At 65.5% G+C, this 55,536-nt stretch carries 56 protein-coding genes, 1 tRNA gene and 1 pseudogene (1 of these 58 running past the window's edge); 30 read left to right on the top strand and 28 right to left on the bottom strand.

The window, feature by feature from the left end; translation table 11 throughout:
- Both RMR04_RS10305 and RMR04_RS10310 read right to left on the bottom strand, forming a co-directional pair.
- Positions 1-546: the 5' portion of a L,D-transpeptidase gene (locus RMR04_RS10305; protein ID WP_311914568.1), read on the bottom strand. Its footprint begins 417 nt before the window's first position; only the first 546 of its 963 coding nucleotides appear in the window; its start codon is at positions 544-546; its stop codon lies beyond the left edge, outside the window.
- A 122-nt stretch (positions 547-668) separates the two neighbouring features.
- A complete protein-coding gene (locus RMR04_RS10310) occupies positions 669-1,553 on the bottom strand; it encodes a hypothetical protein (RefSeq protein WP_311914569.1) in 885 nt (294 codons plus the stop codon).
- Between the two features lie 652 nt (positions 1,554-2,205).
- Here RMR04_RS10310 and RMR04_RS10315 point away from each other — a divergent pair.
- The 4 genes from RMR04_RS10315 to RMR04_RS10330 all read left to right on the top strand — a co-directional run bounded on the left by RMR04_RS10315 (position 2,206) and on the right by RMR04_RS10330 (position 7,190).
- Positions 2,206-2,526 carry a hypothetical protein gene (locus RMR04_RS10315; protein ID WP_311916077.1) on the top strand — a complete coding sequence of 107 codons (321 nt, stop codon included), beginning with the start codon at positions 2,206-2,208 and terminating at the stop codon, positions 2,524-2,526.
- Positions 2,526-3,440, top strand: coding sequence for a non-homologous end joining protein Ku (locus tag RMR04_RS10320; RefSeq protein ID WP_311914571.1), 915 nt, complete (start codon positions 2,526-2,528; stop codon positions 3,438-3,440). The genes RMR04_RS10315 and RMR04_RS10320 overlap by 1 nt, the downstream gene beginning before the upstream one ends.
- 18 nt (positions 3,441-3,458) lie before the next feature.
- The gene (ligD, locus tag RMR04_RS10325; RefSeq protein ID WP_311914573.1) at positions 3,459-6,023 is read left to right on the top strand and encodes a DNA ligase D; all 2,565 of its coding nucleotides are present in this window, start codon (positions 3,459-3,461) and stop codon (positions 6,021-6,023) included.
- 156 nt (positions 6,024-6,179) lie between these two features.
- Positions 6,180-7,190 (top strand): DNA topoisomerase IB, encoded by a 1,011-nt coding sequence (locus tag RMR04_RS10330; protein ID WP_311914575.1) that lies wholly within the window; start codon positions 6,180-6,182, stop codon positions 7,188-7,190.
- Between the two features lie 48 nt (positions 7,191-7,238).
- Here RMR04_RS10330 and RMR04_RS10335 read toward each other — a convergent pair whose 3' ends face one another.
- The 9 genes from RMR04_RS10335 to map all read right to left on the bottom strand — a co-directional run bounded on the left by RMR04_RS10335 (position 7,239) and on the right by map (position 14,294).
- Positions 7,239-8,237: a DMT family transporter gene (locus tag RMR04_RS10335; RefSeq protein WP_311914576.1), complete on the bottom strand. Its 999-nt coding sequence runs from the start codon at positions 8,235-8,237 to the stop codon at positions 7,239-7,241.
- A gap of 65 nt (positions 8,238-8,302) precedes the next feature.
- Entirely contained in the window at positions 8,303-8,656 is a 354-nt protein-coding gene (locus RMR04_RS10340; RefSeq protein WP_311914577.1) for a RidA family protein, read from the bottom strand.
- Positions 8,657-8,723: 67 nt separating this feature from the next.
- The gene (locus tag RMR04_RS10345) at positions 8,724-9,521 is read right to left on the bottom strand and encodes a maleate cis-trans isomerase family protein (RefSeq protein WP_311914578.1); all 798 of its coding nucleotides are present in this window, start codon (positions 9,519-9,521) and stop codon (positions 8,724-8,726) included.
- Positions 9,522-9,542: 21 nt separating this feature from the next.
- Positions 9,543-10,793 carry a D-amino acid dehydrogenase gene (locus RMR04_RS10350; RefSeq protein ID WP_311914580.1) on the bottom strand — a complete coding sequence of 417 codons (1,251 nt, stop codon included), beginning with the start codon at positions 10,791-10,793 and terminating at the stop codon, positions 9,543-9,545.
- A 53-nt stretch (positions 10,794-10,846) separates the two neighbouring features.
- Complete coding sequence (locus RMR04_RS10355) at positions 10,847-11,086, bottom strand: ATP-binding cassette domain-containing protein (RefSeq protein ID WP_311914582.1); 240 nt, start codon at positions 11,084-11,086, stop codon at positions 10,847-10,849.
- A gap of 428 nt (positions 11,087-11,514) precedes the next feature.
- Positions 11,515-12,255 carry a GntR family transcriptional regulator gene (locus RMR04_RS10360; RefSeq protein WP_311914583.1) on the bottom strand — a complete coding sequence of 247 codons (741 nt, stop codon included), beginning with the start codon at positions 12,253-12,255 and terminating at the stop codon, positions 11,515-11,517.
- Positions 12,256-12,385: 130 nt separating this feature from the next.
- The gene (locus RMR04_RS10365) at positions 12,386-12,631 is read right to left on the bottom strand and encodes a hypothetical protein (RefSeq protein WP_311914585.1); all 246 of its coding nucleotides are present in this window, start codon (positions 12,629-12,631) and stop codon (positions 12,386-12,388) included.
- Positions 12,632-12,738: 107 nt separating this feature from the next.
- Positions 12,739-13,473, bottom strand: a complete 735-nt coding sequence (radC, locus tag RMR04_RS10370) for a RadC family protein (RefSeq protein ID WP_311914586.1) — start codon at positions 13,471-13,473, stop codon at positions 12,739-12,741.
- A complete protein-coding gene (gene map, locus RMR04_RS10375) occupies positions 13,470-14,294 on the bottom strand; it encodes a type I methionyl aminopeptidase (protein WP_311914587.1) in 825 nt (274 codons plus the stop codon). Before map ends, radC begins: the two co-directional genes overlap by 4 nt.
- Before the next feature lie 156 nt (positions 14,295-14,450).
- Between map and RMR04_RS10380 the strand changes: the two genes are divergently transcribed.
- Positions 14,451-14,927, top strand: a complete 477-nt coding sequence (locus RMR04_RS10380; RefSeq protein WP_311914588.1) for a CinA family protein — start codon at positions 14,451-14,453, stop codon at positions 14,925-14,927.
- Positions 14,928-14,933: 6 nt separating this feature from the next.
- Here the strand turns inward: RMR04_RS10380 and RMR04_RS10385 are convergent, their stop codons facing one another.
- Complete coding sequence (locus RMR04_RS10385; protein WP_311914589.1) at positions 14,934-15,878, bottom strand: TRAP transporter substrate-binding protein; 945 nt, start codon at positions 15,876-15,878, stop codon at positions 14,934-14,936.
- 244 nt (positions 15,879-16,122) lie between these two features.
- On the opposite strand from RMR04_RS10385, the gene RMR04_RS10390 reads away from it, so the two are divergent.
- The 4 genes from RMR04_RS10390 to gpt all read left to right on the top strand — a co-directional run bounded on the left by RMR04_RS10390 (position 16,123) and on the right by gpt (position 20,975).
- Positions 16,123-16,974 (top strand): FkbM family methyltransferase, encoded by an 852-nt coding sequence (locus RMR04_RS10390; RefSeq protein WP_311914590.1) that lies wholly within the window; start codon positions 16,123-16,125, stop codon positions 16,972-16,974.
- A gap of 122 nt (positions 16,975-17,096) precedes the next feature.
- A complete protein-coding gene (locus RMR04_RS10395; protein ID WP_311914591.1) occupies positions 17,097-17,852 on the top strand; it encodes a competence/damage-inducible protein A in 756 nt (251 codons plus the stop codon).
- A gap of 423 nt (positions 17,853-18,275) precedes the next feature.
- Positions 18,276-20,129 (top strand): methyl-accepting chemotaxis protein, encoded by a 1,854-nt coding sequence (locus RMR04_RS10400; RefSeq protein ID WP_311914592.1) that lies wholly within the window; start codon positions 18,276-18,278, stop codon positions 20,127-20,129.
- A gap of 336 nt (positions 20,130-20,465) precedes the next feature.
- Positions 20,466-20,975: a xanthine phosphoribosyltransferase gene (gene gpt / locus RMR04_RS10405; RefSeq protein WP_311914593.1), complete on the top strand. Its 510-nt coding sequence runs from the start codon at positions 20,466-20,468 to the stop codon at positions 20,973-20,975.
- Positions 20,976-21,014: 39 nt separating this feature from the next.
- Here the strand turns inward: gpt and RMR04_RS10410 are convergent, their stop codons facing one another.
- On the bottom strand, positions 21,015-21,992 hold the full coding sequence (locus RMR04_RS10410; protein ID WP_311914594.1) for a DMT family transporter: 978 nt from the start codon (positions 21,990-21,992) through the stop codon (positions 21,015-21,017).
- A gap of 397 nt (positions 21,993-22,389) precedes the next feature.
- Between RMR04_RS10410 and RMR04_RS10415 the strand changes: the two genes are divergently transcribed.
- On the top strand, positions 22,390-23,094 hold the full coding sequence (locus RMR04_RS10415) for a glutathione S-transferase N-terminal domain-containing protein (RefSeq protein WP_311914595.1): 705 nt from the start codon (positions 22,390-22,392) through the stop codon (positions 23,092-23,094).
- 161 nt (positions 23,095-23,255) lie between these two features.
- On the opposite strand, the gene RMR04_RS10420 is transcribed toward RMR04_RS10415, so the two are convergent.
- Positions 23,256-23,666 carry a DUF805 domain-containing protein gene (locus tag RMR04_RS10420; RefSeq protein WP_311914596.1) on the bottom strand — a complete coding sequence of 137 codons (411 nt, stop codon included), beginning with the start codon at positions 23,664-23,666 and terminating at the stop codon, positions 23,256-23,258.
- A 219-nt stretch (positions 23,667-23,885) separates the two neighbouring features.
- Between RMR04_RS10420 and RMR04_RS10425 the strand changes: the two genes are divergently transcribed.
- Together RMR04_RS10425 and RMR04_RS10430 are read left to right on the top strand one after the other, a co-directional pair.
- Entirely contained in the window at positions 23,886-24,080 is a 195-nt protein-coding gene (locus RMR04_RS10425) for a hypothetical protein (protein WP_311914597.1), read from the top strand.
- Complete coding sequence (locus RMR04_RS10430) at positions 24,077-25,204, top strand: D-alanine--D-alanine ligase family protein (protein ID WP_311914598.1); 1,128 nt, start codon at positions 24,077-24,079, stop codon at positions 25,202-25,204. The genes RMR04_RS10425 and RMR04_RS10430 overlap by 4 nt, the downstream gene beginning before the upstream one ends.
- Before the next feature lie 307 nt (positions 25,205-25,511).
- Here RMR04_RS10430 and RMR04_RS10435 read toward each other — a convergent pair whose 3' ends face one another.
- A complete protein-coding gene (locus RMR04_RS10435) occupies positions 25,512-26,393 on the bottom strand; it encodes an EamA family transporter (protein WP_311914599.1) in 882 nt (293 codons plus the stop codon).
- Between the two features lie 102 nt (positions 26,394-26,495).
- Between RMR04_RS10435 and RMR04_RS10440 the strand changes: the two genes are divergently transcribed.
- The 9 genes from RMR04_RS10440 (at position 26,496) to RMR04_RS10480 (ending at position 38,190) form a co-directional block, all read left to right on the top strand.
- Entirely contained in the window at positions 26,496-26,972 is a 477-nt protein-coding gene (locus RMR04_RS10440) for an Lrp/AsnC family transcriptional regulator (protein WP_311914600.1), read from the top strand.
- 459 nt (positions 26,973-27,431) lie between these two features.
- Complete coding sequence (locus tag RMR04_RS10445) at positions 27,432-27,923, top strand: MarR family winged helix-turn-helix transcriptional regulator (protein WP_311915791.1); 492 nt, start codon at positions 27,432-27,434, stop codon at positions 27,921-27,923.
- 7 nt (positions 27,924-27,930) lie between these two features.
- Positions 27,931-29,151: an HlyD family secretion protein gene (locus tag RMR04_RS10450; protein WP_311914601.1), complete on the top strand. Its 1,221-nt coding sequence runs from the start codon at positions 27,931-27,933 to the stop codon at positions 29,149-29,151.
- On the top strand, positions 29,144-30,694 hold the full coding sequence (locus RMR04_RS10455; RefSeq protein WP_311914602.1) for a DHA2 family efflux MFS transporter permease subunit: 1,551 nt from the start codon (positions 29,144-29,146) through the stop codon (positions 30,692-30,694). The genes RMR04_RS10450 and RMR04_RS10455 overlap by 8 nt, the downstream gene beginning before the upstream one ends.
- A gap of 87 nt (positions 30,695-30,781) precedes the next feature.
- Positions 30,782-32,659 (top strand): putative bifunctional diguanylate cyclase/phosphodiesterase, encoded by a 1,878-nt coding sequence (locus RMR04_RS10460; protein ID WP_311914603.1) that lies wholly within the window; start codon positions 30,782-30,784, stop codon positions 32,657-32,659.
- 120 nt (positions 32,660-32,779) lie between these two features.
- Entirely contained in the window at positions 32,780-35,617 is a 2,838-nt protein-coding gene (locus tag RMR04_RS10465) for a phosphoenolpyruvate carboxylase (RefSeq protein WP_311914604.1), read from the top strand.
- Positions 35,618-35,748: 131 nt separating this feature from the next.
- Positions 35,749-37,329 carry an AMP-binding protein gene (locus tag RMR04_RS10470; protein WP_311914605.1) on the top strand — a complete coding sequence of 527 codons (1,581 nt, stop codon included), beginning with the start codon at positions 35,749-35,751 and terminating at the stop codon, positions 37,327-37,329.
- Positions 37,330-37,357: 28 nt separating this feature from the next.
- A complete protein-coding gene (locus tag RMR04_RS10475; protein WP_311914606.1) occupies positions 37,358-38,035 on the top strand; it encodes a DUF1190 domain-containing protein in 678 nt (225 codons plus the stop codon).
- 67 nt (positions 38,036-38,102) lie between these two features.
- Positions 38,103-38,190: transfer RNA gene (locus RMR04_RS10480), tRNA-Leu, on the top strand.
- A gap of 16 nt (positions 38,191-38,206) precedes the next feature.
- Here RMR04_RS10480 and RMR04_RS10485 read toward each other — a convergent pair.
- The 3 genes and pseudogenes from RMR04_RS10485 to RMR04_RS10490 form a co-directional block, all read right to left on the bottom strand.
- Positions 38,207-38,626, bottom strand: a complete 420-nt coding sequence (locus RMR04_RS10485) for an anti-sigma factor family protein (protein ID WP_311914607.1) — start codon at positions 38,624-38,626, stop codon at positions 38,207-38,209.
- Between the two features lie 309 nt (positions 38,627-38,935).
- Positions 38,936-38,998 (bottom strand): annotated as a pseudogene (locus RMR04_RS32100) (hypothetical protein); the annotation flags it as partial.
- The gene (locus RMR04_RS10490) at positions 38,988-39,515 is read right to left on the bottom strand and encodes a sigma-70 family RNA polymerase sigma factor (protein ID WP_311914608.1); all 528 of its coding nucleotides are present in this window, start codon (positions 39,513-39,515) and stop codon (positions 38,988-38,990) included. The pseudogene RMR04_RS32100 and the gene RMR04_RS10490, both read right to left, overlap by 11 nt.
- Before the next feature lie 219 nt (positions 39,516-39,734).
- Here RMR04_RS10490 and RMR04_RS10495 point away from each other — a divergent pair, with 219 nt between their 5' ends.
- The 3 genes from RMR04_RS10495 (at position 39,735) to RMR04_RS10505 (ending at position 41,721) form a co-directional block, all read left to right on the top strand.
- On the top strand, positions 39,735-40,706 hold the full coding sequence (locus RMR04_RS10495; protein WP_311914609.1) for an MBL fold metallo-hydrolase: 972 nt from the start codon (positions 39,735-39,737) through the stop codon (positions 40,704-40,706).
- 79 nt (positions 40,707-40,785) lie between these two features.
- Positions 40,786-41,235, top strand: a complete 450-nt coding sequence (locus RMR04_RS10500) for a tetratricopeptide repeat protein (RefSeq protein WP_311914610.1) — start codon at positions 40,786-40,788, stop codon at positions 41,233-41,235.
- Between the two features lie 84 nt (positions 41,236-41,319).
- Positions 41,320-41,721, top strand: a complete 402-nt coding sequence (locus RMR04_RS10505) for a DoxX family membrane protein (RefSeq protein ID WP_311914611.1) — start codon at positions 41,320-41,322, stop codon at positions 41,719-41,721.
- A gap of 443 nt (positions 41,722-42,164) precedes the next feature.
- On the opposite strand, the gene RMR04_RS10510 is transcribed toward RMR04_RS10505, so the two are convergent.
- On the bottom strand, positions 42,165-42,962 hold the full coding sequence (locus RMR04_RS10510; RefSeq protein WP_311914612.1) for a carboxylesterase family protein: 798 nt from the start codon (positions 42,960-42,962) through the stop codon (positions 42,165-42,167).
- A 170-nt stretch (positions 42,963-43,132) separates the two neighbouring features.
- Here RMR04_RS10510 and RMR04_RS10515 point away from each other — a divergent pair, with 170 nt between their 5' ends.
- Positions 43,133-44,011, top strand: coding sequence for a LysR family transcriptional regulator (locus RMR04_RS10515; protein WP_311914613.1), 879 nt, complete (start codon positions 43,133-43,135; stop codon positions 44,009-44,011).
- 336 nt (positions 44,012-44,347) lie between these two features.
- On the opposite strand, the gene RMR04_RS10520 is transcribed toward RMR04_RS10515, so the two are convergent.
- The gene (locus RMR04_RS10520) at positions 44,348-44,995 is read right to left on the bottom strand and encodes a DUF938 domain-containing protein (RefSeq protein WP_311914614.1); all 648 of its coding nucleotides are present in this window, start codon (positions 44,993-44,995) and stop codon (positions 44,348-44,350) included.
- Between the two features lie 190 nt (positions 44,996-45,185).
- On the opposite strand from RMR04_RS10520, the gene RMR04_RS10525 reads away from it, so the two are divergent.
- From RMR04_RS10525 to chrA, 3 genes are all read left to right on the top strand, one after another.
- Positions 45,186-46,448: a hemolysin family protein gene (locus tag RMR04_RS10525; RefSeq protein ID WP_311915793.1), complete on the top strand. Its 1,263-nt coding sequence runs from the start codon at positions 45,186-45,188 to the stop codon at positions 46,446-46,448.
- Between the two features lie 130 nt (positions 46,449-46,578).
- Positions 46,579-47,397: a chromate resistance protein ChrB domain-containing protein gene (locus tag RMR04_RS10530; protein WP_311914615.1), complete on the top strand. Its 819-nt coding sequence runs from the start codon at positions 46,579-46,581 to the stop codon at positions 47,395-47,397.
- A gap of 9 nt (positions 47,398-47,406) precedes the next feature.
- Complete coding sequence (gene chrA, locus RMR04_RS10535) at positions 47,407-48,801, top strand: chromate efflux transporter (RefSeq protein ID WP_311914616.1); 1,395 nt, start codon at positions 47,407-47,409, stop codon at positions 48,799-48,801.
- Between the two features lie 15 nt (positions 48,802-48,816).
- Here chrA and RMR04_RS10540 read toward each other — a convergent pair whose 3' ends face one another.
- The 5 genes from RMR04_RS10540 to RMR04_RS10560 form a co-directional block, all read right to left on the bottom strand.
- Positions 48,817-49,134, bottom strand: coding sequence for a hypothetical protein (locus RMR04_RS10540; RefSeq protein ID WP_311914617.1), 318 nt, complete (start codon positions 49,132-49,134; stop codon positions 48,817-48,819).
- A gap of 102 nt (positions 49,135-49,236) precedes the next feature.
- Entirely contained in the window at positions 49,237-50,421 is a 1,185-nt protein-coding gene (locus RMR04_RS10545) for an FAD-dependent monooxygenase (protein WP_311914618.1), read from the bottom strand.
- Positions 50,422-50,463: 42 nt separating this feature from the next.
- Positions 50,464-50,664, bottom strand: coding sequence for a hypothetical protein (locus RMR04_RS10550; RefSeq protein WP_311914619.1), 201 nt, complete (start codon positions 50,662-50,664; stop codon positions 50,464-50,466).
- Entirely contained in the window at positions 50,661-50,912 is a 252-nt protein-coding gene (locus RMR04_RS10555) for a zinc-finger domain-containing protein (RefSeq protein WP_311914620.1), read from the bottom strand. The genes RMR04_RS10550 and RMR04_RS10555 overlap by 4 nt, the downstream gene beginning before the upstream one ends.
- Before the next feature lie 135 nt (positions 50,913-51,047).
- Positions 51,048-52,046, bottom strand: a complete 999-nt coding sequence (locus RMR04_RS10560; RefSeq protein WP_311914621.1) for an acetyltransferase domain-containing protein — start codon at positions 52,044-52,046, stop codon at positions 51,048-51,050.
- A 97-nt stretch (positions 52,047-52,143) separates the two neighbouring features.
- Between RMR04_RS10560 and RMR04_RS10565 the strand changes: the two genes are divergently transcribed.
- Both RMR04_RS10565 and cysE read left to right on the top strand, forming a co-directional pair.
- Entirely contained in the window at positions 52,144-52,911 is a 768-nt protein-coding gene (locus RMR04_RS10565) for an alpha/beta fold hydrolase (protein ID WP_311914622.1), read from the top strand.
- Between the two features lie 180 nt (positions 52,912-53,091).
- A complete protein-coding gene (gene cysE, locus RMR04_RS10570; RefSeq protein WP_311914623.1) occupies positions 53,092-53,940 on the top strand; it encodes a serine O-acetyltransferase in 849 nt (282 codons plus the stop codon).
- Between the two features lie 31 nt (positions 53,941-53,971).
- Here cysE and RMR04_RS10575 read toward each other — a convergent pair whose 3' ends face one another.
- Genes RMR04_RS10575 through RMR04_RS10585 form a run of 3 tightly spaced genes read right to left on the bottom strand, consistent with a single transcriptional unit; the run spans position 53,972 to position 55,484 of the window.
- A complete protein-coding gene (locus tag RMR04_RS10575; RefSeq protein ID WP_311914624.1) occupies positions 53,972-54,268 on the bottom strand; it encodes a HigA family addiction module antitoxin in 297 nt (98 codons plus the stop codon).
- 13 nt (positions 54,269-54,281) lie between these two features.
- Positions 54,282-54,572: a type II toxin-antitoxin system RelE/ParE family toxin gene (locus RMR04_RS10580; protein ID WP_410492226.1), complete on the bottom strand. Its 291-nt coding sequence runs from the start codon at positions 54,570-54,572 to the stop codon at positions 54,282-54,284.
- A gap of 3 nt (positions 54,573-54,575) precedes the next feature.
- Positions 54,576-55,484 carry a LysR family transcriptional regulator gene (locus tag RMR04_RS10585; protein ID WP_311914625.1) on the bottom strand — a complete coding sequence of 303 codons (909 nt, stop codon included), beginning with the start codon at positions 55,482-55,484 and terminating at the stop codon, positions 54,576-54,578.
- Positions 55,485-55,536 lie beyond the last annotated feature (52 nt).

Below are 55,536 nucleotides of genomic sequence, written 5' to 3' on the forward strand. Positions count from 1 at the left end.
CTTCTCGAGCGAGCGTCCGGCCGAGACCACGAAGAGGCTCTCGCCTGGCGCCGAGAAAGCCGCGCCGGGATTGAGGGCCCTCAAAAGCTTCTCGCTCATGTGAAAGCGCTCTCCCAGCATCTCCTCGGGGCTCGTGTAGGAGAGGCGCTTCATCCTGGCCTGCTTGGCATAGTCGCGCGGTATGGCGTCGGCGAAGTCGTACGCTGCGTCCTTTTCCGAGAGCTTGTACTCGGTCACGACATCGTTGGCGCTGTCGCCACCAAGGCCGAGCCAGGCGAGCTCATCTATCTCATCGCCGCCGCCAAGGTTCGCCTGACGTCGGAACTGCGCAACGGCCTTGCGAAAGTTCTCACCGTCGCCACCGTCGATGACACCTGGCGATATGCTGCGACGACTGAGCAGCACCTGGGCCTTGACGATAAAGGGATCCGGTCCCGCCTCCGACTGGCGCTGCCGGTCGGAGAACGTCACCTGGTTAATCTGATCAGCAGTGAGTGCGAGAACTGAGTTTGTTCTGAGCCCCAGAACCACCGCCAGCATCGCCATGCATAGATTGGCAGTTCTCATAGAAGCCCCCCTTGAGCCAACGATCTCTATCCAGCTGAAACGCGCCTGGACGGGGGAAGCACCGAGCAAGGCTCGCGAAAGCCTCGCCCGGCGGGACCCGTTCAACGCCGGCCGAACAAGGTGCTAAGATCCATTTCCTCGTCCCGATGCTTTCCGCCGAGCTGGGCAGCGAGCCAGGCGGCCGCAGCGCCGAGCAGGAGCACGGCTGCCGTCAGGAAGGCCGTGATGACCGCAGTCTTGCGTGCGCGCTCGGCGGCCTGCTTGGCGGTTTCCTTGGCCTGTTCGAGCTTGGCGAAGGCATCATCGACGCGCTTCTGGGCCTCGGGCTGCGGGATGCCCATTCGAGCCGCAACGCGAGCGGCGATGTAGTCGCGATCCGCCTGTTCGAGCTTTCCGGAACTCAGCCCGGTTATGAGGATCCGCGAGGCTTCCTCGCGCTCGCTTGCGGTCGGGGGCGTCGTTCCCGTGGATCTCATGACAGAGTCCAGTGCCGAGCCCAGCGGATCGGCCTGCTGGCTGATCAGATTGGCTGCGCCACCGGATACTGCAGCTGCCCCAGTGACGGCGGTCTTGGCTGCGCCGAACAGCGACGAGCTTGCGACGATCGTCACGAGCAGCGCTCCGGCGGCCCAGACAACGAGGCCGTGGGCGCCGTCGCGGACATGGCGCTCATGGTTGCTGGCATCGCCCGCCGGACGGCGCATGCGGCCCGCGAGGTACCCGCCGGCATAACAGGCCGAGACGGTGATCCAGATGGCCCAGAGGCCGCCGGCGATGGTGAGCGCAATCAAGCTGGAGGAGCGCGCCGTATCGGCCGAGACCATCGATAATCCCAGCGCTGAGCCGAAAGCGGCCATGACCGTGGTGATGGCCGCTGAAAGAACCGCGCCACCGAAAATGGCGCTCCATTCGAGATAGGAGCCGTCCGATCCGCTCTTGGCGATAGCTGGGGAGACGACGACGACGTCAGTTGTGCCCATCGACATGATGCCGCTCCCTATCGCAAGCCGAGGAACGAAAGGATGGCCAACACGACCACGATAAGCCCGACGAGATAAATGATGCCGTCCATGATGCCCTCCCGTTGCATCGCCACACATGTGACTGCTGTAGAACGAGCATAGTGGTCACATAGTTCCCGTCGGAGCCCGGATGAATGGAACACTCAGGACGATGATGGGTTGATCAGTCATATAGCGGGAGGTTCGATCATGGGACGCGGTATATTACTTTGGATGTTGGGAATTCCCCTGCCGATCATTATTCTCCTGGCCTTGTTTCGCTAGGCGCGCGACAGAGCGATCTTGCCGGGATGTCCAAGCACGCTCCCTGAAGGATCTGGGATTTTGTCGCGCCCTGGTGGCTGGAAACAAAGCCGGCGCGATCGATTGTATGGGCGGCCTGACTCGGTCGCCCCTCCGCTCGACACAACAGCTTCCGGCGCCCAAAAGCTTCCGGCGCCCAAGAGCTTCCGGCGCCCAAGAGCTTCCCGCGCCCAAGACATTCGCATCGAAGACATTCGCCTCACAGAGCGGCAGTGGTTCGCCTTTACCACTCGCTTGGGAACAGCCCTGCGCGTGGCACGTTGAAAGGGGTGAGGCTTGGCTGCCGGGTTGGGGCTTCTTCGGGGGTAGCTTTATGCATCTGACGGCGAAAGACAGGTTGATTGCGGCCCTGGCTGCGCAGCTTCGCGCCGAACGTGAGACGCGCGACGCGCTCGCCTTCGTCATCGCCAACGGCCAGCTGGATACCGATGTTCTCACGGCCATCCTGACCGACCCGGTTCCGGTGTTCACGCAGGACGATCTCAATCGCGCCGATGCTCTGTCCCGGCAGGCTCCGTCTGGGAAGGATCTGTCTGGGAAGGATCTGTCTGGGAAGGATCTATCCCGGCAAAATCGGTCCCGGAAGGATGCGCCCCGGCGTGGCGGCAAGGCATCGCGGCGGGAGGCGGCATAATGGCTCCGCGTCCCGCCTGGAAGGGCTATCTCAAGCTCTCGCTTGTGTCCTGCGCCGTCGAACTGACTGGTGCGACGGATCACAGCGAGAAGGTCTCCTTCCGCATCCTGAACCGCAAGACCGGCAACACCGTCCGCCGGCAATATATCGACAGCGTCACCGGCAAGCCGGTGCCCGATGACGATGAGGTCAAGGGCTATGAGATCGGCGACGACGAGTATCTGCTGGTCGAGGAGGATGAGATCGACGCGGTCCAGATCGAATCCTCGCACACCCTGGCGATCGAGCATTTCGTCGACCGCGACGATATTTCGCAGATCTATTTCGACATGCCCTATTACGTCACCCCGTCGGATGACGCCTCGGAAGAGGCCTTTGCGGTGATCCGCGAGGCGATGGCGCGGCAAGACAAGGCCGGGATCGCGCGCATCGTGCTGTATCGCCGCGAGCGCCCGGTGATGATCGAGCCCTTCGACAAGGGCCTGCTGCTGACGACGCTGCGCTACGACAAGACGGTGCGCAAGCCAGACGAGGTCTTTGCCGGCCTCGCCAAGTCCAGATTGGATCCGGAGCTGATCGAACTGGCGACCCACATCATCGACAAGAAACAGGCGGCATTCGACCCCTCCCATTTCGAGGACGGCTATGAGGCGGCGCTGCTGGAGCTGATCCAGGCCAAGCAGAAGGGCAAGACGCCGTCGGTGGTGCAGGCGGCCGAGCGCCCGGCCAATGTCGTCAATCTGTTCGACGCGCTCAAGCAGAGCCTTGCAGGGGACAGCGGAGCCAAGAGTCCTGCGTCGAAGAGTCCTGCATCGAAGACACCGGCATCAAAGACTCCGGCAGCGGAGAAAGCGGCCGCTCGAAAATCCGCCGCCAAACCCCGCAAGGCCGCCAAAACCCGCAAGAGCGTCTGATCGGCGGAGGCCCGGACCATGGCCAGTCTCGAGCTTTATCGTGCCAAGCGGAATTTTGCGCGCACCGGGGAGCCGAAAGGCGCCGCGGCGCGCGACAAGGCGATAAGCCGGGGCGGTGCCTTCGTCATTCACAAACATGCGGCGCGCCGCCTGCATTACGACCTCAGGCTCGAACATGAGGGCGTGCTCTGGTCCTGGGCCGTGACGCGCGGTCCCAGTCTCGATCCCGACGACAAGCGCCTCGCCGTACATGTCGAGGACCACCCGATCGAATATGGCGCCTTCGAGGGAACCATACCCGAGGGTCAATACGGCGCCGGCTCGGTCATCATCTGGGACGAAGGCCAGTGGCTTCCCGAGGGCGACCCCACCTTCGGCATGAGCAAGGGCCATCTCGCCTTCACGCTGGAAGGGCATAAGCTCGCCGGCAAATGGCATCTGGTTCGGCTGAAACCCCGGCGTGGCGAAAAGCGAGACAACTGGCTCTTGATCAAGGTCCGGGACGAATTCGCCAGGGATGACGAGGACATCCTGGAAATCGCGCCGCTTTCAGTGAAATCCGGGCGAAGCATCGAGGAGATCGGCGCGGACGGCACGAAGCTCTGGCCGAAGACGAAGCGGCCCGGAGCGGGCGCTCGCAAGGTGGCGGGCACGAAACGGGGCGCGGTCACAAGAACGGCCAAAGCTGGCGTGGTGCTTCCGCCTTTCGTCGAGCCCTGCCTCGCAACCTTGCAGGACAAGCCGCCGGCAGGAGACAACTGGCTGCACGAGGTCAAGTTCGACGGTTACCGGCTGCAGGCGCGGATCGAGGCCGGACAAGTGAGCGAAGCCGGCAAGGTAAGATTATCGACGCGCTCGGGGCTCGACTGGACGGAACGCTTCGGCGCAACGCTTGTGGAAGCGCTCGCGAAGCTGCCTTGCGAAACGGCGCTGATCGATGGTGAGGTCGTTGCCCTGGGCGAGACCGGCATTTCGTCTTTCTCGGCCCTGCAGGAGGCGCTCTCCGAAGGGCGCACCGGCAATCTCGTCTTCTTCGCCTTCGATCTGCTGCATCTCGACGGTGAGGATCTGCGGGCCGAGCCGCTGCTGGCGCGCAAGGAGCAGCTCGAAGCCGTGCTCCAGAGCACCGCGCCAGACGGCCCGCTGCGCTACAGCGAGCATTTCGTCGAGCCCGGCCAGACCATGTTGCGCCATGCCTGCCGCATGGGGCTGGAGGGCGTCGTCTCCAAGCGGGTCGACGCGCCCTATCGCAGCGGTCGCGGGCGCGACTGGATCAAATCGAAATGCACCCAGCGCCAGGAATTCGTCGTCGCCGGCTATGTGCCCTCCAAGGGCTCTGGGCGTGAGCTCGGCTCGCTCGTGCTCGGCTACCAGGCCGATGGCGCGCTGCAGCCAGCGGGACGGGTCGGGACCGGCTTCACCCGCAAATCCGCCGCCGCAGTCAAGCGAAAGCTCGATGGGATAAGGACCGAAAACCCGCCCTTCGCGGGCGCCACTGGGCGTGACCGTGAGGTGGTCTGGGTCGAGCCCGAGCTCGTCGCCGAAATCGAGTTTCGCGCCTGGACCGCGTCAAAAACGCTGCGGCATGCTTCTTTCCTCGGCCTGCGCGAGGACAAGCCCGTCGCTGAGGTCGTGGCGGAAACGCCGGTTTCGTCCAGGACGACCTCGCAGGCTTCGGCACCGAAGGCCAAGGCCAACTCGGCCAAGGCCATCTCGGCAAAGCCCGGAGGGGTGCCGCCGACGCGCGCCGAGACCACGGTCAAGCTCAGCAACCCCGACAAGCCGCTCTGGCCCGAAATCGGGCTCACCAAGCAGGGCCTGCTCGACTATTACGCGAGCGTCTGGCCATTGATGCGGCCCTTCGTCGTCGATCGGCCTCTCAGCCTGCTGCGCGCTCCCAACGGCATCACCGGCCATGCCTTCTTCCAGAAGCACGCCGGCCCCGGCCTGAACAAGGCGGTCGCGACACGCCGCGACACGGATGGCGAGGAGCTGCTGTATATCCGCGATTTTGACGGGCTGGCCGCCCTGGTCCAGCTCGGCACGGTCGAAATCCATGTCTGGGGTGCGACGATCGACGCGATCGAAACCCCCGACCAGGTCATCTTCGATCTTGATCCGGACGAAGGCGTGCCGCTCGAGCGCGTGCGCGAGGCCGCGCTCACCATTCGCGAGCGGCTCGGCGAGCTCGGTTTCACCAGCTTCCTGAAGACCTCCGGAGGCAAGGGCTTCCATGTCGTCATGCCGCTCAAGCCCAGAGCCGATTGGGAACGTGTGAAGGCCTTCGCCCGCGATTTCGCCAGGGCGATCGAACAGGCTGAGCCGGAGCTCTATACGGCGACTCTGTCGAAGAAGGCGCGCAAGGGCCGCATCTTCATCGACTACCTTCGCAATGGCCGGGGCGCGACGGCGATCGCGCCCTATTCGACGCGAGCGCGGCCGGGGGCCGCGATAGCGATGCCGGTTCGTTGGGAGGGGCTGGAGCACGGCCTGAAACCTGATGACTTCCACGTCATGGGTGATCTGACCAAAATCACCTCTGACGACGCCTGGGCCGATTTTGGCGGGGAGAAAGCGCTGTAGCGGGCAAGCCTCGACCTTCTCCGTTTCACAGGACGGGAAATATCGAGGGTCATGGATCGCTTGCTCCCGGCATGCGCTTCGCTCTCGCCCTGCCGGGAGGAGGGAAGGTTGTCGAGCCGGGATCGGTGGAGCTGGTGACGCGTCGGAGCACGGAGCATGTCGGACGGGAACGGTCTGGCGAGGATTCGCCTGAAGCGGGTGCGCGGCGAGGACTTGACGATTCAGCGTCATCCCCGAGGGCGAGGGTTTTCCTATCTAGACGAGAACGGCAATACGATCCGCGACACGCGGACGCTCGCGCGCATCCGCTCGCTTGCCGTTCCCCCGGCCTATCGCGACGTCCGCATCGCGGCTGATCCATGCGCCCATTTGCAAGCGCTCGGCCGGGACGAGGCCGGGCGCATCCAGCACCGCTATCATCCACAATGGGACAGGGTGCGCGAGCGTCGCAAGCTCAAGCGGCTGCACGCCCTCATCGGGGCGCTGCCGGGGTTGAGGGCCGCTGTTGCGCGTGACATGGGCTCGGTGACGCTCAACCGGGACAAGGCGCTGGCTTGCGCCGTTGCGATCATGGATCGCGGCCATATTCGCGTCGGGCACGAAGTCTATGCCGAGGCGAATGGGAGCTATGGAGCGTCGACATTGCTCAAGCGCCACGTCGAGCTGTGCGGCGGGCGGGTCGAGCTCTCGTTCCGGGGCAAAGGTGGCAAGGCGATCGCATGCGCCTTCGCGGATGCGCGCCTGGCCCGCGCGCTCCAACGCCTGCTGAGATTACCCGGGCGCCGTTTGCTGCAATACTGCGGTGAAGGCGGCGCGAGCGTTCCCATAAGGGCCGACGAGATCAACACCTATCTTCGCCAGATCACGGGGATGCCGATCAGCAGCAAGGATTTGCGCATGTTGGCCGGTAATGCGGCGGCGGCCGAACTGTTGCTCGCGGCCGATATCGAAGTCTCCAAGGCCGGTAGGAAGCGTCAGCTCGCCCATATCATGCGCGATATCGCGGAACGCTTGACGAACACCCCGGCCGTGGTCCGCAAGAGCTATGTTCACGAGTTGGTGGTCCGCTCCTTTGCCAATGGCCGGCTCAAGGCATCCTACGAGAAAAGCCGGGCGAGTTCCGGCTGTTCCCGCATAGAACGGGCGCTCGCGCGCCTCACGGCGTAGCGGGACGACGCTCCCCCTGACCCAGTGCCCACTTCGCTCGAAAACGCGCTAGCGCGGCTTATCCCGACGGCTGCAGACGGGCTCGGCTTTCCCCGCGCTACTGCGCTCGCTCGCTTGCCTCAGGATGATCGCGATGCCGACGAGGACGATCGCCATGCCGACCAGCGAAAGGGTGGCCGGGATTTCGCCCAGGACAAGCCAGCCAAGGAGAATGCCGACCACCGGATTCACGTAAGCGAATGTGGATGCGATGGACGGCGTGAAGCTGCGCACGACATGGATGAAGGACATCAGGCCGATGACCGAGGCGAAGACAATCAGGAAGGCGAAGGCGCCGAGTTGGGCGTTGCTGGGCGCGAGGGGAAGCGCGGCGCCCTCGACTAAGGCGGGAAGCGTCGGCACCAGCGCGGCTGCGAGGATCTGATAGGTCGCCGTCCAGGCTGGCCCGCTGCGGCCCATCAGCGGGCGTTGCAGCAGAGTGCCCAGCGCCCAGCTCATCCCGGCTCCGGCGAGGCAGGCCAGGGTCGCATGCGCATGCTCGGGATCCAGCGTGGCTCTATCGCCGGCGAGCAGTGCCGGCGCCATGACCAGGACGAGACCGCACAGGCCGATCGCAAGCCCGGCCAGCATCCTCGGCTGCGGTTTCTCGCCCCGAAACAGAAGGTCCAGCAGGCTGCTCCAGAGCGGGATGGCGCCCAGAGCCATCACGACGAAGTTTGAGGCCGCATGCAGCGACGCGACGGCGGCGAGCCCGTTGCCACCGACCCACATCAACACGCCCGAGAGCGCGCATAGCCAAAAATCGCGCCGGGACAGGCGAGGCGGCCGGCCGGAGGTGATGGCGCTGACGGCGGCCAGCAGCAGCGCTGCGCCCCAGAGGCGCGCGGTCTGCAGCTGCAGCACCGTGATCGTCGCAGGCCCGCTCAGGCAGATCTTGACGGCAAGATAGGCTGCTCCCCAGACGAGATAGATGATCAGGAGATGCCCGTAGGACAGGAGCGACGGCGAAGGGGATGAGGCGGCGACCGCCGCCTCGCGAGTCTTCATGATCGGGGATGCCTGTGCTGCTGGCGGCATGCCGGCGTTCTCTGCCGGCCGGCACGCCGGTTGACTCAGAGGGCCGCGATGATCGCGATCTCGACGGTGAATTGGGGGGCGGCCAGTCTTGCCTCCACGCAGGCGCGCGCAGGCGTCGCACCCGGGACGACCCAGCCGTCCCAGACCGCGTTCATCTCGGCGAAGGACGAGATATCGCTCAACCAGATCGTTGCGGAGATCAGCTTGTCCCGCGCGCTCCCGGCCTCGGTCAGCAGCGCGTCGATCCGCCCGAGGATGTCGCGGGTCTGGTCGGTGACGGAGGCGCCGGGCGCACCGAGGGCAACCTGGCCCGCCAGATGGACGCTGCCGGCATGGATGACGGCCTGGCTCATGCGTGGGCCGGGCTGGATTCGCGCGGGGGCGGTCATGTGAAGAACTTTCGATGGATATGCTGGTTGGAAATTGGCGAACCGGACGGTGCCGGAACAAGTCTGGTCAGGCGATGCCGCGCTCGAAGAGACGTCCGGCTTCCGGCATCGCGTCCTCGACCCCGGCGAGCCGCAAGCTGTGCCAGGCCATGGCGTGGTTGCTCGAGGTGACCGGGATGCCGATGCGCTGCTCCAGGCGCGCCACCGCTTCGGCGACGCGAAGGCTGGTGCAGGACACGAAGATCGCCTCCACGCCGGGCTGCGCGGCGAGCGTCTCGGCGGCTGCCTCGATCGAAGCGACCGAGATCAGCGCGGCCTCGCGGTCATCGGGCCGGTCGAAGGTCGCAAAGACGGGCACGGCGATACCGCGCGACTGGAAATAGCGGGCGAGATTGGCGTTGATGACGGGAGCGTAGGGCGTGAGCAGGCCGATGCGCCCGACATTCAGCGCAGCGAAAGCGGCGAGCGCGCCGGTCACCGGCGTCGTGCAGGCGATGCCGGGGCGCGCCTTGCGGATCTCGCCGAAGACATACTCCTCGCCCAGCGTCATCGTGGCCGAGGTGCAGCCGAAGGCGACGACGTCGAGCGGCAAGCCGGGCAGGATCAATTCGGTGCAAGGTGCGATGCGCGGGCCGATCGCGCGCAGTGTCTCCGGCGTGATCTCGGCGTCGTTGAACAGCCTCGCCTCGTAAAAGGCGATGCCGGGCGCGCGGATCAGCGAACGGTATTCGTGTTCCAGCGTCTGGTCGGTGGCGAGCACGACGAGGCCGATCGCGGCGCGTGAGCCAAGCGGCGCGTCGAGGACGGAGGGCAGGACGCCGAGATCGAACGGCGTGGCGGTGGGCGAGGGGGCGAGTGCGGACATGGACGAGCGGTCCTTTCGCGTTCAGGCGGCCAGGAGGCCGTCCATCGGGATGGCGGGAGTGCGGCCGGCGATCAGGTCGGCCGTGATGCGGGCCGAGCCATGCGACATGGTCCAGCCGATATGGCCGTGGCCGGTGTTGAGGAAGAGGTTGGCGTAGCGCTGGCGACCGAAGATAGGCAGGTTCGTCGGCGTCATCGGCCTCAGGCCGGCCCACATCTCGGCGCGGTCGTAATCGGCGCCCTCGGGGTAGAGCTCCTGCGTGACGCGCTTCATGAAGGCGAAATCGGCGGGTTTGTGGCTCTTGTCGTAGCCGGCGAATTCGGCCGTGGCGGTGACGCGGATGCGCTCGCCGAAGCGCGAGATCGCGACAAGGTTATGCTCGTCGACGCTGGCCAGGCTCGGAGGCTGCGGGCGGTTGCCAACCGGAATCGTCAGGGAATAGCCCTTGATCGGATAGATCGGCAGGGACAGCCCGATGCGGCGCGCGAGGCCGGCACTTTGCGCGCCCAGCGCCAGCACATAGGCGTCGCCCTTGAGTGGGCCCTTGTCGGTGGTAACCCGCGCGATGCCGTCGCCGGCCGTCTCGATCCCGGTGATCGTCGTGGCGGTCAAGATCTCGCCGCCGCGCGCCGCCACGATCGCGGCGAGCGCCCGGGTGAACAGGGCGGAATCGCCGGTCTCGTCAGTCGGGCAATGGATCGCGCCGGCGATCTTGCTGCCCATGCCGGCGAGCGCGGGGTCGAGCGCGACCACGCCGGCCCAGTCCAGCACCTTGATGATCTGCCCATCGGACTCCAGCAGCTTCATCTGCTGCACGCCGCGATCGAGCGCCTCCTGGCTGCGGTGGAAATAGAGGATGCCGCGATCGTTGCGGTCATAGGCGATCGTCTCCTGCCCGATGACCTCCTGCAGCACGGCCTGCGAATAGGCCGCCAGCCGGTGCTTGAGCAGCGTATTGCGCTTCGCCTTGGCCTTTGTGCACTCCATCAGGAACGCCAGGGACCAGCGATAGAGCTGCGGATCGGCCGAGAGTCTGAAGCGCAGCGCCTGGTCCTTGAGGAACAGCGACTTCAGCAGGATCATCGGTGCCTTGGGGGAGGACCAGACGAAGGAATGGCCGGGCGCGATCATGCCGGCATTGCCCCAACTCGCCTCCGCCGCGACCTGCGCGTTGCGCTCGATCAGCACGACCTCGTGGCCGTCCTTCTGGAGCTGATAGGCCGTCGTCACGCCGACGACGCCGCCTCCCAGGATGATGATGCGTTTTGCCATGCTCGCTCCTCCCAGATGGTTCTGCCCGATGGTTCTGGTTGCCAGGCGGTTTTTCACTGCGCGCCGAGATAGAGCCCGGCGAGCTCCGGGTTGTCGATGAGCTCCGAGGCGCGCTGCTCGATGGCGACGCGGCCGAGCGAGAGCACATAGGCACGCTCCGAGACCGCCAGCGCCTGGGCCGCATTCTGCTCGACCATCAGGATGGTCATGCCGGTGCGGTCGCGGATGCGCACGATCTCGTCGAAGACCTCGTCCATCATCACCGGCGAGAGGCCGGCGTCGCCGCGTATCAAAGTGAGTACACTTTATAATTCTGCTGGTGATGCGCAATCCGAAATATTGTGCGGAAGCTGCCTGCGCGCCGGGCAGACTGGGTGGTTTCGCGGCAAAAAGGCGGGGATGGTCGGGGGGAGGAGGGCGGTCCGGGTGGCGCCCGCTCCTCAGGATGAGGGCTCAGGGGGCCAGACAGCCTCATGGGGCAGGCCGTTCATCCTCGGACCCGCTGCGTCATCCTGGACAAGCGGCGAAGCCGCGCAGCTCCGGGATCCATCGAAGGGCTCAGCACTCTACGATGGATCCCGGGACTTCGCTGCGCGAAGCCCAGGATGACGGCGTGGTTTTGAGCCTAAGCACTCTGCTCCTGGAGCATCCTTCGAGACGCCAATCCCAAGGGAAATAGCGTCTCGAAGGATGAGGGCTCGGGAGGTTTCGAAACGCTCTCTCAGGCGGCCTTGCCGAAGAAGATCAGGGCGAGCCCGCGCGTGGCGACATCGATGGCATGGGCCGAGCTCAGCGTGATGTGCTTTTGCAGGATCGCGGCGCCCTTGGCGGCGTCGCGCCGACGTAAGGCGCCGATGATCGCGGCATGCTCCTGGTAGCTTCCGGTCCGCTGCGCCAGGACTTCGAGATTGACGCGGCGGAAGAACCGGATCCGGGAGGCGAGCGCCTCGAGCGCCGAGGCCATCTGGGTGTTCTTGGAGAGCTTTGTCAGCGCCATGTGGAAGGCTTCGTCGGCGAGCGCGATCTTCGCCCAAGAGCCTTGCTCGTCGAGGTCGCTATGCTGTTCCCAGGCCGCGATGGTCGCCTCGACCTCATGATCTGTGGCGCGCTCGCAAGCGAGCACGAAGGCGGCGCATTCGATGGCGGAACGCAGTTCGTAGAGGTCGCGGACGGCGTCGGGCGTCAGATTGCGCGCGTAAAAACCCTTGTTCGGCACCGAGACGACGAAGCCGTCGCTCTCCAGCCGGTTGAGGGCGGCGCGGACCGGCGTGCGGCTGACACCGAGCTGCGCAGCGAGCTCGACCTCATTGATCTTCTCGCCGGGCCGGAAGCGGAAGTCGATCGCGAACTCCTTCACGATCCCATAAATCCGCTCGACGCTGTCGGCTGCGCGTCCGCGCCGCTTGGGCTCTGCGCTCTTCTGCTCCGCTTCGAGCGCCTTCGCGCTCTGTCGAGTGGCCACGCTTCATCACTCCTATCCGACAGCACCTGCGGGTAGGCGGGGCGCAGGCATATAGGCCGCATGTGTATCATAGGCTAGATTCAGTTTCGTGTGGTCGCTCGGGCAACCAGCACTCCGCGCCGCTCCGGTGCTAAAATCCAACTGGATCGAGGCGCAATTTGACGGCCCATTGGTTGAGCTCTGCGATGGTCTTGGCTGGGATGCCGAGGCCTGCCCTTATCGCCCGATCAAGGCTTGCCGATGCTTGATCGCCCGGCAGTCGTACTGGGGCGTCAGAACCGATAGCCGGATTGGCACGGCACTGGTCGGCGAAGAAGGCTGTCTGCGCCACGGACGCGTCATGGCCGGCAAAGGCCTGCGGATCGATGATCTGCATGAACACGCTCGCGCGCCAGCGCGAAGGCTGCTTTGCGGCCCTGTCGCCGTTACCGACACTGCAAAATGTCCGCTACCGGCCTGTTCCTTTGGAGGCAGGTGTCGCCCTCAAATCAGCCGCAGCTCCTTCAAACTCGCATGGCCGTTTTTGCCGACGATGACGTGGTCATGCACGGCGATGCCAAGCGGAGTCGCGATATCGACGATCGCCTTGGTTACCTGGATGTCGGCCTGCGACGGCGCCGGGTCGCCGGAGGGGTGGTTGTGGACGAGGATCAGCGCCGTTGCCGAGAGTTCCAGCGCCCGGCGGATGACCTCGCGCGGATAGACCGGGGTGTGGTCGACCGTGCCGGTCTGCTGCAGCTCATCGGCGATCAGCGCGTTCTTCTTGTCGAGAAAGAGGATGCGGAGCTGCTCGCGCTCGGCGAAGGCCATCGCCATGCGGCAATAATCGAGCACGGCCGACCAGGATGAGAGCACGGTGCGCTTGGCGACCGCGCCCTTGGCCATGCGTGTCAGCGCGGCCTCGACGATCTTGAGGTCGAGCGCGACGCCCGCGCCGACGCCCTTGACCTCGGTGAGCCGCGCGGATGGGGCGGCGAGCACCTCGGCGAAGGAGCCGAAGCGCTGGATCAGTTCCTTGGCGAGCGGCTTGACGTCGCGTTGCGGGATCGAGCGGAAGAGCAGCAGTTCGAGCAGTTCGTAGTCGGGCAGGGCGGCCGCGCCCGCATCCTGGAAGCGGGCGCGCAGGCGGTCGCGATGGCCGTGATAATGCGGGGTGGCGTCGGCAGCTGCGCCTGAAGGAGCGGCGCGGTTTGAAACCTTGCCGCCGCCTGCCGTCATCGCAGGGCGAGCGGATTGTCGCGTCCGGTCGGCGACAGGGTGAAGATCTCGCAGCCGGTTTCGGTAACGCCGATGGTGTGCTCGAACTGGGCCGAGAGCGAGCGGTCGCGCGTCACGGCGGTCCAGCCGTCGGAGAGGACTTTGACGCCTGATTTGCCGAGATTGATCATCGGCTCGATGGTGAAGATCATGCCGGTCTTGAGCTGCGGGCCTTCGCCGGGCGAACCGTAATGCAGGATGTTGGGCGCGTCGTGGAAGACCTGGCCGACGCCATGCCCGCAGAAATCCCGGACCACCGAGCAGCGCTCGCCTTCGGCATAGCGCTGGATGGCGAAGCCGATATCGCCTGTGGTCGCGCCGGCGCGCACGGCCTTGATGCCGCGCAGCAGGCTCTCATAGGTGATCTCGATCAGGCGCTCGGCCTTGCGCGAGATTTCGCCGACGCCGTACATCCGGCTGGAATCGCCATGCCAGCCATCGACGATCAATGTGTAGTCGATATTGAGGACGTCGCCCTCGCGCAGCGGCTTGTCGTCGGGGATGCCGTGGCAGACGACATGGTTGATCGAGGTGCAGATCGACTTGGTGTAGCCGCGATAGAACAAAGTCGCCGGATAGGCGCCGTTGTCCATGGCGAACTGGAAGGCGAGGTCGTCGAGGCGCTGGGTGGTGACGCCCGGCTTGACGTAGTCGCCGAGCATGTCGAGGCCCGCGGCGGTCAACCGGCCGGCCTTGTGCATGGCCGCGAAGGCTTCGGCGCCGTGCAGCTTGATCACCGGATCGCGCATGCGCGACCGCCCCAGGGTTTCGTCGAATGTCATCGTGACGTCATGGCTCCTTGCCGCCCATATCTATTGGGTTTGGCGTATGGTGCAAGACGGTTGCCGTGCGGACCGGGTCGCTTGAGGCGCATTCGGGCAGGGTCTGCAACCGCCATCAGGTGCGCGATCGCAGCGCCGAAAAGGGTTGGAGCGGGTATGCAGGGATTGTTGGAACTGGCGGGGCAGATCGGGGCGCGTCTCAAGGCGCGCGGCGAGACCGTGGCCGTGGCTGAATCCTCGGCTGGCGGCCTGGTCGCGGCCTCGCTCCTGGCCCAGGCCGGCGCATCCGCCTTCTTCGTCAGCGGCGCCGTCGTCTACACCAGGCAGGCGCGCGAGGGTTTGATGGGCATCTCGCTGGCGGAGATGGACGGCATCCGCTCGGCCAGCGAGCCCTATGCCTTGCTGCTGGCGCGGCGGTTGCGCGAGCGCTTTGGCGCGACCTGGGGGCTGGCGGAAACCGGCGCTTCCGGGCCCTCGGGCAACAGCTATGGCGATGCGCCGGGCCATAGCTGCCTGGCGATCTCCGGGCCTGTCGAACTGATCAGGACGATCGAGACCGGCTCGGGTGACCGCATCGGCAATATGCGCGTCTTTGCAGCGTCGGCCCTGGGGCTTCTGCACGACAACCTGTGAGCGGGTTCAGCGCGGGCGCGCCAGGAAATCCGTCAGGACTTGCTGCGCCGCCGGATCGGCCGTGGTTTTCCATTGCGCCACGGATTGTGTGGCCGCGCCCCGCAAGGCGTTCATCACCTCCTTGGGCGGGGCCTCGTCGATCGTGACGCCATTGTCGCGCATGCGCTTGTAGTTGACGGCGACGCGGCCGCTCATCGCCTGCCATTGATGCGCGCTCGTTTCGACTGCTGCAGCCTCGACGGCGGCTTGCGTCGCGGCATCGAGCGTCCGCCAGGCGTCGAGCGAGACCGAGGCGAAGCTCAGGGGCACGGCGTAGAGGATCTCCGAGAAGTTGCGGGTGTACTTCCACAATTGCCGGCCGGCCCCGCCATCGCCGGAGGAGAGCACGGCGTTGATCTCGCCGGAGTCCAGCTTGGGGTTGAGGTCGGAGAAGGAGACGATGCCGGCGCTTGCCGCGACCTGCGCCAGCACCTCCGTTCCCGTCTTGTCATAGGTTCTGATCTTCAGCGCCTTCAGCGCTGCAAGGTCCTTCAGCGGCGCCGCCGACCAGATGCCGGAGGGCGGCCAGGGCGAGATATAGAGCAGCTTCTGCCCGCGCGCCGCGAAGAGCGCCTCATAGAGTGGCTTGGCAGCGTCATAGAGCGCCTTCGCATCCGCCGTCGAAGCAGTGATGAAGGGCAGGGAGGAGAGCAGGAAGAGCGGGGCCTCGTCGCCCAGCGCGCCGCCAAAGCTGTTGGCCATGGCGAAGCGCCCGTCCGAGACCGCGTTCAACTGCTCGCGCGTACGCAGTCCCGATTTCGCGTCGGGAATCGGGTTGATCGTCAGCTTGCCCTGGACTTTCGCCTTTACGGTCTCGGCGAAGAAGGCGTCCGCCTCGCCGGGCAGCGACGAGGCCGGATATTCGTTGATGACGTCCCAGCGCGCTTCCTGTGCCCAAGCCTTCTGCGCCAAAGCCGGACACATCAGGCCCAGAGCCAAGGCAAGTGTTGGCAAGGCAAGCGTTGGCAAGCCAAGTGTTGGCAAGACAAGCGTTGGCAAGGCAAGTGCTGGGAGGAATCTCATCGACAGGCTCCGTGGCTGAAGCGCCGGGTGTGGGGTGGCAGGGCGAGATGCCAGACCGGCCGACGGAAGGCGGATGGAAGCAAAAGCTGTTCCGGCTGGCGCGCGCGCGACATGGGGTGTATCACGCCGCCCCATGGCCATCATCGATCAAACACAAGTCGAGGCGAAGCCTTTCGGTGCCTTCGCGCCCCGCGGCGTTCTCTCGCGCATCATCAGCTGGACGCGGGCTGCTCCCGACAGCTTCCTCGGCCGCAAGATCGCCTATGCGCTGCGCCGCCTCGGATTGCGCTCGCTCGCCGGCGCGCCGGTCGACATCGAATCGCTCGGCGCGAAGATGCGGCTCTATCCGGACGGCAATGTCTGTGAGAAGCGCGTGCTGTTCACGCCGCAATATTTCGACCAGCGCGAGCGCGATCTGCTCGCCGGCCGCATTCGCGAGGGTTTCCGCTTCATCGATATCGGCGCGAATATCGGGGCCTACTCCCTGTTCGTTGCGGCGAAGGCGGGGCCGGGCGCCCGGATTCTCGCGGTCGAGCCGCAGCCCGATGTGTTCGCGCGGCTTGCCTTTAATATTGCTCAGAACCCGTTCGGCACGGTCAAGGCGATCGCCTGCGCGCTCGCCGACAAGCCAGGCGAGCTGACGCTGTTCCTCGACCCGGCCAATAAGGGCGAGTCGAGCGTGCGCATTCTGCGTTCCAGCACGGGCGCCACCGTCAAGGTGCCGGCGACGACGCTGCTGGCGCTGCTCCAGAGCGAGGGCTATGAGCGGCTCGACGCGGTCAAGCTCGATGTCGAGGGCGCGGAGGATCTGATCCTCGAACCCTTCCTGCGCGACGCGCCGGAGGCGCTCTGGCCGAGCTTCGTCATCATCGAGGATTCGCGCGAGCGCTGGCAGGTGGACCTGGTGGGGCTGCTGACGCAGCGCGGCTATCGTATGCTGGCGCAGACGCGACTGAACCTCGTCTTCGAGCGCGACGCTGCCTGAGTTTGGCCCGCCGCGCATGAGGGCTGTGCGGGCGACGGCTTGAGCCCGCCTGCGGGAGGCCCTAGCTGTAGGGGAGAACGGCCGTCCGCGCTTTGCCGGCCGCCCAGCCAGAGGCACCGGCCATGACGTCCAGCAGTGAAACCACGCCCGTGACGGCGGCGATCCTGGTGATCGGCGACGAGATCCTCAGCGGCCGGACCAAGGACAAGAATATCGGCTATATCGCCGAATATCTCACCAATATCGGCATCGATCTGCGCGAGGTGCGCGTGGTGCCCGATATCCAGGATGAGATCGTTCAGGCGCTGAACGCGCTGCGCGCCCGCTACACTTACGTCTTCACCACCGGCGGCATTGGCCCGACGCATGACGACATCACCGCCGACTCGGTAGCAGTGGCCTTCGGCGTCTCGATCGACCATGATCCGCGCGCCATCGCGATGCTGTCCGAGCGCTTTCCAGCCGACCAGCTCAACGAGGCAAGGCTACGCATGGCCCGCATTCCGGCCGGCGCGGATTTGATCGCCAATTCGGTCTCCAAGGCGCCGGGCTTCAATATCGGCAATGTCTATGTCATGGCCGGCGTGCCCTCGATCATGCAGGCGATGCTCGATGTCGTCGCGCCGACATTGAAGACCGGGGTCAGGATGCTATCGGAGACCGTGCGCGCGGGCATGCGCGAGGGCGATATCGGCACGGCGCTGGCGCAGGTGGCCAAGGCGCATCCCGAGGTCTCGATCGGCTCCTACCCGTTCTTTTCGGAAGCGGGTCCCGACACCAACATCGTGGTGCGCTCGCGCGACCCCGAAAAGCTCGCGGTCGCGAGGGCGGCCGTCCAGGCGATGATCGACAGCGAACGCGCAAGGCTCGCGGTCTAGGCTCGCCATATCCTCTCGGAACCACGCCGTCATCCCGGACGAAGCGGAGGTCGGGATCCGAAGCGCGTCATGGTCGGGCTTGACCCGACCATCCCTGATTTCAGCCAACTGGTCATGAGATTCTCAGGGCGCAAGCCCGAGAATGACGCTCTACGATGGATCCCCGATCGGCGCGGCGGAGCTTACGTCCTTGGGCCGGCCGAAGGCCGGACCCGAGGGCGGCTTGTCCAGGTGACGTAGAGGTTCCGAGCATAATCAACAGGTTCTCGGGCGGAGAAGATTAATCTACAGGTTGTATTAACTAGGTCATGACAATCTTAAGTTGCATAACTCCTGGCGCCCTTTCCTGGCGGTTGTCGTCGGCATCCGGCCGCCGAAACCTGCCATGCAAGGGTGTCCGGGGGACAGCTCAAGGGGGAAACCATGTCGCGCCTTTCCAGCCTGTTTTCGAACCGCCATGTCACGGGCCAACTTGATGCCATCAACCGCTCGCAAGCGGTGATCGAGTTCGATCTCACCGGCAAAGTGTTGAACGCCAACGAGAATTTCCTGGCGACGCTGGGTTACACGTTGGCCGAGATCAAGGGCCAGCACCACAGCATGTTCGTGTCGCCCGCTGAGCGCGATACGGCCGCCTACAAGCAGTTCTGGCTCGATCTCGGCCGCGGTGAGTTCTCGCGCGGGCAATATCTGCGCATCGGCAAGGGCGGCAAGGAGATCTGGATCCAGGCGAGCTACAACCCGATCCTCGGCGCCGGCGGCAAGCCGGTCGGCGTGATCAAGTTCGCGACCGACATCACGCAGGAGAAGAACCGTCTCGCCGATCTGGAAGGTCAGCAGCAGGCGATCAACAAGGCCCAGGCCGTGATCGAGTTCGATCTCACCGGCAAGGTGCTGCATGCCAATGAGAACTTCCTGGCGGTGCTCGGCTACTCCCTCTCCGAGGTGGTCGGCCGGCATCACTCCATGTTCGTCGACCCCGCTGAGCGCGAAACGTCGGCCTATCGCCAGTTCTGGGAGCGCCTCGGGCGGGGCGAATACGATGCCGCGCAATACCGCCGCGTCGGCAAGGCCGGCAATCAGATCTGGATCCAGGCGAGCTACAACCCGATCATGGATGCCAAGGGCCAGCCCTATAAGGTGGTGAAATTCGCCACCGACATCACGGCGAGCTTCAAGGGCCAGCAGCTCGAGGCGGCGGTGCGCGAAACCGGCGAGGTCATCGCCCGCGCCAAGGACAAGGATCTGACGGGACGCGTCTCGCTCGAGGGCAAGAGCGGTGAGATCGCCCAGCTCTGCGCCGGGGTGAACGATCTGATCGACACGATGGCGGCGGTGGTGTCCTCCGTCCGCGAGATTTCCGGCCGGATCGACGAGGCTTCGACCAGCATCTCCTCGGACAGCGCCCAGCTCGCGGAGCGGACCGAGGCCAACGCCTCCAGCCTGCAGGAAACGGCGGCGACGACGGAGGAACTCGCGGCGTCGGTCAAGCACAGCGCCGGCAATTCGCGCGCCGCTGTGGCGCTCGGCGAGGAGGCGACCCAGGTCGCGGTGCGCGGCGGGGCGATCGTGACCGAGGCCGTCGGTGCGATGGAGCGGATCGAGAAGGCCTCGTCCAGCATTTCCGAGATCATCGCGATGATCGACGAGATCGCCTTCCAGACCAATCTGCTCGCGCTCAATGCGGCGGTCGAGGCGGCCCGTGCCGGCGATGCCGGCCGGGGTTTCGCGGTGGTCGCCTCCGAAGTACGCGCGCTCGCCAAGCGCTGCAGCGAATCCGCCAATGGCGTCAAATCGCTGATCGCGAATTCGACGCAGCAGATCCAGACCGGCGTGCAGCTCGTCAAGGATGCCGGCACGACCCTGCGCGAGATCGTCTCGGCCGCCTCGAAAGTCTCGACCACCGTCAGCGAGATCTCGCAGGCCAGTATCGAACAGGCCAACGGTATCGACGAGATGGCGCGCACCGTCGCGCATATGGACGAGATGACCCAGCAGAACGCGCTCCTGGCCGACCAGAGCGCCAAGGTCGCGCGCGATCTCCAGCAAGACACCTCGGCGCTCAGCGCGATGGTCGCGGCCTTCACGCTCGACGCTGGCGCGGACTTCGCGGCACGGGTCGCAGGCGAGATCAGGCAGGCCGCGCCGCAGCTCCAGCGCCGCGCGCCGGCGCCTGCTCCTGTCCCCAAGTCCTCTTTTGCCTCCATGCCCGCTCCGCGCGTGCGGCCCCGCTTGGCGGTAGCCGGCGGCAGCGCCGAGGGCTGGGCGGAGTTTTAGAGACCGTTGTCTTGTGGCTCGGAAAAACACCGTCATTCCTGGCTCGACGCTGCGGGTCGCCCCGGAATGACGGTATGGTTCCGAGCATGAAAAGCAGGTTCTGAACGGCGATCCGCCCCCCGCACTCCCGGCCTTCTGGGGATGGCGGGCGGCGGCCTCTTGTCAGCGCGGCGGGGATAGGGTTTGCGATGAGAGCGGCGCTAGAGCAATTTCTGATTCAGTTGAATCGCTCAATTGCTCTAGCTCTTTGTTTTAACGCGTTTTCTTCACGCGAACCGGTATCCACTTTGCTCGAAAACGCTCTATATGCGCCAGATGAAGCCCGGAGCCCGCGCCATGGCCGAACCGACCTCCAACAAGGCCTTTCCCGTATCCTGGGACCAGTTCCACCGCGACGCGCGCGCGCTCGCCTGGCGATTGGCCGAGAAGGGGCCTTTTGAGGCTATCGTCTGCATCACGCGCGGCGGGCTCGTGCCGGCCGCGATCATCTGCCGGGAGCTCGGCTTGCGCCTGATCGAAACGGTCTGTGTCGCGAGCTATCACGACTACAAGAACCAGTCCGAGCTCAAGGTGCTGAAGGACGTCGCGCCCTCGATCAAGGCGATCGGCGACGGCCGGGGCAAGGGCGTGCTCGTCGTCGACGATTTGACCGACACCGGCAAGACCGCCCGCGTCGTGCGCGAAATGCTGCCCAACGCCCATTTCGCCACGGTCTATGCCAAGCCTGCCGGCGTGCCGACGGTCGACACCTTCATCACCGAGGTCAGCCAGGACACCTGGATCTATTTCCCCTGGGATATGGGGCTCGCCTATGTCGAGCCTATCGCCAAGGACCACAAGGGCTAAGGACCACAAGGGCTGAAGCGTCAGGCGGCGGCTGAGGTTTCAAGTCGTGCTGCGTGAGCGCAGCGCCACGGTCATGCCGGTGATGACCAGCAGCATGCCGATGATCTCCGCCGTCGAGGGCCATTCGCCGAGCAGGACCGCCCCAGCGAGCGCCGTGATCGCCGGGTTCAACGGCAGGAACAAGGTTGCGCGCGCCGCTCCCAGCAGCGCCACCGTCTGCGTGTAGAGAAACAGCGCCCCGACGCCGACCAGGGCGCCCTGGTAGAAGGCCTGCAGGGCAAGCGCCCCCCAAGCTATCTCGCCGAGCCGGATCGGCAGCGCTAGCGCCGCGACGGGCAGGAACAGCAGCGAGAGCAGGCAGGTCGCGATGGTGACATCGATCGCATCCGCGCCCCAGCGTCTCGCCAGCAGCCCGAACAACGACCACATCATTGCGGTGAGCACGAAGAGCAGATCGCCGATCCAGGCGCTGTCATGGGCGGGGGCATGTCCAAGGGGCTGCGAGGAAAGCGCCTGCCAAGAAAGCGCCTGCCAGGAGAAGGCGCCGACGCCCGCCAGAACCAGCGCGAGCCCGGCCAGCCTCATCCGCCCCGGCCGTTCACCCGCCAGGAGATAGGCGAGGATGGCGGTGAAGACCGGGATCAATCCTGGCGTGATGGTCGCGGAATGCAGCGCCGGGGCAAAGGAGGCGCCGGCGATGAGCACCAACGAATAGGGTGCGCCGGTAAGCGCGGTCAGCACCAGGGCGCGGCGCCAGCCGATCCGCCCGATCGGGAAAGGCCGCACCCGCCGCAGCGCGAAGGGCAACAGCAGGAGCGCGGCGGTCGCAAAACGCAGGATCGTGACGTCGGCCGGGGTCAGCCCGTCGGCAACCGACTGGCGTGAGACCACAGCCTGGATGCCCCAGATCAGGCTGGTCGTCAGGCCGCAGGCGATGCCGAGCCAGGGCGTCCGGCCGGCAGGCGCGGCGAGGCGCGTGGCGGTGGCGAGTTGACGCGGCGGAACGGCCTGGTTCACGGGGTGTGCTTTCCGGGGGAGGCGGTGCGTTGCGCGCCTCTGCAAGAGCAGGATGCGAAAAAGTGGGAACCGGTTTTTCGCATTGATCCTGCTCTCACTCTTGGGTGAGAGACGGATTCAGATATCAGATGGGATCACTGTGTGTTCCCATCTGAAATCATCCGGCTCTAGGGTGGCGCTGCTATGCCGGCACGGCGGCCCGCGGGGCAAGGGCGCGCGCCTTGGGGCGGTCCCGAGCCCGGCGCATAACCGTTCAGGACTTGGTCGCTTCAAGCCCCTGTGGCTGCATGGCCGCGTTTGCAGTCATGCCTCTATGCGCAGCGCGCGCCGGCCTCTAGCTTTCGCGAAACCGCGCCGCTTCGCTGCGGTTTCGCTCCTTTAGACGAGGGCCAGTGCCATGACCGATCTCTCCGCTTTCCCGATCACCAAGCGCTGGCCGGCCCAGCATCCCGACCGCATCCAGCTCTATTCGCTGCCGACGCCCAATGGTGTGAAGGTCTCGATCGCGCTGGAGGAACTCGAACTGCCCTACGAGCCGCATCTGATCGATATCGGCAAGAACGAGACCTGGGGCCCGGAATTCCTCTCGCTGAACCCCAATGGCAAAATCCCCGCGATCATCGATCCCAACGGGCCGGGCGGAAAGCCTTTCGGGCTGTGGGAGTCGGGCGCGATCCTGGTCTATCTCGCCGAGAAGACCGGCAAGCTCATCCCGAGCGACGCAGGCCTGCGCTATGAGACCCTGCAATGGGTCTTCTTCCAGATGGCGGCGGTGGGGCCGATGTTCGGCCAGCTCGGCTTCTTCCACAAATTCGCCGGCAAGGACTATGAGGATAAGCGCCCGCGCGACCGTTACGCCAATGAGAGCAAGCGCCTGCTCGGCGTGCTGGAGACCAGGCTCACCGGCCGCGACTGGATCATGGGCAAGGACTACAGCATCGCCGACATCGCCTTGCTCGGCTGGGTGCGCAATCTCGTCGGCTTCTACGGCGCGGCCGAACTCGTCGACTATGCCAGCCTGAAACAGGTCCCGCTCTGGCTCGAACGCGGCCTGGCGCGGCCGGCAGTGCAGCGCGGCCTGGACAGCCCCAAGCGGGGGTAAGGACGTGGTTGGCGTCGCGTGACGCATCGTCGCGGAGCCGGTCGGCGCGAAATCCCGATCTCCTCCGCGCTGCGGCCTTCTCCGCCTGAATGAAAAAGCCGCCGCTCGGGTCATCGAGCGGCGGCTTTTCTTTAGGTCGCGGCTCCGTTCACGGCGGACGGTCAAGCCGCGATTGCTGGCGTGCCCAGAGGATCGGGACCAAACCGGTTTGCTCCTGCAGTACCGCGCAGGCATCCGGCCTCGATGAAATACCAGGCAGCGCCGATCAGCGGGACAAATTGAATGAGCAACCACCAGCCGGATTTGTTGCGGTCGTGGTAGCGTTTCACGCCGACGCAGATGCCTGACCAAATGCAGAAAATAATATAGCCGAAGACAAGGATGAGGTAGGGCACAGACTTGGCGCCTGTGACGTTGTAGCTACCTTCTGCGCTGACTTCGCCCGGGATTATCTGCCACAGCACAAACAGCAGCAGTCCTACGATTATCGACGCGCCGATATAATACAATATCGCGGACCAGAATTTTCCTCGTCCGATGCGGCCATCAGAAGAAAATAAGAATGCAGTCATAGTTTTCAAGCCTCCCCCCGTGTCGCCGTTCGCGACTGTGTTTTGTTCTGGCAGAAATGTTGGAATGTCAATTTAAATAATATTTGTTGAAATACTCTGTAGAAAGTCGTTCAGCAAAAATTGCAGTTAACTACAAATAATGCTGCCGCCCATGGATATTTGGCTCCGTTCCGTAAATTGAGCGCTGATTTCTGATGGGATGAATATTTGGATTCGGCGATGAGCGAGAGCGCGGTGCTGGTTCTGTCACTCACCAACGTCACCAGGCTCTCGATGGGTTCGCCATCTCTGTTCCCGCCCGATCTCGATGGCGGTGCCGCGCGGCCTGAGCAGCCCCGAGCGTGGCTGAGCGAGGCTCTCCTGGCGCGACCGGATTTGCAGGCGCGATCCGACAAGCTAGAACGCTGGTCATGAAAGAGAAAATCCGAGTCGCGGTCCTCTACGGGGGCAAATCCGGGGAACATGAGGTTTCGCTGCAATCGGCGGCCTCGGTGATCGAGCATCTCGACCGGGATCGCTTCGACGTGGTCCCGATCAGCATCGACAAGCAGGGCAAGTGGCAGTGGAACGACCTGCGCCTCATCGAGGAGGCGAAGGGGCGGGCGTTGCCCATCTTCGATGATGCCCCGGAAATGCGGCTCTCGCCCCAGGCCGACGGGCGCGCCACGCTCCTGCCGGTGATCGGTTCAGCGACGTCGCCGCGGCCAATCGACGTGGTCTTCCCGGTGATGCACGGTCCGCTCTACGAGGATGGGGCGGTGCAGGGCGTCCTGGAGCTCGCCGGCGTCGCCTATGTCGGCTCCGGCGTGCTGAGCTCGGCGATCGGGATGGACAAGGACATCGCCAAGCGGCTGGCCTTGTTCGCGGGGTTGCCGGTGCTGCCCTATCTGGCGCTGGCGAAGCGCGATTATGAGCGCGACCCGGCCCGCTGGGCCCAGGCCGTGCGCGAGAAGCTGACGCTGCCCGTCTTCGTGAAGCCCTGCAATATGGGCTCAAGCGTCGGCGTGCATAAGGTGAAGCAATGGGACGCGCTGGATGCGGCGCTGCGCGACGCCTTCCTCTACGACGTCAAGGTGTTGGTCGAGCAGGGTATCGATGTCCGCGAGATCGAGGTGGCAGTGCTCGAGGGCGAGCCGCTGTTCGTGAGCGTGGCGAGCGAGATCAATGCCAACCCCAAGCATGAATTTTATTCCTACGAGGCCAAATACCTCGATCAGGACGGCGCGACCGTCGATCTGCCGGCCAAGCTCGACACTGCGCAGATGGACCGGGTCAGGCAGCTCGCGAATGACGCCTTCGTCGCGCTCGAATGCAGCGGCCTTGCCCGGGTCGATTTCTTCCTCGACCGCCGGGGCGGTGATTTCTACTTCAACGAAATCAACACCTTGCCGGGCTTCACCTCGATCAGCATGTATCCCAAGATGATGGAAGCCTCCGGGCTGCCTTACCGGGACCTGCTGAGCCGCCTGATCGAACTCGCCCTGGAGAAGCAGGCGGGCAAGCATGGGCTGAAGACTGACTATCAGGATCAGCTCTGAGGCGGCGCGGCTCCCGCGCTCTTTATTCCTTCTCCCCTGGCGGGAGAAGGTGGCGCGCAGCGCCGGATGAGGGGGCGCCGTGCCCTTTCCGGTTGGCGTGGCGTTCAGGCCAGACGGTGAGCTCACAGCGCCCCCTCATCCGTCTCGGCTTCGCCGAGCCACCTTCTCCCGCCAGGGGAGAAGGGGTCTCCGCCCCGTTCTCGTCATGCTCGGGACAAGCCGTGCATGAGGGCGGAGACGACCTTCCCGTTTATTCTCGGCCCCAAAAGCCCCGGCCTATTCCGCCCCCGCCCACTTGGCCAAGCGGCTATCCCTCGCTCGCCTTCGGCGGCGAGTGGACCGCAACGCCGGCTATGACCAGAGCCACGCCGAGAATGTCTTGCAGGCTCGGGATCTGGGCGAGGACGATCGCCGCAATGACGGTTGCCGTCGCAGGCAGGATCGCCAGGCAAAGCGCGAAGGTCTGACGCGGCAGGCGGGACATCGCAAGCTGGTCGGCTATGTAGGGAATGACCGACGAGCATAGGCCGACCGCGATGCCGGCAAGCACCAGATTGATCGCGCCAAATGCCCTGGCCGCCTCGGTGAAGCCGATCGGCATGAGGATGACGAAGGCAATAGCCATGGCGGCGCCAAGACGCTCGACGCCGCCATTCGCCCCATCTTCCGCGGCTTTGTGACCGAGCACGATATAGCCCACGAAAAGCGCTCCGTTCAGGCTTGCCCAGAGCAGCCCCAGCATGTCCGTCGACCCTTTCAAGTCGATCATGATGACGACGCCGAGCACCGCCAGAAGCAGCGCCAGGGCGTTGCGGCGCGTGCGCAGCCCGTAGAGGGCGACACCGATCGTGCCGACGAACTCCATGGCCGCCACGAGGCTCATGGGGAGGCGGTCGAGAGCCAGATAGAAGGCCGTGTTCATGGCCGCGAGGCAGGCGCCGAGGCCGAGCAGCAGCAGCCTCGTCTTCGCGTCGGCCTCCCGGATCGTTCTCCACGGTTTGGTGAAGGGCGCGAAGATGAGCGCTGCTGACGCGATCCGGAACCACGCCACGCCAAGAACTCCGACCGCTGGAAAAAGCAGCACGGCGAAGGACGGCCCGAGATAGTGGAAGATGGCGCTGACCCCGAACCAGGCATAAGGCGGAACGGCTTCGGCGGCTCCATTGAGCGTCAGCTTCGATGATGGCACGAGTTGCTCCCTCGCCATCATCATGAGAGGATAGTTCGCTCGATTAAATGCCTGATGCGAGGAGAATTTCTATTTCTTCCTTGCAAGCGCATGGTGATTTCGATGAAGCGCCTTCGATATGAAAATGGCGGATTGGACGCGACGGATCTTCGGCTGCTCGATGCGCTCGCCGCCGATGCGCGGATCAGCATCGCGGAGCTGGGGCGTCTCGTCGGGCTGTCTTCGCCGAGCGTATCTGAAAGGGTCAGGCGGCTGGAGGAGGCGGGCGTGATCGAGGGCTATACCGTCACGATCAACCCCAAGGCGCTTGGCCTGCCGCTCGCGGCCTGGCTCCGTATCCGGCCGATTCCCGGCCAGCTTCACAACGTGACCGAAATCCTGCGGGGGATTCCGGAGATCGTGGAATGCGACCGCATCACCGGCGAAGACTGCTTCATCGCTCGCGCCCATGTCGAGAGTGTCGAGGCGCTGGAGCAGTTGATCGACAAGCTCATCCCCTATTCGATGACGAACACGTCGATCATCCAGTCGTCTCCCGTCCCGCGCAGATTGCCGCCGCTGAGGCTGCCGATCGAGTAGTCCGTGCACGGCGGATGAAGGCGTGGCGCTCCTTTTCCCTTCTCCCCTCGGGGGAGAAGGTGGCAGCGCGTAGCGCTGACGGATGAGGGAAGGAAGGCGCAACGCAGATCGTTTTCTCCCTCCGAACCATCCCGTCATTCCGGGGCGGGCCGCAGGCCTGAGCCCGGAACCCAGAACCGATGCGCTCGATCAGTGAAGCTCACCATGCGAGCCGCACTATGGAGGACCGGCATCGGCTCTGGGTTCCAGGCTCTTCGCTGACGCGAAGCCCCGGAATGACGGAGGAGCGGCGGTCAGCTCACAGCCCAAGCATCAAACGGTCGTCCCCTCTCGCTGCGCCGGGACAGAAGACAGCACCGCCCTGGCGGCATGGCGGCCCTGCGCTGTGGTCTGCGACAAAACGCATCGCGCCCGTTGGAAGTCCTAGGCGTCAATATTATAAGCATGCCTATGAACAGCATGCCTAATGACCCGACAGGGCATCCGCCTCCTTCCGTCGGCTTCCTCCTGCACGATGTGGCGCGTCTGCTGCGGAAGCGTTTCGAGCAGCATGGCCGGGCGAGCAGCCTCGGTCTGACGCGCTCGCAATGGCAGGTGCTCGCCTATCTCAACCATAACGAGGGCATTCAGCAGGGCGGGCTCGCCGAATTGCTGGAGGTCGAGCCGATCACGCTCGGGCGCATCGTCGACAAGCTCGAGGCCTGCGGCCTGGTCGAGCGTCGCGCGCATGCGACGGACCGGCGGGTCTGGCGGCTCTTCCTCACCGAGAAGGCCGGGCCGAAGCTCGCGGAGATGCGCGGGATCGGCGAAATCACCCGGGCGGAAGCCTTCGGCGAAATCTCGGATGCCGAGCGCGAACATCTTCTCGCCCTTCTGGGGGCGATGAAATCGAACCTGACCGCCGCCTGCAGCAGCACGCCGCGTGCGGAAAAGCAGGCCAGCCATGGATGAAGCAGCCATGAAGTCCCAATCCCAGGCCAATGACGAACCGACGCCGGCCAGCAACGTGACCGAGATCCGCCGCGCCGCGAGCAAGCTCGCCCCTTCGGCCGAGGCGACGCCTCAGGCGGAGGCGCCGGCCAGCAAGGTCGTCGCCGCGAAACGGGCCGGCATCCGGCGGCGGGTGCTGTTTGCGCTGCTGCCCGTCGCGCTCGTCGTCGGCGGTTATTTCTATGTTGTCGGCGGGCAGGTGATGTCGACCGAGAACGCCTATGTTCAGGCCGATATTGTCGGCCTCTCGACCGATGTCGCCGGCATCGTCAGTGACATCGGGGTTCACGATAATCAGGTCGTGAAGGCCGGCGATGTCCTGTTCACGCTCGACGACCAGCAGTTCCGTCTTGCTCTCGACCGGGCGGATGCGCAGATCGGCATCGTCAAGAACGACATCGCCGCGCTGCAGGCGAGCTACAAGGGTGTGCAGAGCCAGATCGTTCAGGCGAAGATCGATATCGATTTCTATACCGTGGCGTTCAAGCGCCAGCAGGATCTGGCGACGAAGTCCTATGCCTCGCAGGCGATCTTCGATCAGGCGAAGCATGATCTTGACGGCGCGGTGCAGAAGCTGGCCTTGCTCCAGACCCAGCTTGCCGGCATCGCCGCCAATCTCAATGGCGATCCCGACGCGCCCGCAACCGACCATCCCCGCTACAAGGACGCCGTCGCCGCGCGCGGCGAGGCCGCCCGCCAATTGGCGCATACGGAGGTCAGGGCGCCGATGGACGGCATCGTGACGAATGTGCCCTCCCTGCAGAAGGGGCAATATCTCGCCGCGGCGACGAACGCCTTCAGCCTGGTCTCGACCGACCATGTCTGGATCCAGGCGAGCCCCAAGGAAACCGAGCTGACCTGGGTGCGCCCGGGCCAGAAGGCGACGGTCGCGGTCGACAGCTATCCGGGCCAGGACTGGACCGGCGTCGTCGACAGCATCAGCCCGGCCTCGGCGGCGAGCTTCTCGCTGCTGCCCGCCCAGAACACCAGCGGCAACTGGGTCAAGGTCGTCCAGCGCATCGCCATGCGCGTGCGCATCGAAACCCCGGCGGACAAGCCGCAACTGCGTGCCGGCATGAGTGTGGTGCTCGACATCGACACCGGCCATGCGCGCGGCCTGCCGCGCTTCGTCTCCTGGTCGTTTGAAAAGTCCTGGCCGTTTGGAAAGTCAGAGCCCCGCCATGGCTGATCCCGCCGCGCCGGTGTTCGTCCGCGTCGCCAATCGCGGCGCGATCACCGCCTGCGTGATCCTTTCCGTGGTGATGCAGGCGCTCGACACGACGATCGCGAATGTCGCACTGCCCTATATCCAGGGCAGTGTCTCGGCGAGCGCGGACCAGATCAACTGGGTCCTGACCTCCTATATCGTTGCGGCTGCGATTATGACGCCGCCCTCGGGCTTCCTGGCTGCGCGCTTCGGCCGCAAGCGCGTGCTCTCGGTCGCGATCGTCGGCTTCGTCGTGGCCTCGATGCTGTGCGGCGCGGCGCAGTCGCTGTCGCAGATCGTCGGCTTCCGCCTGCTGCAGGGCTTCTTCGGCGCGGCGCTGGTGCCGATCTCTCAGGGCATCCTGCTCGATATCTACACGCCCGAGGAGCGCGGCTCGGCGATGGCGCTGTTTGGCGTCTCGGTGATGGTCGGCCCGGTGCTCGGCCCGGTGATCGGCGGCTGGCTGACCGAGAACATCTCCTGGCGCTGGGTCTTCTACATCAACCTGCCGCTCGGCGCGCTCGCCTTCACGGGCGTTGCGATTTACCTCAAGGAAACCGCCACCAACGTCACCGCGAAGCTCGACTGGATCGGTTTCGGGGCGCTGAGCCTCGGCATCGCCTCGCTGCAGATCTTCCTCGATCGCGGCGCGCAGCTCGACTGGTTCGATTCCGGCGAGATCATCATCGAGGCCGCGGTCTGCGCTGCCGCCTTCTACATCCTCGTCGTCCACACCTTCACGGCCCAGAATTCCTTCATCAAGCCGCGCCTGTTCCTCGACCGGAACTTCAGCGTCGGCATGATCTTCATCTTCGTCGTCGGCATCACCTACCTCGCCTCGATGGCGTTGATGACGCCCTATCTGCAGACGCTGATGGGCTATCCGGTCGTCACCGCCGGCGTCGTCATGGGGCCGCGCGGGCTTGGCACCATGGTCTGCATGTTCCTCGTCGGGCGGCTGATCGGCAAGGTCGATATCCGCCTGCTGCTGACGGCCGGCCTCGGCGTCAGCGCCTGGGCGATGTACGACATGTCCGGCTGGACGCCTGATGTCTCGCAGACCACGATCATGGTTACGGGCTTCATCCAGGGCGCCGGCTTGGGCCTCTTGTTCGTGCCGTTGACGACGGTGACCTTCGCGACCTTGCCGGCGCAGTTCCGCGGCGACGGCACGGGCCTCTACAACCTGTCGCGCAATATCGGCTCCAGCGTCGGCATTTCCTTCGTTGCCTATCTCCTGACCCGCAACACGCAGGTGAACCATGCGGAGATAGCCAATTACGTCACTCCATATAATCGCGTCTTCGAGAACCCGGCGATCAAGCAGGCCTGGGATCCGCTGAAGCTTGCCGGCCGCGCCGCGCTCGACGAGGTGGTCACGAAGCAAGCCACGATCATCGCCTATATCGATGATTTCAAGTTGCTGATGCTCTTGTGCCTGGCCGCGATCCCGCTGGTCATCCTGCTGCGCAGCCCGAAGCGGCAGGAGGCTCCCGCCGACGATCATGCGATGGTGATGGAGTAGGGCAGCCTCTAGGCCCGCCCGCTTCATTGCGGCTAACAAAGGCTTAATCGACTGAGCACTAGCATGGCGTCCTGAGCGGATTCTCAGTTGAAAGAGCCTATCGTGCGCGACCACCCCTTGCCGGAACCCGAGCCGGCGCGTTCCGCGGCCTGGCGCGAGTCCGGCGTCGCCATGGCGCAGTCCGATGGCGAACTGGCTTGCCTGCTGGAGCGGGTCGAACGATTGCAGCGGGAGGTGGAAGAGAAATCCCAGCTCCTGCGCGAGCGCGACGAGGCACTGGCGCATAGCAAGAAGATCTTCGACCGCTCCTCCGAAGCTGCGAAAATCGGCGTCTGGGAATGTGATCTGACCAATGCCGATTCCTTGCGCTGGACCGACGCCGTCTACGATCTCTTCGAGCTCCCGCGCGGCTCCAAGCTCGATCGGCCCAGAATCGTCGAGATGTACGACCCTGAGTCGCGCGTCGCGATGCAGACCCTGCGCAGCAAGGCGATTCGCGAACGGGGCGGATTCACGCTCGACGCCAAGATCACGACCGCGCTCGGCAAGGAGCGCTGGATGCGGCTCACCGCCGATGTCGAGAGCGAAAACGGCGTCGCGGTGCGCATCTTCGGCATGAAGCAGGACATCACCGAGGAGCGGGCGCTCTGGGACCAGACGCGGTTCCTGGCGGAAATCGACCTGATGACCGGGCTCGCCAATCGCAGCCAGTTCCAGGCGATCTTGTCCGGCCAGAAGGCAGAGCCTGCCGGTCCGCTCCTGCTCGTCGATCTCGACGGCTTCAAGCAGGTCAACGACACCTTCGGCCATGGGCACGGCGACGAATGCCTGAAGCAGGTCGCGCTGCGCCTGAGCGGTATCTGCGCCGAGGCGCGATTGGTGGCGCGGATCGGCGGCGATGAGTTCGCGGTGCTGATGGGCGCGGCTGCCGATCGGTTGGCTGCCGAGGCCCTGACCGAGCGCATCCTCGACGCTTTGCGCCGCCCGATCGCCTGGGGCGCGCATGCTTTCCAGCTCGGCGCCTCGGCGGGGATCGCGATCCCGCAGGGCTTCGACGCCTCAAGCGCGGCGGAGCTGTTCAGCCATGCCGATATCGCGCTCTATGCAGCCAAGGCGGCCGGCAAGAACACGTTCAGGGTCTTCGATCCGCAGATGAAGAGCGAGGGTGAGCGGCGCTTCGAGACCGTCCGGGATATCGGCCGCGCCCTGATCGAGAATCAGCTCGAACTGTACTACCAGCCCAAGCTGCGGCTTTCCGACCAGAACCTGTCGGGGTTCGAGGCGCTCCTGCGTCGGCGGATGCCCGATGGGCGGGTGGTCGCGGCCGGGGCCTTCCAGGCGGCCTTGAACGATCCCGACCTTTCGGCGCGGCTGGGCAAATGGGTGGTCGAGAAGGCCTTGTGCCAGGCCGGGCTCTGGCATCGTGCTGGCTTCGATTTCGGCAGCCTCGCGATCAATCTGAGCGCCTCGCAGCTCCATGACCATCACTTCGCGGAGACGCTGATCGAGCGCGTCGCCGAGCAGGGCCTGACGCCCGGCATGATCGAGATCGAGGTGACGGAGGGCGTCTTCCTCGATGATGAATCTGGCCCGGTGAAGCGCATCCTCGAGCGCCTGAAGCAGAGCGGCATGCGCGTCGCGCTCGATGATTTCGGAACGGGCTATGCCTCGCTCGTGCATCTGCGCAGCTATCCGATCGACGTCATCAAGATCGACAAATCCTTCGTGCAGCGTTTCCTCAGCTCGGCGCAGGATCGCGCCATCTTGGAGACGATCCTACGCCTCGGGGCGAGCCTGGGCATGGACATCGTCGCCGAAGGCATCGAGACGGCGGCGCAATTGCAGGCACTGAAGGCGCTGGGCTGCCCATTCGGCCAGGGCTTCCTGTTCTCGCCGGCGGTTCCCGCTTCGCGCGCCGTCGACTGGCTCTTGCCGATCGCCTGCCGTGAGACCCGCGTGGCGTGATCTTCGTCCTCGTCTTGGTCTTGCGTCCCAGGCATCTCGCCTCCCAGGCATCTTGCATCGAAGCCATCTTGCATCGCAGGTCCAAAACTTGCCTGCTCCATCCGTGAGGGAGAGCGGGCGATGACGGACGGGCTCGAGGAGCAAGGTGGATCGGCGGCGCTGGCGCTGGAGCTCCAGGGCGCGGTCGAGCAGGCGCGCAAGGATGCGCGCGAAGACCCGTTCGGCAATCCCGTGCTCAGGGTCACGCTCTGGCTGACGCGGCGGATGGATCGCGGCGAGCTGACATTGGACGCTGCGCTTGGTCTCGTGCGCCATCTTGGCCGCGAGGCCTTGCGCGAGCGGGCGGGGCGCGTAGCGGCCTATGTCGGGCTGACGGATGATGGCGATGTGCCGCTGCTGGCGCTGGCCGAGCGGCTGGCTGCTGCGGCTGAGGGAGAGCCCGAGCCCTTCGCGCATTTTCGCACTGCGACCGCCCGGCCACGCTTCGCTGCCGTGTTCACGGCCCATCCGACCTTCGGCATGAGCCGGAAGCTGGCGCATGCGCTGGCCGATCTCGCCTCGGGCGATGCGGCTGGCGCAGCGGTGGTTGAGAATGAGGCGCTCTCCTTCCGGCCCGATGGCGCTATCACGCTGCAGGACGAATTCGAGCAGGCGCGCTTCGCCGTGCGCCATGCCCGCGATGCGCTCGACCGCTTGAACGCGGCGCTGCTGACGGCGGCGCGCTTGCGCTGGCCGGAGCGCTGGCGCGAGCTCGCGCCGCGGCCCTTGATCCTGGCCTCCTGGGTCGGTTGCGACACGGATGGTCGCACCGATATCGGCTGGTGGGACACGCTGCGCTACCGGCTCGAATCCAAGCGCGGACAGTTCGTGCGCATTCTGGAGAAGCTGCCGGAGGTGGCTGCCACAGTCGAGGTGCGAGCGATGGTGTCGGCCGCACTTGCCGCCGTCGAACGCCAGCTCGCACTCGCGCCGCCGATCGGCACGCAACCGGCGCTGACCGCGCTGCAGGCCTTCGCCCTGGCTCTGGTCGGGGAGCGCGAGACGGCCCTGCCGGAGGCCTCCGGATTGATCGCGGCGCTCGATCGGGCGATCGCGGCGGCCCGCGCCGATGACGACACGGCGATGGCGCTGTGCCTGGTCAAGGCAGGTTGCGTTGCCCATGGCGTCTCGATTGCGCTGCCGCATTTCCGGCTCAACGCCTCGCAGCTCCACAATGCGATGCGCGGGGTCATTCCGCTCGATGAGGAACCTGCCTTGCCGGCGCAGCGGCGCGCCTTCCTCAGCGCGGCCAACGCCCTGCTCGGCAAGGTCGAGCCGACGGCGGTCGATTTCGGCGCGCTCGCGGCCGAGCGCGCCTCGGCCGCGCGGATGATGATGACGATCGCGCAGATCGTGAAGCATCTCGACGGGACGCGCCCGGTGCGCTTCCTCGTGGCGGAAACCGAGACGGGCTACACGCTGCTCTGCGCGCTCTGGCTGGCGAAGCGCTTCGGCATTGCCGACAAGGTCGAGATCTCGCCGCTATTCGAGACCTCGGACGCGCTGGAGCAGGGGCCGCGCATCATCGACGAGGCGCTGCGTAGTCCGCATTTCCGCGACTATCTCAAGCAGCATGGCCGGCTCTGCATCCAGTTTGGCTATTCCGATTCCGGGCGCTATATCGGTCAGGTCGCGGCGACCTTCTGGGTCGAGCGCCTGCGCATCCGCATCTGCGAATTGCTGACGCGCTACGGGCTGAGCGATATCGAACTCGTGATCTTCGACACCCATGGCGAGTCGGCAGGGCGCGGCGCGCATCCGCGCAGCCTCAGCGATCGCCTGGCCTATCTCGATCCGGCTTTCGCGCGGCAGGCCTTCAAGCGGGCGGGCATCGCAACGGTGCGCGAGACGAGCTTCCAGGGCAGCGACGGCTATCTGCTCTTCGGCACGCCGCAGATTGCGGCGGCGACCGTCGGGCGTATCGCCGAGGCCGTCTTCGGCGAAGGCCGGGATGCGGGCAATGATGCGGCCGCCGACCCGATCTATCAGGAGCCGGATTTCGCCTCGGAGTTCTTCCAGACCGTGCGAGAGGAGATGACCGCTCTGGTCGATGATCCCGGCTATGCCGCGCTGATCGGCACCTTCGGCCCGTCGCTGCTCGACAAGACCGGCTCACGCCCGGCGGCGCGGCAAAGCGATGCGGGCGGGCCGACGCGCATCCGCCATCCGCGCGAACTGCGCGCCATCCCCAACAATGCGATTCTCCAACAACTCGGCTGGCTCGCCAACAGCGTGCATGGTCTTGGCCAGGCGGCCGGGCGCGCGCCCGATCTGTTCCGTGCCATGCGCGAGCGCTCCGACCGCTTCGAGCGCGCCTACAGCCTCGCGGCTTACGCCATGGCCAATAGCGATCTCGACGTGCTGCGCGCCTATCTCGACACGCTCGACCCCGGCAACTGGTTCGATCGTGCGCGGCGAACGGTGCGGGAGGGGCGGCGCGACGAATTGCTTGCGGTTGCCGACGCGCTGGCGCGGCTTGAGCTCGCGCCGGCGTTGAGGCGCCTGTTCTGGCGGCTCTCATCGGACTGGCTGAAGCTGCAGACGGTGGCGGGCGACACGCCGCGCATGTCGGTCAGGCTGGTCGCGCTGCATGCGCTGCGGCTTGCGGTGATGCACCGGATCTGGCTTTCGGCCACGCATATCCCGGATTTCCGGCCCCATGCCGGCTTGACGCGCGAGGCCTTGATCGAGCGCATCCTGCGGCTCGACATTCCGGCCTCGCTGCTCCTGCTCGGCGAGATCTTCCCGCTCAATCCCGATCCGACGATCGGGCTGGATTTCGGCGAGCCGCCGGGACCGCGCGAGGGCGGGACTTATGAAGCGTTGCACCGCGACGTCTTCGCGCCGATGCGAGCCTGCTTCGACCTGCTGCGCGAGATCTCGGGCGCGATCCAGCACGAGATCGGGGCCTTCGGCTAGGTTTTCGGCTGCGCTCGCTGCCCCGGAATGACGGCGCCTTAATTGGATAAGGCGCGCCCTTTTGATTGCAACGACCGCCAAAGCCCTTAGGTAGGCGTTGAGGGAAACGCCTAGCTGGAGCCGAGCCAAACATGGCCGACACGGAATTCGACGTCCCGTCCTTCGACGCGCCGGCGGCGCGGATCACCCTGTTTCGTGCGCTGATCCAGGCGAGCACTCGCCACGGCCGGGCCCGGATCGCTCTGGAGGATCCCGAGCGCCAGCCGATCAGCTTCGGGCGGCTCATGCTGGGCGCGCTGGTGTTGGGGCGCAAGCTTGCAGGCGTCACGCAAACGGCTGAACGCGTCGGCCTGCTGCTGCCCAATATGCAGGGCATGGCGGTGACGCTGTTCGGACTCTCCGCCTTCGGCCGCGTGCCGGCGCTGCTGAACTTCACCGCCGGGGTGAAGAATCTGCGGGCGGCAGCCGAGCTTGCCGGGCTCAAGACGATCATCACCTCGCGTCGCTTCATCGACCAGGCCAAGCTCGACGACGAGATCGCGGCCCTGGGTGAAGGCCGGCGGGTGATCTATCTCGAGGAAATCCGCAAGCAGATCACCAGTTTCGACAAGGCCTATGGTGCGCTGCTCAGCCTCGCGCCCGGGCTCGCGCATCGCGCTTACGAGGCCAAGCCGGACGATGCGGCGGTGGTGCTGTTCACCTCCGGCACCGAGGGCAGGCCGAAGGGCGTCGTGCTCTCCCACGCCAATCTGGTCTCGAACGCACGCCAGATCTTCCAGCTCGCCGCCGGCTTCCTTTCCGAGCGCGACATCGTCATGAACCCGCTGCCGGCCTTCCACTCCTTCGGGCTGACGGCGGGGCTCCTGATGCCGCTGCTGCAGGGCATGAAGGTCGTGCTCTATCCGAGCCCGCTGCACTACAAGCAGGTGCCCAGGCTGATCGGCGAGATGGGCTGCAGCTTCCTGTTCGCGACCGACACCTTCCTGCAAGGCTATGCGCGCGCCGCCGATCCCGACGACCTCAAGAGCGTGCGCTATGTCGTCGCCGGTGCCGAGCGGGTGAAGCCGGAGACACGCCGGATGTGGGAGCCTTACGGCACCACGATCCTGGAAGGCTATGGCTGCACCGAATGCTCTCCCGTGCTCGCCTGCAACACGCCTGTGGCCATGCGCGAGGGCAGCGTCGGGCGCCTGCTGCCGGGCATCGAGGCGAGGCTCGATCCGGTCGAGGGCATCACCGAGGGCGGCAAGCTTTGCGTGCGGGGCCCCAATGTCATGGCCGGCTATCTCAGCGCCGAGGAGCCGGGCAAGATCGTGCCGCCGGAGGGCGGCTGGCACGACACCGGCGACATCGTCGCGATCGATGACGGCTTCGTGGTGATCAAGGGCCGCGCCAAGCGTTTCGCCAAGCTCGGCGGAGAGATGGTCTCGCTTGCCGCGGTCGAGGCGATGATCGCTGGACTCTGGCCGGAGCAGAACCATGTCGTGGTGGCGCTGCCCGATGCGCGCAAGGGCGAGCAGCTCGTCCTCGTCACCGAAAAGCCCGATGCCGAGAAGCGCGCCTTGCTGGACGAGGCGAAGGCGCAGGGCTTTCCCGAATTATGGGTGCCGCGCGCGATCCTGGTGACCAATTCGATTCCGGTGCTCGGCAACGGCAAGATCGACTATGGCGCGACGCGCGAGCTTGCGGCCTCGCGACGTTCGCTGCTGTGACGCCACAATCTTGGCTATGGTGCAGCGCATGATCACGGTCTCCGCCTCCGCGCTCCTCTCCACTCTCCGCATAGCGGCGCTCGCCCCGGCGCTCTATCTGGGCTCGCCCGCCGATCTCGCGGCGCAAGGCAAGAGCGTGATCCAGGGCAAGAGCGCGGTTTATGAGCGGCGCGACGAATGCGTCGAGGCCGGCCTGCTGAGTGCCGAGCAATGCGAGTTCGCCTATCGCAATGCCCGCGCCGAATTCGAGCAGAAGGCGCCGCGCTATGCCTCGCGCGCGTCCTGCGAGCAGATCCATAAGCGCTGCGGCGCGCAACTGGTCGCAGCCGGTGGCTGGGATACGCTCGGGCGCGGTGGAGCGACCTATGTGCCGCGCTTCAACGGCGTGCGCCTGACGGGCGAGGGCACCGCCTTGCGGGCCTTGCCGGTGGTCGAGGGGGCCGGGCGGGTCGCCTTCGCCGGGCGTTCGGTGACGGAGCTTCAGGACAAGGTGGCGGGCCGGCAAAACGTGTCCGGGCCGACCGAGGCGCGCAGCAGCCGGCATGGCCACCAGACGCAAGCCGCAGGACCTTACGTGAAACGCGGCGACCGCGACGATACGGTGCGCGTGCCGATGGAGCAGAAGAGCATTGGCTCCAATGTCGCACCGGGCCTCTATGTCGATCCCGACGGCGTCGAATGGTACAAGCCCGCCCGCCGGCATTGAATGGCTTGCGCGCAAGAGCCTGGAGCCGCTTGCGCCGGGAGCCTGCGCCCGCTACCCCTGCGGGCAGGCGGACGTGGCGAAACTGGTAGACGCAAGAGACTTAAAATCTCTCGGCCCGAAAGGCTGTGCGGGTTCGATCCCCGCCGTCCGCACCACCACCTCAGCGACCTCTCAGAGCATTTGGGAAAGCTGCTTGAGCTCGTCCCCGTCGAGATCGGAGACGGCCGTGTAGACGACACCCCCGCGTGTCCAGCTCAGCAGATTATAGCCGTTGCGCTTCGTCAGGGCGGGCGCTGTGTCCGGGGCGTCGGAGGCCCAGGCGAAAACATTGATCAGGTGGAGCCGGCGCTTGTAGACGAGGACGCCGACGCGCCGGCCGGCGATCGTATCGAGCCGGCCGCCGAGTAGCGGATAGCCTTGTGCGGCGAGATCGCGGACCTCGGGTGAGAAATCGACCTTTCCGGCGAACCAGGGCTTCACCGTGTGAGCGTCGGAGGAGGCGACCTGGATTGGGCTTTCCTGCTGCAGCGAGCGCAGATGGGCCGAAAGCAGATCCCGTGCGAGCAGCGTATCGCGTGCAGATCCGGTCACGAACCACCATGTCGCAAGCGCCGACAGAAGACATGCGAATACGAGCACGGCGGCCTGCCGTATAAGCGCTGAGGCCGTCCAGCGCCGCGGCACGATTGATGCGGAAAGGGCCGGTACGGGGCGAGGAGACGGTGACGGCGCTAAAGCGTCCGATTCCTGCTCCAGTGACTGCCTGAGGCGCTGAGACAGGCCTTCGGGCATAGGCTCTCGGCCAAGGCCGGCGACGGCCCTGCTTGTTTGGCGCAGATCGGAGACAAGCGTCGCGCAGTCCGGGCAGTCCGCAATATGGCGCGCAAGCGCGTCATGCTCGTCATCCGGCAGTTCCCTGTCGAGATAGGCGCTCAGCAGATGAGCGTGCCGGTCACAAGGCATGGGAGCGATCCTTCCCGGTTTCGCGGGCAAGCGCCCGACGCAGCAACAGGCGGCCGCGCGACAGCCGCGACATCACGGTTCCAACCGCCGTGCCGGTGATCTCGGAGATCTCGCGATAGCTGAGCCCCTCGATCTCGCGCAGTACGACGACTTCGCGGAAGGCCGTGGGCAGTTCCGCCAGAGCGAGGCGTACGAGGTCTCGCTCCGCTTCGCCGATCAGCGCGTCCTCGGCAGAGGGGGCCTCGGCGGCAATGTCGAATGGGGCTCCCGTGTCACCCTCCCGTCTGTAAAAAGCGGCGTCGAGGGAGATCACGTTTGCGGTGCGCTGGCGGTTGTTGAGTGTGCGGTAGGCGGCGTTGCGGACAATGGCGAAGAGCCATGGCCGGATGTCCTCGCCGCGAAAGCCGTCAAAGGCGCGGAAGGCACGCAAAAACGCTTCCTGCACGACGTCCTCGGCATCGGCCCGCGAACTCAGCAGCCAGAAGGCCAGGCCGAAGGCAGCCTCCTGATGCGGCAATGCCAGCTGCTCGAAACGAGACGGAATGGGCATGATCCCGTGTTTGCCTTGGACTGAGGAGATCGGTGGAAGCTAGCGGCTCTCCTCTATGATCCCGATCACGTCCGGTTTATTCCCGCGCTCTTTTGCTTGATCGCGGGAATAAACCGGGTCGGCCCCGGCTCTTGGACTGCGCGACGCCACTGCGGCGCTCGCCTTGAGACCTCCGGGAGTTGCTCGATGATCCTTCTCTCACGCCGCGATGCGCTTGTCGCGAGTTCGCTTGCCGCCGCCTTCGGATTGACGAAGCCGCTGCATCTCGTCGCGCCGGCCCAAGCCCAGACCATTCCCGATCCGGCCGTCGGCTTTCTCCGCTACAAGGTCGGTTCGATCGAGGTCACCGCGCTCTATGACGGGATCTGGGAAAAGCCGCACGACCCCGCCTTCATCAAGAATGCCTCGATCGAGGAGACCAAGGAGGCGCTCGCCAAGGCTGGCCAGACGACGGCCTTCGTGCCGATCCCGCTGACCGTCGTCGTGCTTAAGATCGGCGAACGCTATGTCATGGTCGATGCCGGTTCCGGCGCCGCGCAATGGCAGCCTACGGCCACCAAGCTCGCAGCCAACATGGCGGCCGCGGGCATCGATCCGACCAAGATCGGCACGATCCTGGTCTCGCATTTCCATCCCGACCACATTTTTGGCCTGATGGATCGTGGCACCAACGCTCCCGTGTTTCCCCACGCCGAGATCATCGTCACCGCGACCGAGTATAAATGGTGGACAGAGCCCGGCCGCGTCGAGAAGCTGCCCGATGCGCGCAAGGCGCTCGGGCAAAGGATCAACGCGGTCTTTCCGGGCTGGAAGAACTTCAGGCTCGTCGATGGCGAGCCCGAGGTCGCGCCGGGCGTCAGGCTGGTCAGGACGCCGGGCCATACGCCCGGGCACGCCGCCTTCCATGTCAGCTCGGGCAACGAGCAGCTGATGATCTCCAACGATGTCGCCTATGTCCCGGCCCTGCTCGCACCGCATCCGGATTGGCAGGGCAGCTATGATCAGGACAGCGCAACGGCCGTCGAGACGCGTCGCACGCTGATCGATCGCGTCATCGCCGAGAAGATGGCGATCTGCGGGGCGCATTTCCCGTTCCCCGGCAAAGGGGTCTTCGCCAAGGACGGCGCCGGCTACGCCTTTACCCCCGAGAAGGCCTAACCCGCCCGGGCCGGCGCTGAATGCGACCCAGTGGTTCCCTGATCCCAATCCTGCCGTGATCCCAATCCTGGAGACAGTTATGATCCGCAAAATCGTATGCGCAGCTTTCGCGAGCGCTCTCGCTGCTTCGACTGCAGCATTCGCCGTCGATACCACACCGACCAGGGGCGCGCCCGACCTGAGCGCCGTCAGGTCGGAGATCAAGGCCAAGGAGTTCAAAGCCGCGATCAAAGACCTGAACGGCATGATCGACGCCGGTGTCCAGCATGCCGACGTCTACAATCTGCTCGGCTTCTCCCTGCGCAAGAGCGGCGACCAGAAGACGGCGCTGACCTATTACCGTAAGGCGCTCGACTTCGACCCCGGCCATAAGGGCGCTCTCGAATATCAGGGCGAGCTTTATGTCGAGATGGGCGAGATCGCCAAGGCGCGCGACAATCTCGCGACCCTGGTCAAGCTCTGTCCACAGGGGTGCGAGGAGCGCGAGGACCTCGAAAAGGCGCTCGCTGCGGTGGCGAAGACGAACTGAGCCCGACGATCACGCCATCCCGGATCGGCCTCGGAGCCGATCCGGTACGACCTATCAAGAACGAGATCTGGCAAGGACGAGACCATGACACGATCGATGTTCCGCGACAGTGCGGCATTGCTGGGTCGCCTGCTGCTCGCTGCACTGTTCCTGCACGAATCCTGGGTGAAGCTGACGCATTTTGGCCCATCCATGGCCTATATGGAGCGCTTCGGCATTCCCGGTCGGCTGCTGCCTGGCGTGCTTGTCGTCGAACTCGGTGGCGGCGTCCTGCTCGTGCTGGGACTGTTCAGCCGCCATGCGGCTCTGGCGCTGGCGGCATTTTGCGTCGTTGCGGCGGGCCTGTTCCACAATGCCCTGTCCGATGGCAATCAGTTGCTGCATTTCGAGAAGGATCTGGCGATCGCAGGGGGGCTCCTCGTGCTTTGCGCCTTCGGTCCGGGCCGCTTCGTGTTGCCGCTCGGTCGGCCAAAGCCTCTCGGCTGAAAGGCTGTGCGGGTTCACGTCTCGCCGGCGGCGTCACCTCTCAGAGCCATTCCTCGTCGCGATCCAGCGCCAAAAACACGGAAACCCCCAGCCGGGAAGCTGGGGGTCCGGTGATCGGTTTCACGGATGATCCCGTTAGACCAAATGGCTTTTATGAAGCCAGTCTTGAAGTCCCGTTCGCGACACTTAGAGAATTTCCACGTTTCTCCGAATCGCGGAAATGCTCTACCTCCTTGTTTTATTGCATTTTCTTCACATGAACCGGTTTCCACTTCGCTCGAAAACGCTCTAGCGAACTGAAACGTGAGCGAGCTTGGGCACTCCATAGCCTGCGACGAAGGTGTTCGCCCCGATAATGGAGGGGCCATGAGCTATGGCCTGTTGTGGCCGAACCGGAGTTGCCGCCTCCTCCTGTCCGGCAGTGCAGTCATCAACCTCGGCGGTCAGGATCCCCGTCGCTGCTTGAACAGCCATGTGCGCCAGCCCAACGATAGAAACTGGTCAGGGCTAAGCCGATGATCCATGCCGTCATAGGTCACGAATGTCGGCGAATTGCCCGCTTTCGCTAGCGCACCCGCCCATGACCGGCTTGCGGCATAGGGGTTCTCCTTATCCTCTGTGCCGTGCACGAGCAGGAATGGGACCTTCGCTGCGTTCGCCGCGAGACTGCGCCGCGGTGGCACTCCCGAGAAGGCTACGACGCCCGCGAACGTTTTCGGCTTCGTAGCGGCCGCGATCATCGCTGCCGAGGCTCCCATCGAGAACCCGACCAGATAGACCCGCTGCGGATCGATCGGTAGGCGCCGCTTCAAGTCTTCGACCAGAGCCAGGACATCGGCGAGGTGTTCTCCAGCGTGGGCGACCCGGTTGCTGCCTTCGCCGCTATAGTTCGCGCTACGCGTGGGGAATTGCGGCGCGACGACGTAAGCCGGGAAATCGTCCGCGATTTTCGGGATGGACCAACTCCGGATTAACGGTCCGACTTGGCTGACGTTGTCCGCTCCGACCGCGCCCGATGCATGCAGCGCAACGACAAGCGGCGATTTGGCTTGGCCGTGCTTGGATGGCGAGAGCAAACGATACGGAATTGTTCGACCCTCGGACACCGTGAAGATGTCCGGTTTGAATGCGTCGATCGGAGTTTTGGTGAGAGTCTCGACCTCGACGAGATGCGTCGAAGATGGCCCATAAAGGCGTCGCTCTTCCTTCACCTCGCCTGCCTGGGCGGCAAGTCCGGCCATGAAGAATATCGCGAGCAAGCTCGCGGTAAGAGGCAGGGGGCGTCGCATCGCTTCCTCATCGTTGAAGGGTGTGGAAAGCCAAGGCTCTCTGCGCTCTTCATCGGTTGTCACTTGACGCTGCACAAACGGCGATATCTCTAACGAGCCAATGGATTTTCTTTAGGCTTTGAATGGACCGACCGCTTCTTCCGCTGAACGCGCTACGCGCCTTCGAGGCCTCGGCGAGGCACCTGAGCTTCACCAAGGCTGCCATCGAGCTCTGCGTGACCCAGGCGGCTGTGAGTCAACAGGTCAGGTCGCTAGAGGTCCGGCTCGCCGTCGAGCTCTTCCGGCGTCTGCCGCGGGGGTTGGCACTCAGCGACGAAGGACGATCCCTGCTGCCGACGCTGCGGGAGAGCTTCGACCTGATCGCGCAAACGCTCGATCGCTTCGCGCCTGGTGCAAAGCGCGAGGTGCTGGTCGTGGGCAGCGTCGGCACGTTCGCTTTGGGATGGCTCCTACCGAGGCTGAAGGCGTTCCATGAGTTGCATCCTTCGGTGGAACTCAGGCTGTCGACTAACAATAATCGGGTCGACATCGCTGCCGAGGGGCTGGATTACGCCATCCGCTTTGGCAGCGGTGCCTGGCACGCCACCGTTGCCGAGAAGGTTTTCGACGCCCCCATGGCCCCGGTTTGCGTACCGGCCATCGCAGCAGGCCTAAAGCACCCTAACGACCTCAAGGACGAGGTCTTGTTGAGATCGTATCGCTCTGACGAATGGCTGGGCTGGGCCAGCGCTGCCGGTATCGGACCGCTGCATGGTAGAGGCCCTGTGTTCGACAGTTCCCTTGCGCTCGCCGAAGTCGCAGCATCTGGTGCCGGCGTCGCCCTGGTGCCCACGGCCATGTTCCAGAACCACATCGCAGCGGGAAGGCTCGTCTGTCCCTTTTCGACCTCCGTATCGCTCGGGAGCTACTGGCTGACATGGCTTCAGTCGCGCTCGATGTCTTCAGCGATGCTCGCGTTTCGCAACTGGCTTAAATCAGAAACTGCGATTTCGAACGCCTGAAGAGCCCGCCGCATCATGTTTCCTCCGCCTCTACGACGGGGTGCGGTTCCTCAAAGCAACCGGTGGCATGGTGTGGAACGTCGTAACGCTCAGCCATCGCCAGCGGCTGATCCCGACGAACTGCTTGGCTACGGAACGCTAAGGCTAGGCTTCGATCGATCCGGCCCGTGGAGGTCCGCTCCCCGCCCTTGGCCGAAAGCTACGCGCGCCGATTGACGCCCTCCACGGCTCATGCCGACGGGATTATGGTTGGGGCTGGCGCCCGGTTGCTCGCAGTGGGGCGCAGCACGGCGCCCGATTAAATCCTATCAAGGCGAGATGGCCGGCAATGCTGCCTCACAACTTCCGAAACACCACGCTCAGATTGTTCGCCGGCATCTCGATGACCTCGGGCACTGAGAAGCCTGCTTCCCCTGCCAATGCTGCGACCTCATCGAGATCGCGCAGGCCCCAGTCCGGGTTGCGGCTGCGCAGGCTCGCGTCGAAGGCGGCGTTGCTGGGCTCGAGCGCGCGGCCGGGGCGGCGATAGGGACCGTAGAGATAGAGCGGCGCGCCGGCTTTCAGGATGCGCCCGGCCTGGCGGATCAGGCCCTGCGTCGCCGCCCAGGGCGCGATATGGATCATGTTGATGCAGAGGATCGCGTCGGCGCTCGCAACCGGCCAGGCCGGAGCCGCTGCGTCGATCAGCACGGGCGGGCGGATATTTTGCGCGCCTTGCGTCCAGGCCTTGATGCTCTCCAGCGCCTCGGGCGAGGGGTCGCTGGGCTGGAAGGCGAGGCCGGGCAGGGCGCTGGCGAAATGCAGGGCATGCTCGCCCGAGCCGCTGGCGATCTCCAGCACGAGCCCGGTCGCGGGCAGCACGTCGCGCAACACTGCAAGGATCGCGTCGCGGTTGCGCTGCGTGGCGGGCGCGAAGAGGCGCTGGTCACTGGGCCTCGTTTCGCTCGCGGCCGGCTGCCACGGCCCGCTTGTCTTGCTCGTCATGTCCATCCTGCCTTTCGACCGGGGCTTGCGATCCAGGGCCTTGCGATCCAGGGCCTTGCGACCATCGAGTCTTGCGAATCTTTGCTGCGACCCATCGCCACGCAATCGCGATACGCTATAAGGGCTTTTGAAGCAGGCCGCTGACGAGTGCGGCTTTGCATGGCGCGGGCTGGTTTTGTTAACCGAGATATTGATCGTCGTGGCATTGACCGTGATTAACGGTCTTCTGTCCATGTCCGAATTGGCCGTCGTCTCGTCCCGCCCAGCCAGGCTCAAGGTTCTCAGCGATCAAGGCAATAAGGGCGCGGCGATCGCGATCCGCCTGACCGAGAATCCGGGCCGCTTCCTCTCGACCGTGCAGATCGGCATCACGCTGGTGGGCGTGCTCTCGGGCGCCTTTTCGGGCGCGACCCTGGGGGCGCGGCTGGCCGAGTGGCTGGCGCAGCAGGGCCTGTCGCGTGCGGCCTCGGACGGGCTTGGCGTCGGTGCGGTGGTGGTGGCGATCACCTATCTCTCGCTGATCCTGGGTGAACTGGTGCCCAAGCAGATCGCCTTGCGCGATCCCGAGCGCGTCGCCGCGCGCGCCGCGCCCGCCATGCTGTTCCTCTCCAAGATTGGCGCGCCTTTGGTCTTCCTGCTCGATCTCTCGGGGCGCGCCGTGCTGAGCCTGCTCGGCCAGAAGGGCGAACCCGAGGAGAAGGTCACCGAGGAGGAGGTCCGCACCATCATTGCCGAGGCGGAGACGGCCGGCGTGCTGGAGCGCGACGAGCGCGAGATGATCTCGGGCGTGATGCGGCTCGCCGATCGGTCGGCGCGTGCGCTGATGACGCCGCGCCGTGAGGTCGAGGTGATCGATCTCGCCGACAGCGCCGACGAGATCCGGGCCCAGTTGCGCGCGACGCGCCGCTCGCGGCTACCGGTCCAGGACGGCGAACCCGACTCGATCATCGGCGTCGTCATCGTCAAGGATATGATCGATCTGCTCTCGGACGGCGCGGCGCATGATCTGCGCCAGCTCGTCGACGAGGCGCCGGTGGTGATGGACACGGCCAATGCTTTGCGGATCCTGCGCGATATCCGCGCCTCCAAGGTGCATATGGCGCTGGTCTTCGACGAGTACGGGCATTTCGAGGGCATCATCACGCCAGGCGACGTGCTGGAAGCGATCATTGGCGCCTTCCAGGAGGAGGAGGAGAGCGAGCCGCCGATCGTGACGCGCGCCGACGGCTCTTATCTGGTCGCTGGCTGGATGCAGGTCGACGAGTTCTCGCATGAGCTCGGTATCCATATCCCGCGCGACGCCGACTTCCAGACGGTGGCGGGCTTCATCCTGGCTGAGCTCAACCGTCTGCCCAATGTCGGCGAGTTCTTCGACAAGGGGCATTGGCGCTATGAGGTGGTCGATCTCGATGGGCGCCGGATCGACAAGGTGCTGGTCAGCCGGATCGAGTGAGGCCGGCTTGCGGGCATTGACGGTGATCGCCGCGCCGTGGTCTAAAGTCCCCAAGGGGTTCACCGCGACGACCCCGTGAGGCTCCGGCCCAAAGTTCGCGTCCAGATTCCTTTCTCGTGGGATGGACGCCATGTCTTCCAACATTGAAATCAGCACTGCCCAATTGTCCCGGCTCATCGGCTTGCCCGACGCTCCGGTGCTCATCGACGTTCGTATTCCACAGGATTTCGACGCCGACCCGCGCTTGCTGCCAGCCTCCGAACGGCGCAGCCACACGGATGTGGCCGCCTGGGCCAGGGGCTATGCCGGCCGGCGCGTCGTGGTCTCCTGCCAGCGCGGTCTCAAGCTCAGCGAGGGCGTCGCCGCCTGGCTGAGACATGAAGGTGTCGAGGCGGAAAACCTCGCAGGCGGATTCGAGGCCTGGCGCGCCGCCGGCGGAATGCTGGTCGCGCCGGCCAAGGTTCCGCCGCGCAATGCCGCCGGCAACACCGTCTGGGTCACGCGGACCCGGCCCAAGGTCGACCGCATCGCCTGTCCCTGGCTGATCCGGCGCTTCGTCGATCGCGCTGCGGTCTTCCTGTTCGTCTCGCCATCGGAGGTCGCTGACGTGGCCGATCGTTTCGGCGCGACGCCCTTCGATATCGACGGCGTGTTCTGGAGCCATCGCGGGGCGCGCTGCAGCTTCGACGTCATGATCGAGGAGTTCGGCCTGTCGAGCCCGCCGCTCGACAAGCTGGCGACGATCGTGCGGGCGGCCGATACGGCGGAGCTCGATCTCGCGCCGCAGGCGGCGGGGCTGCTCGCGGCCTCGCTGGGCTTGTCGCGCATGTTCAAGGATGATCTCGCGCAACTGGAGGCCGGCATGCTGCTTTACGACGCGTTCTATCGCTGGTGCCGCGATGCGAGCGAGGAAAGCCATAACTGGCCCGCACGCTCGGCCAAGATCTGAGGTGCGGCGATGACGATCGCGACGACAACCGCTTCGATCGAAGCAACGCCCGCCATGCCGACGCTGGCGGAAGCCACCCGCGTCTGGGCGAAGATCGGCCTGCTGTCGTTTGGCGGGCCGGCCGGGCAGATCGCCTTGATGCATAAGGAACTGGTCGAGGAGCGGCGCTGGATCGGCGAGCAGCGTTTCCTGCATGCGCTCAATTACTGCATGCTCCTGCCGGGCCCGGAGGCGCAGCAGCTTGCCGTCTATATCGGCTGGTTGATGCATCGCACGCTCGGGGGGTTCGTCGCCGGCCTGCTGTTCATCATCCCCGGCGCGCTGGTGATGCTCGGGCTCAGCACGCTCTATGTACTCTACCGGCAGGTTCCGCTCATCGACGGGATCTTCTTCGGGGTGAAGGCCGCGGTGCTCGCCGTGGTGATCGAGGCGGGCTTGCGGATCAGCCGGCGGGCGCTGAAGAACCGCGCCATGGTGGCGGTGGCGATCGCAGCCTTCATCGCGATTGTCCTGTTCAAGACGCCATTTCCGCTGATCATTCTGGCGGCGGGGCTGATCGGCTGGCTCGGCCATCGCGTCAGGCCCGATTTGTTCGGCCCAGGCTCAGGGCATGGCGCGTCGGGGCCGGACGTCGTCGGGCTGGTCGATCAGATGTTCGCGCGCGGCGAGATGGCGCATGCGCGCCCGTCAGCAGGTAAGGCGCTGCGGGTCCTGGCCATCTGGCTGCCGCTCTGGCTTGGGCCGGTGCTCCTGCTCTGGCTGATGACGGGGGGCGCGAGCGTCTGGACGCATCTGGGGACGTTCTTCAGCACCATGGCAGTCGTCACCTTCGGCGGCGCCTATGCGGTGTTGGCCTATGTCGCGCAGGCGGCGGTCGAGAGTTATCACTGGCTCGTCGCCGGCGAGATGGTCGATGGGCTCGGCCTCGCCGAGACGACGCCCGGCCCCTTGATCCTGGTGCTGCAATTCGTCGGCTTCCTGGCCGGATTCCGCGCGCCGGGCAGCATGCCGCCGCTGCTGGCGGGCGGGATGGGTGCGTTCTTGACGCTCTGGGTGACCTTCGCGCCCTGCTTCCTCTGGATTTTCCTGGGTGCGCCCTATGTCGAGGCATTGCGCGGCAACAAGGCGCTGTCGGCGGCGCTGAGCACGATCACGGCTGCGGTCGTCGGCGTGATCATGAATCTCGCGCTCTGGTTCGGCCTGCATGTCCTGTTCAGGGAGGTGCGCCGGATCGAGCTGCTGTTCGCCAGTCCCGACTGGCCCGTGCTGGCCTCGCTGGATTGGCGCGCGGCGCTGCTCTCGGCGGCTGCGATGGTCGCGATGCTGCGCTTCAAGACCGGGATGATCCCGACGCTTGCGGCCTGCGCCGCGGCAGGTGTGGTGCTGACGCGACTTCCAGCCTGATCGTCATGCCGGGCTTCAGCGGCGCGGCGGCTCGCCCGGCTCGATGATGCGGTACTCGGCGTCGATCACGTCGACGCGCTCCGCCGGCCGTCTCTGCGCTGCGAAGGGATCGGGCCGGCCAAAGCCGGCGGCCTTCAACCTGTTGCGCAAACGCCAGGCGGCGACCGCCCCGACGATCATGACGACCGGGATCAGGATCAATGCGAGGCTGGCTGCGAGCAGGAACAGGGTGACGCCGACAACCAGGCTCGCCGCCATGGCAAGCCATGTCATCCAACGCGGCCCGCGCTGGGGGCGGCCGCCAAGCTGTTCATGGAGATTGACGCGGATCATCTGGCCCTCGTCCAATGGATCGAGGATGAGAGATAGGGATGAAATGCGGCGAAGACGAGAGCGGCTGTCGCAGGGGTAGGGCGGCCGAACGCCGCAGCGGGCTCAGACCGGGGCGCGCCAGTCATAGAGCCAGTCATAGCGCCGGCGTATGCCGTCGGGGCCGAGCCGGCGCATCACCAGGTCACGGCCAAGACTCCAGGGCCGGCCAAGATGATAGGCGCGGCCATTGCTGCGGCTCGTCGCCTGGACACGGGCGACGCGCTCGGTGCGCGCCCGGGCATAGGCCGCCATTGCTGCCGGCACGCCGGAGGCGCCGTCGCGTTCCAGATGCGTCGCCAGCTCATGCGCCAGCACGGCCGAGTCCTCGATTGCCAGCGCCGCGCCCTGGGCGAAGAAGGGCAGCACGGGATGGGCGGCGTCGCCGAGCAAGGCGATGCGGCCCTGCGCCATCACGGCCGGGGTTCTGTCGAACAGCGACCAGACCTGCCACGGGCCGGCCGCGCCGGCGAGGCGACGCAGATCGGGAGCAGCGCCCGCGAGATGGCTCGCCAGCAGGCGCGCATCGCCTTCGCGGCTCCAGCCTTCGCGCGCTTCTTTGGCTTCCCGGACGACGACGAGATTGATCTCGCGCCCGCTCGCGACCGGATAATGCACGGCATGACGGCCCGCACCGAGATGGAGCGTGATTTCGGCTGCGGGCTTGTCGTGGCCGGCCGGGACCAGTGTGCGCCAGGCCTCGAAGCCGGTGAAGGCGGGCGGCGCGGTGTCGCCGCTGAGTTCTCTGAGCCTGGACCAGAGCCCGTCCGCGCCGACCGCGCCGAGCGCCTGCACGGTCTCGATCTGCCCGGCATCGCTGACCAGGGTCGCGCTGATGCCGTCCTGGGTCTGGGCGATCTCCTGCAGGCCCCGGCCGACGACGAGGCGGATATTGGGGAGCTGGCGGGCGGCATCGAGCAGCAGCATGTGCAGGTCGGAGCGCTTCAGCACGCGGAAGGGTGTTTCCGCCGATGCGACAGCCATCGGCATGCCGGCGATCTCGGTGCCGTTTCGCCAGCGCCGGATGACGAGCCTGTCGGCCGTGACGCCGACGCGCTTCAACGCGAAGCCGAGATCGAGCGCCGCGAGCACGCGGCCGGCATTGGGCGATAATTGCAGGCCGGCGCCGGTCTCGCCGAAGCCGGTGCGCTTCTCAGCCAGCGTCACCGCAATGCCGCGCCGGGCGAGCGCGATGGCGGCCGTCAGACCGCCGATCCCGGCGCCGGCGATCAGGATATGGGGAGTTGGCACGGGATATCCGGCTGACGATGTGTGGGTAGGCGGACCGAAACGTCAGTCCTTGTTGCTGCGGCCGTCGCGATCGGGCGGCAGGTCCGGGCGGGGCGAACCCGGCTCGGCCCAACTGCGGGCATAGGGCTCGGCCTTGCCACCGAGGCGCGGCGCGGTCTCCCTGGACACTGACTGGCAGCCGGCGAGAAGCGTCGCCGCCAACAGAACCGCGCCGGTGACCGTGCGGACCAGGTTCATCGTCATGCCGCCTGCGAAGTCTCGTGATGCGCGCATTCAGGCGGCGTGCAGGCTGAGCCCTTCAACGACGGATCATATTTGAACAGCGTCGAGCAATAGGGGCAGATGATCTCGTGGTCGGAGCCCATATCGAGGAAGACATGGGGATGGTCGAAGGGCGGCTTGGCGCCGATGCACATGAACTCATGCGCGCCGACATGGATCACGGCCACGCCGGAATCATTGTGGAAATGCGGAATGCCCGTCTCGGCCATGATCGTCGCTCTGCGAATGGGATGTCTTGCAGTGAATGGGAGGTCTTGCAGTGATGCTGGCGCGCAAACTAGCGCGCGCTGCCTGCCCGCGCCAGTGCGCGATTGCCTCAGGGCGATGCCTGCCGTGTCGCGGGATCAGCGAAAGCAAACTTTGGCAAGCGCCGAGACGCGGCTGCGCTCCTCCGGGCTGAGCGCATTCTCGAGTAGTTTTCGCCAGAGATCCTCGCGCTTGATGGCGTCGACCGTACAGCCGCAGAGCATCCGGCAGGCGCCGGCGTCGTGCGCTCCTTGCATGCAGCTACGCTCGCAGGACTGCATGAAGGGCTGTTCGTCGGCGGGCCGCGCGATCGCAAACTGCGTCGCCAGCATGAGCGCCCCGATGAAGACCGGCTGGTGCACGAGATAGACCAGCAGGCTGTTGCGGCCGCCCCAGGCGACGACCCGCGCGGGCAAAGTGTGGGGCCGCCAGCCGGCGAGGCGCGATTGGGCGAGGCGCGGCAGTGTCAGCCTCGCCAGCGCGATTCCGGTCAGAACCCAGCCGAACCAGGGGAAAACAGGCACGAAATCGGCGGAGGCCGGAACCTCCTGGGCCAGCCCGAGCCAGAGCAGCCACGATTGGTCGAGGACGGGATGGGCAGTCAGATACGGCGCCGCCAGATACGGCACCGCGAAGACGAAGAGCGCGGCAAGCGCGATCACGAGCGTCGGTAGCCGCAGGAAGGGCAGGGCGACGACGCTCGCCAGCGCGACCTGATGCAGGATGCCGAAGAAGATGAAGCTGTCGGGCATGGCAAACCAAGTGCCGACAGTCACCAGCGCGGCTGCGCCCGCGACCATGGCGAGGCGCTTCAGATAGGCGTGGCGGTTTAGATAGACTTGGCGGTTCAGCCCGTTGCGGGTCGCGAGTACGAGGCTGACGCCGACCAGCGTCAGGAAGCTCGCGGCGATCGAGCGGGCGAACCAGTGCCAGCCCGGCTCGACCGGGGTGTCGACATCGATCAGCTCGAAATAGGCGAGGTCATAGGTGAAGTGGAAGACGAACATCGCCAGCAGGGCGATGCCGCGCGCCAGATCGATGAACGCGAAGCGGGGGCGGGCGACGGGCGATGTCGGGCTGAGGTCGGCAGTGCTCATATCCGTCTTCATAGGCAAGCGGCGTCGAGCCCGCTACCCAAAGCAGTGGCTGCGTGGCAGGGAGAGGGCAACGGCAACGGCCCAAGCGATACGGATCATGCAGAGTTTCTCATCCGACGGCGTCAATCTCGCCTATATCGACCTCGCTCCGACGAGCGAGGTTTCACGCGGCGAGACGGTCATACTCGTTCATGGCTTCGGCTCCAGCCATATGGTCAACTGGGTCAACACCCAATGGACCAAGACGCTGACCCATGCCGGATACCGCGTCGTCGCGCTCGACAATCGCGGCCATGGCCAGAGCGAGAAGCTCTATGAGCCGGCCGCCTATTCCTCACAGATCATGGCCGAGGATGTGCGCCGCCTGATGGACCATCTCGATATCGCCCAAGCGGCGGTGATGGGCTATTCGATGGGCGCGCGGATCTCGGCGCATCTGGCGCTGGCGCATCCAGATCGCCTGCGGGCCTTGCTGCTCGGCGGGCTCGGCATCCATCTGGTCGAGGGCGTCGGACTGCCGCTTAGCATTGCCGATGCCATGGAAGCGCCCTCGCTCGATGTCCTGAGCGACCCGATGCAGCGGATGTTCCGCGCCTTCGCCGATGCGACCAAGAGCGATCTTAGGGCGCTCGCGGCCTGTATCAGGGGCTCGCGCCAGACATTGACTGTCGCGCAGGTCGGGCAGATTGCGGTGCCGACCCTGGTCAGCGTCGGCACGAAGGACGATGTCGCGGGTTCCGGGCCGGAGCTCGCGGCGCTCATTCCCGGTGCGGAGGCTTTCGACATCGAAGGCCGCGATCACAATCTCGCGGTCGGCGACAAGAGCCACAAACAGGCGGTGCTGGATTTCCTGGCGCGGCTGTGAGGCGAGGTATTCCGGACAGCAAGAAACCGCGCGTCACCATAGGCTTACGCACTGGCGCTGCCATCTTGATTCAGGCGCGCGCAACCACGATCTCGCAAATTCGAGCTTTCGCGTTTGGCGGTTCACCACCGCAATGTGCTAGAGTTTGAATTCGTCTTACGTCTCCATCGGAGAATGATCATGCCGTCTGGGCGCTCCGTCATAGAAGCACGCGATCCCGCGACCGGGCTCGACCGTGTCGACCCCGTCTGGGCCAGGCTGCGGCGCGAGGCTGAAGCTGCGGTCGCCAGCGAGCCGTCGCTTGCCAGCCTGATCACGGCTTGCGTGCTAAACCAGCAGAGCTTCGAGGCGGCGGTCAGCCACCGCGTCGCGATGCGTCTCGGGCATGTGGCGGTGCCCGCCGATCTGATCGCACAGGCTTTCGAGGAGGCGCTTATTGCCGATCCGGAGATCAGCCAGGGCATAAGGGCCGATGCGCTCGCGGTGATGGACCGCGACCCGGCCTGCTACCGGGTGCTGGAGCCGGTGCTGTTCTTCAAGGGCTTCCACGCCTTGCAGGCCCATAGGCTCGCTCATTGGCTGCACCGACAGGGTCGGCGCGATTTCGCGCTTTATCTGCAGAGTCGCTCGTCGGAGGTGTTCCAGACCGACATCAACCCGGCTGCGGTGATCGGCAAGGGGATCTTCCTCGACCATGCCACCGGCCTCGTCGTCGGCGAGACCACGGTGATCGAGGACGATGTCTCGATGCTGCAGGACGTGACGCTGGGCGGAACCGGCAAGCAGGGCGGCGACCGTCATCCCAAGATCCGCAAGGGCGTGCTGATCGGCGCCGGCGCAAAAATCCTCGGCAATATCGAGATCGGCCAATGCGCCCGCGTCGCGGCGGGTTCGGTCGTGCTGCAGGCCGTGCCGCGCAACAAGACGGTTGCCGGCGTGCCGGCCAAGGTCGTCGGCGAGGCCGGCTGCGCCGAGCCGTCGCGCTCGATGGATCAGATCCTGGCCGGGGATTGCGGTAGCGCGATTTGAGGCGCGTTGCCGGTCGTATCGCGTGGCTGGGTCAGGCTGCCTGCTCGACCACCCGCGTTGGCAGTTTGGCGATCTCGTTGCCGGCCGCCTGCTCAGCCAGCCGGAGATCGTAGGCCGCCTGTAGATTCAACCAGAACTGTGCGCTGCTTCCGAACCAATGTCCGAGCCTCAGGGCCGTGTCGCCCGACACGCCTCGCTTGCCCAGGATGATCTGAGATAGGCGGTTGGGGGGCACCTTGATCTGCCGGGCCAATTCGGTTGGCGTGACGGAAAGCTCGGCGAGTTCTTCGGCGAGGATTTCGCCTGGGTGAATAGCGGGGCGCGGCATCGCTTTCGTTCCTTCAGTGATAATCGACGATTTCGACCTGGCTTGGGCCGGCGTTGCCTTGCGGCCATGCAAAACAAAGCCGCCATTGCTGATTGATGCGGATGCTGAACTGCTCCGACCGATCACCTTTCAGGCTTTCCAGCCTGTTATTGGGAAGTGCTCGGAGGTCATCGAGCCGCTTCCAAGCCTGTCTTTCGAAACCCTGAAAATCCTTGACGAAGTCACCTTCGGCAAATCTCTCGGTGCGTTTGTCACGATAGCTCAGGATCATGCGGGAATCTACTGCGTTGACGATGTACGTCAATCGTCAACCTTCGTGCGATACCGCTTTGCTCTCCAGAAACCAGGATGCGACGCCGGGGCGTCTCCGGAACAAGGCGTGGTCATGAGGTTCGGTCAGGCAAAGCATATCGCCGGTCGGCTTCGCCGTTGCGAAGGGCGCTATCAGTCTGCCTGAGTCGAGCCAGGGCGCGATCAAGCTCATCCGGCCCATCAGCACGCCGGAGCCCGAGAGCGCGGCGTCGAGCGCCAGGCTGTAGAGCGAGAAGGAGGGGCCGCGCGTGGGGTCGATCGTCCCGGGGCTCCCGGTGAAGGCGAGCCAGCGCCGCCAATCCTCGCGCCAGACCGCGTCATGCAACAAGGTCGCGTGCGCCAGATCACCGACGCTTGTGAGCGTGCGCGCGAGTGCCGGCGCGCAGACCGGCAGGATCATGTCCGGGCCCAGCGTCAGCGCATCGGCGGGGATCGCCTCGGCGCCGAGATAAAACAGCGCCAGATCATGCGGCTCGCGACGTGGATCGGGCGGCTGCTCCATCGCCGAGACCGAGATCTGCAGCCCGGGAAACGCCGCCTGCAGCGCGGCCAAGCGCGGCGAGAGCCAGAGCTGGGCGATGCAGGGCAGGGCGGCGATGGTGAGCGTGCGGCCTTCATGCCCGGCGCGAAGCTCCTGCACGGCTTGTCCCAGCGTGTCGAAGCCGCGCGTCAGCTTGGGCAGGGCGTTGCGCGCGCTCTCCGTGAGTTCCACTCCCTGGGCGAGGCGGCGAAACAGCGGGAAGCCGAGCCATGCCTCCAACTGCCGGATCTGCTGCGTCACTGCGCCGGCCGTGACGCCGAGCTCTTCGGCTGCCTTGACGAAGCTCTCGCAGCGCGCCGCCGCCTCGAAAGCCCGCAAGGCGTTGAGGGAGGGCAGGCGCGGGCGCGGCGGCTTGACGGGCATGGTGGGAACATCTTCTCCTGAGCCCTCATCCTGAGGAGCGAGCCAAGGGCTC

This window comes from Bosea sp. 685, from assembly GCF_031884435.1.
GTDB lineage: Bacteria > Pseudomonadota > Alphaproteobacteria > Rhizobiales > Beijerinckiaceae > Allobosea.

Coding starts and splice junctions, on each gene's coding strand:
- RMR04_RS10330 (WP_311914575.1), top strand. CDS start 6,180: ATGTCGGACGGGAACGGTCTGGCGAGGATTCGCCTGAAGCGGGTGCGC.
- RMR04_RS10505 (WP_311914611.1), top strand. CDS start 41,320: ATGACACGATCGATGTTCCGCGACAGTGCGGCATTGCTGGGTCGCCTG.
- RMR04_RS10450 (WP_311914601.1), top strand. CDS start 27,931: ATGAAGTCCCAATCCCAGGCCAATGACGAACCGACGCCGGCCAGCAAC.
- RMR04_RS10475 (WP_311914606.1), top strand. CDS start 37,358: ATGATCACGGTCTCCGCCTCCGCGCTCCTCTCCACTCTCCGCATAGCG.
- RMR04_RS10420 (WP_311914596.1), bottom strand. CDS start 23,666: ATGACTGCATTCTTATTTTCTTCTGATGGCCGCATCGGACGAGGAAAA.
- gpt (WP_311914593.1), top strand. CDS start 20,466: ATGGCCGAACCGACCTCCAACAAGGCCTTTCCCGTATCCTGGGACCAG.
- RMR04_RS10315 (WP_311916077.1), top strand. CDS start 2,206: ATGCATCTGACGGCGAAAGACAGGTTGATTGCGGCCCTGGCTGCGCAG.
- RMR04_RS10585 (WP_311914625.1), bottom strand. CDS start 55,484: ATGCCCGTCAAGCCGCCGCGCCCGCGCCTGCCCTCCCTCAACGCCTTG.
- RMR04_RS10415 (WP_311914595.1), top strand. CDS start 22,390: ATGACCGATCTCTCCGCTTTCCCGATCACCAAGCGCTGGCCGGCCCAG.
- RMR04_RS10335 (WP_311914576.1), bottom strand. CDS start 8,237: ATGAAGACTCGCGAGGCGGCGGTCGCCGCCTCATCCCCTTCGCCGTCG.
- RMR04_RS10365 (WP_311914585.1), bottom strand. CDS start 12,631: ATGCAGATCATCGATCCGCAGGCCTTTGCCGGCCATGACGCGTCCGTG.
- RMR04_RS10400 (WP_311914592.1), top strand. CDS start 18,276: ATGTCGCGCCTTTCCAGCCTGTTTTCGAACCGCCATGTCACGGGCCAA.
- RMR04_RS10445 (WP_311915791.1), top strand. CDS start 27,432: ATGCCTAATGACCCGACAGGGCATCCGCCTCCTTCCGTCGGCTTCCTC.
- RMR04_RS10455 (WP_311914602.1), top strand. CDS start 29,144: ATGGCTGATCCCGCCGCGCCGGTGTTCGTCCGCGTCGCCAATCGCGGC.
- RMR04_RS10390 (WP_311914590.1), top strand. CDS start 16,123: ATGGCCATCATCGATCAAACACAAGTCGAGGCGAAGCCTTTCGGTGCC.
- RMR04_RS10575 (WP_311914624.1), bottom strand. CDS start 54,268: ATGCCGCGCCCCGCTATTCACCCAGGCGAAATCCTCGCCGAAGAACTC.
- RMR04_RS10510 (WP_311914612.1), bottom strand. CDS start 42,962: ATGGCCGGACTTGCCGCCCAGGCAGGCGAGGTGAAGGAAGAGCGACGC.
- RMR04_RS10380 (WP_311914588.1), top strand. CDS start 14,451: ATGCAGGGATTGTTGGAACTGGCGGGGCAGATCGGGGCGCGTCTCAAG.
- cysE (WP_311914623.1), top strand. CDS start 53,092: ATGCCGTCTGGGCGCTCCGTCATAGAAGCACGCGATCCCGCGACCGGG.
- RMR04_RS10440 (WP_311914600.1), top strand. CDS start 26,496: ATGAAGCGCCTTCGATATGAAAATGGCGGATTGGACGCGACGGATCTT.
- RMR04_RS10320 (WP_311914571.1), top strand. CDS start 2,526: ATGGCTCCGCGTCCCGCCTGGAAGGGCTATCTCAAGCTCTCGCTTGTG.
- RMR04_RS10345 (WP_311914578.1), bottom strand. CDS start 9,521: ATGTCCGCACTCGCCCCCTCGCCCACCGCCACGCCGTTCGATCTCGGC.
- RMR04_RS10310 (WP_311914569.1), bottom strand. CDS start 1,553: ATGTCGATGGGCACAACTGACGTCGTCGTCGTCTCCCCAGCTATCGCC.
- ligD (WP_311914573.1), top strand. CDS start 3,459: ATGGCCAGTCTCGAGCTTTATCGTGCCAAGCGGAATTTTGCGCGCACC.
- RMR04_RS10470 (WP_311914605.1), top strand. CDS start 35,749: ATGGCCGACACGGAATTCGACGTCCCGTCCTTCGACGCGCCGGCGGCG.
- RMR04_RS10395 (WP_311914591.1), top strand. CDS start 17,097: ATGACGTCCAGCAGTGAAACCACGCCCGTGACGGCGGCGATCCTGGTG.
- RMR04_RS10540 (WP_311914617.1), bottom strand. CDS start 49,134: ATGATCCGCGTCAATCTCCATGAACAGCTTGGCGGCCGCCCCCAGCGC.
- RMR04_RS10565 (WP_311914622.1), top strand. CDS start 52,144: ATGCAGAGTTTCTCATCCGACGGCGTCAATCTCGCCTATATCGACCTC.
- RMR04_RS10555 (WP_311914620.1), bottom strand. CDS start 50,912: ATGGCCGAGACGGGCATTCCGCATTTCCACAATGATTCCGGCGTGGCC.
- RMR04_RS10515 (WP_311914613.1), top strand. CDS start 43,133: ATGGACCGACCGCTTCTTCCGCTGAACGCGCTACGCGCCTTCGAGGCC.
- RMR04_RS10550 (WP_311914619.1), bottom strand. CDS start 50,664: ATGACGATGAACCTGGTCCGCACGGTCACCGGCGCGGTTCTGTTGGCG.
- RMR04_RS10340 (WP_311914577.1), bottom strand. CDS start 8,656: ATGACCGCCCCCGCGCGAATCCAGCCCGGCCCACGCATGAGCCAGGCC.
- map (WP_311914587.1), bottom strand. CDS start 14,294: ATGACATTCGACGAAACCCTGGGGCGGTCGCGCATGCGCGATCCGGTG.
- RMR04_RS10560 (WP_311914621.1), bottom strand. CDS start 52,046: ATGAGCACTGCCGACCTCAGCCCGACATCGCCCGTCGCCCGCCCCCGC.
- radC (WP_311914586.1), bottom strand. CDS start 13,473: ATGACGGCAGGCGGCGGCAAGGTTTCAAACCGCGCCGCTCCTTCAGGC.
- RMR04_RS10465 (WP_311914604.1), top strand. CDS start 32,780: ATGACGGACGGGCTCGAGGAGCAAGGTGGATCGGCGGCGCTGGCGCTG.
- RMR04_RS10350 (WP_311914580.1), bottom strand. CDS start 10,793: ATGGCAAAACGCATCATCATCCTGGGAGGCGGCGTCGTCGGCGTGACG.
- chrA (WP_311914616.1), top strand. CDS start 47,407: ATGACGATCGCGACGACAACCGCTTCGATCGAAGCAACGCCCGCCATG.
- RMR04_RS10530 (WP_311914615.1), top strand. CDS start 46,579: ATGTCTTCCAACATTGAAATCAGCACTGCCCAATTGTCCCGGCTCATC.
- RMR04_RS10495 (WP_311914609.1), top strand. CDS start 39,735: ATGATCCTTCTCTCACGCCGCGATGCGCTTGTCGCGAGTTCGCTTGCC.
- RMR04_RS10425 (WP_311914597.1), top strand. CDS start 23,886: ATGAGCGAGAGCGCGGTGCTGGTTCTGTCACTCACCAACGTCACCAGG.
- RMR04_RS10520 (WP_311914614.1), bottom strand. CDS start 44,995: ATGACGAGCAAGACAAGCGGGCCGTGGCAGCCGGCCGCGAGCGAAACG.
- RMR04_RS10500 (WP_311914610.1), top strand. CDS start 40,786: ATGATCCGCAAAATCGTATGCGCAGCTTTCGCGAGCGCTCTCGCTGCT.
- RMR04_RS10430 (WP_311914598.1), top strand. CDS start 24,077: ATGAAAGAGAAAATCCGAGTCGCGGTCCTCTACGGGGGCAAATCCGGG.